We start from the raw sequence: 57,671 nt of genomic DNA on the forward strand, positions 1-57,671 counted from the left end.
TTAGCTCAGCTGGGAGAGCATCTGCCTTACAAGCAGAGGGTCGGCGGTTCGATCCCGTCAGCGTCCACCATAATTAAATAATAATATCGCGGGGTGGAGCAGTCTGGTAGCTCGTCGGGCTCATAACCCGAAGGTCGTAGGTTCAAATCCTGCCCCCGCAACCAAATTAATTTAATACGGAGCTGTGGTGTAGTGGTCTAACATTCCCGCCTGTCACGCGGGCGATCGCGGGTTCAAATCCCGTCAGCTCCGCCATTATTATTACTTGTTTGGTTCGGTAGCTCAGTCGGTAGAGCAGAGGACTGAAAATCCTCGTGTCGGCGGTTCGATTCCGTCCCGAACCACCATTTTAATTGAATATGCCGTTGTAGCTCAACTGGTAGAGCAACTGACTTGTAATCAGTAGGTTGGGGGTTCAAGTCCTCTCGACGGCACCATTTTGGAGGATTAGCGAAGTGGCCAAACGCAGCAGACTGTAAATCTGTTCCCTTACGGGTTCGGTGGTTCGAATCCATCATCCTCCACCATTTAGGGGCATAGTTTAATGGTAGAACAGCGGTCTCCAAAACCGTTAGCGTGGGTTCAACTCCTGCTGCCCCTGCCAGAAGAACAAAATAGTTAAATTAGTAAGTACTTGTATTATGTGGCGGTCGTGGCGAAGTGGTTAACGCACCGGATTGTGGCTCCGGCATTCGTGGGTTCGATTCCCATCGGTCGCCCCATTGGGGATTAGCCAAGCGGTAAGGCAACGGACTTTGACTCCGTCATGCCCAGGTTCGAATCCTGGATCCCCAGCCATTATGCGGACGTGGCTCAGTGGTAGAGCATCGCCTTGCCAAGGCGAGGGTCGCGAGTTCGAATCTCGTCGTCCGCTCCAGACTGGGCGCCATAGCCAAGTGGTAAGGCACGGCTCTGCAAAAGCCTTATCCCCAGTTCAAATCTGGGTGGCGCCTCCATTAATTTGCCGGGGTGGCGGAATTGGCAGACGCACAGGACTTAAAATCCTGCGGTAGGTGACTACCGTACCGGTTCAAGTCCGGTCCTCGGCATTATTAGTGCCCTTAGCTCAGCTGGATAGAGCGTTTGACTACGAATCAAAAGGTCGGGAGTTCGAATCTCTCAGGGCACGCCATTATAGGTGAGCCGGTGTGGCGGAATTGGCAGACGCGCACGACTCAAAATCGTGTTCCTTCGGGAGTGTAGGTTCGACCCCTATCACCGGTATATATGAGATATCAATAAGATGTTTATGTACATTACATAAGCATCTTTTTAGTATGTTTATATTTTTTATAAATAAGTGCTTTTTAATACTTTTACTATCTCATTGTGCCTTTGCTGTTCTTCCACGTAAAAAATCTCAAACTTCGTGAATGGCATTGTCCTGCGTGCCATATTCATCATGATAGAGACATGAACGCAAGTATCAACTTGCTGAAGCTAAGCTAGCCAAGTAATTGGTATTTTCTTTAGGGGTAGGAACCTACCCTCATAGCTTGGTAAATATAGATAGCTAACAAAAGTAACTACTTCCCAAGAAGCATCCACTTCTAACGACCCATAAGGGTGTTAAGTGGTGTGTAGTTCACAAACTAACTTCAGTTCGTTAAACTCGTTTAGTTCGATGTATTGTGTTTTTGCAAAGGCCTGTTTGCATTTTGAATAAGATATGGATAAGTAAAAGTATGTCGAAATAGTATAGAATTCATCTGATGCAGAATAGAAGTTTGAAATGCTGTGAATACGCTACGTATGTAGTTCCTTTTGTCACATGTAGTCTACGTCGTATGACAACAAGAAAACAGACGCTGTTAAGTAAGATTTTATTGTTTTATGGGGCTTAATGCAATGCTAAAGAAGAGAAGGGTAATCATACGAGTACATAGGTTGGATTAATCCATATCATTAGAATTTTAATGTAACCTTTTTGTAACCAAACTTTATACAATAGAGTTTAAAATATTAATATATTGAGATGTAGAAACGATGCAATACTATTTATATAAACTGTGAATCATACTCAATGTATGGAAAGCAGTGAATACAATCTTTATTCAAATTCAATAACGATCTAACGATAAAGAAGATTGAAGCATAAATGGAACATAGAAATAAAAAAAAGGTGGAGTATAAATATCCCCACCAAAAAACAAACAAGCAAATTTATTATGAAATAACCTTTAAAACTATTAATTAAAAAAGAAATCCATGTTAGTAGTGTTAGAATAAAAAATGAAATATTACTTTATTGCACTACCACCGAAAATAAAGCGATGTTCCCAATGCTTGCCTTCGATACTATCGATACGTACACCACCGCTATTTTTAGAATATGTGTGAAGGATTTTACCATTTCCTAAGTAAATACCTACGTGACTAACTCTTTGATTTGATTTGTTAATTCCTGTGTAGTTACTTTTGCTGCTACCTCTGTAACTCATGAAAAACATCAAATCGCCTTTGTTTAAGTTTTCCCAATTTTTCACGTTGTTGTTCAGTGTATTCTTTACATAGTTTGCTTGTGTTCTTGAGTTAGAAGGCAACGTTTTATTGATACCGTCTTTAAAAGCTTGCTTTACGAAGTCAGAGCAGTCAAACGTTCTCGTATTGGAACGACTTGATCCGTATTCGTAAGGAGTACCAAGATATTTTTTACCTGCATTAATCACTTTGTTTACTTTACTACTAGTGCTAGTGGATGAACTGCTAGAACTACTAGAACTTGAAGAATTGCTTGTACTAATATACTTGCTATTTGCTGAAGCATAGCCGATATTACCATTCTTATCTTTTACTTTATACCAATAACTATTATATTTACTTAAAATCGTTACCTTTTCTCCCTTTTGCAACATACGAATTTTAGAAGAAGAAGTACTTGGCTTTTTACGTAAATTTACTCCGTATTTCACCGTTCCACTTGTTGATGCCGCATACACCGTTCCTTGATCTGGTGCAGTAAAATTAAGACTTGCAGGCACTTGAGAAAATACTAGTGTCCCCGCTATAATACCCGTTATTATTTTTTTTCTCATTGTAATTCCTCCTGTTGTAGTATAGCTTGTCCAAAAAATAATGATAGCGTCTTTAATGTGGACGCTTTTTCTTTATATTCTTTTCTATCCTAACATAGACTTTTACACTATTTCGGTAGTAATTGTTGCCATGGAATTTTGTGCTTGTCTACTGTGGCATCACTTCCTAGACCTAGGTCTAGTACCAAATTACGTCTTAGGGCGGTTTTAAGAAATGACAGTTTGCGCTAAAATATCAATAACAGCAACAATTATAATAGTTATAAAGTAAAAAAGAGGTGGTGAAATATTCAATGAAGAACAAACAGTTTTTGGCATTTGCTTTCATTTTTATTGGTTTAGTTATGTTATTTAGATATGTAGGTAATATATTCCCCTATTGGTTATCGGGCTATATTATTCCTATAGCATTCCTCTTGTTTGGTTATTACGGGGTAAAAAGCGGAAGAGCCATAATCGGAACCATTATGATCGTCATTGGAGGAATTCTTTTACTTATTAAATTATCGTGGATTATTGGTCTTGTTATTGCAATTGGTTTAGTATTTATAGGATTTGGTATGTTGAGTAAAAAATCATAGCGTAAATGTAAATATCATAATTAACTAACTAAACAAATGTAGTAAAGGAGGAATACATGTGGCAAATATTTTTGAACGCATAGGAGATATTACATCAGCAACATTAAACGATTGGTTGGAGCAAACACAAGATCCAATGAAAGCAATAAATCAATATTTATATTCTCAAAAAAGAAAAGTGGAGCAGGCGAAGCAACTGTACTACCAATGTGAACGCTATGCATTACAAATGAAAAAACAATGGTTAGATGCACATGAGTGGATGGAGAAAAGAGAGGAACAAGCGCAATTAGCGTTGAAAGCTGGTGAGGAAAAGCTAGCAAGACTTGCGCTTCAAGAAAAAATACAATATGAAGAAAAAGCGGAGCAGTATAAAAAACTATATGAACAGGCAGAATCAAACCAGGAGCAAGCAGAACAACAACTGATTTCTTTGCAAAGTAACTATAATGAAGTTTGGGAAAAAAGAGAAATCATCGTTGCGCGAATGCAGTCGGTGAAATTACAGCAGCAAATAGATGCGAATCGAAATCAGGTTACAAATAATGAAGCATGGTTTCATCGTTTAGAAGATAAGGTGATGGATATGGAAATGGAAGCAGGAGCAATGCGAAAACTGGCAGCAGACTTACCGCATTCGGCATCGGGTTTACATTACTTTGAACATCAAAAAACCACCACAAAAGTGGACGCCCAACTTGAAATGATGAAAGAGAAATTGCAAAAGGAGGAATAAAAGGTGCAGAACCTTTACCGTTCTAGGAATGATAAAAAAATTGGCGGAATATGCGGTGGTTTAGGTGAAAACTTTAACATAGATCCTTCACTTATTAGAATCGTTTTAATCATCGTTACATTTGTAACAGGATTTATTTTGGTTCCTATTTATTTACTTGCTATGTTTGTAATACCGAAAGAACCAAGAGTAAATCGCTTTGATTCCTATGCGACCGCACATGGTCATACAGGTGGGATGGGTAATCCTAATCAACCATTCTATAGCAATGGAAATACGGGACAGCAGTTTCAACCGCCTTATCCACCGCCACCTTATGAACAACCTTTTTCATCACAATCGACACAGCAAGGGACGAAAGAGCAAGCAGCATCTTCATCTATAGACGATATGATGCATGATGTGGAGAATAAAGTTTTACGTAAAGAGATTGAAAAACTAAAACAAAAACTAGAAGAATACGAGAAGGGAGAATAACACAATGGGAGTTTTCAAAAGAATAACGGATATGACGAAAGCATCTTTACATGATGTATTAGATAAGGTAGAAGATCCAATAAAAATGTTAAATCAATATTTGCGTGAGCGTGAAGAAGAAATATCTAAAGCAGAGGTTACTGTTGCAAAACAGATGGCTAACGAAGGGAAATTGAAACATCGTTACGAAGAAGTAAAAAGAAAGCAGCAAGAATTTGAAACGTTAGCGGAGAAAGCATTAAAAGAAGGAAATGAACAAGCTGCAAGACAATGTTTAGCGGAAAAAATATATTACGATCAAAAAGTAACCGAATTTTATGATTTATCTCAAACCGCGAGTATACAAGCTCAAGAACTAGTGCAACAGCTGCATGAGTTAAAAGACGAATACTATCAAATGAGAAATAAAAGAAATGAATTGGTCGCACGTGCTCAAATGGCGAAAGCGCAAAAGAATATGGCAGAAGCTACTTCTAGTGTTCATTCCATTCATACCGGAGGATCTGCACAAGGCTTTCAGCGAATGGAAGAAAAAATCATACAGATGGAAGCAGAAGCAAACATCATGCGTTCCCCAGAAAAATATATGATGACAAACGGAAATACATCACCTATCCATAATGCAAAAGTTGAGGAGCAACTTGCACAGATGAAAACAAAGCTACACGGTAGCAGTGATGAAGAAAAAGTGTAGTATGGACTATAAAACAGCATCACCATAAACTCCATTTAAAACGATCTGCTAAACCATGATGTTGTAAAGCCTAGGTGATATACTATATACCTAAGGCTTTACTATGTTTATGTCTACTAGAAAGAAGGTGCAATGATTTTGAAACAAAATAAACGCAACACTTCATATTTCCTCGTTTTTTCAGGATTATTCATTCTTTGTTACTTCATTTTAGGTTTAAGCACTTTACTTGGAGTTGTTTTTGTTTTGTTCGGATTGTTGAAGTTGCGCAGCGAAAAACACAGTGGCAGAGACAAGACGGGTTACTTGTTATTCGCCATAGGAGTGGCTATACTATTAAGTGATTATTTATCTTTTATTTTCGCCATTTTACTCATTATTGTTGGGTATTTTATTATACAGAATACGAATGTTTCGAGCTCTGAAGAGCCTGTTAAACGCAAGCAACACTTTATTCAAAGCGTTAAAAAAACGGACACACAATGGGATGTGAAAAATCATCATTCTTGGTCATTTATCGAAGAGGTAAGGATAGATCTTTCCAAAGCTGTGTTATGGGGAGAAAAATCTACCATTATTCATCAAGCGGTCATTGGAGACATGAAAATCTATGTACCAGAAGAAATCGGTGTTCGCTTACAATGTTCTGTTTTAATGGGTTCTTTTAAAATAGGAAAAGATGGTGAAGAAGGCTTTTCCAAAATGATAGATTGGCAAACTGCAAATTATGAAAATAGTAACGATAAAATAGAGATTATCGTAAATTATATGATAGGAAATATTGTGGTCAAAATGTTGTAGAAACTATTCTTGCAATGAAATAATTTAAGGTTTGAAAAGAGTGGGAGGTTTAGCGTGGATATTTTTTTCGATGGTTATATGTATGTTGTTATAATATCACTTTTGCTTACAGTCTTACTTATTGCAATAGGGTTGTTTTTTAGACAAAGTAAACCATTTCCCAAATATGAAGGTTACACCGATTCTCTAGGTTACACCGAATCTGAAGGTTACATTAAGCCTAAGCATTTTTTCATTCAGACCTTTAAGAAAAAACACGAACCATTTCATTTTCAAAACCATCATTCTAGATCATTTATAGAAGAAGTGGTAATTGACCTTTCCAAAGCAGAGTTTCAGGAAGAGACCTACATCATGATTCACAAGGCAACAATAGGAGAGATGAAAATTTACATACCAGAAGATTTGGGTGTTCGCTTGCAATGTTCTGTGCTGTTAGGTTCAGTTAAAATGGGGAAAAATAAAGAGGAAGGCATACCGAGTAAGCTAGAATGGGAAAGTCCATATTATGAATTCAGTCCACATAAAGTGAATATTATAGTAAATTATATGATAGGGGATATTATCATTAAGAAGTGATAGGAGGTTCCATATGAAGAGAGAGAAAAAGTTAACCAGTATGAAATGGACTCTTATTGTGGAATCTATGATCTATACTGCCTTATTATTGATTGTATTTCTATATGTTTTGTACTCTATAGGGGTCAGAGACATCTTCATTGATGTTTCTTGGTTTGATATGATCCAATATGCTATTTTCTTTTTTCTTATCGTTGTGATTGGTGGACTCATACTGGGATATTGGCAAAGTTACAGAATAAAAAGCAGGTTAGATAAATTATCCGATGCTTTATACTACTTGGAAAAAGGAAACTTCAATCGTGAATTTCCAGAGCTTGGTACGGATGAAATTGGTAAACTGACGGATCAAATCACAAAGATAAGCGACAAATGGAAAGAGCAGGTGGAATCACTCCAGCGGTTATCCACTAACAATGCACAGCTTGCTGAACAAGCCAGAGTAACGGCAATAATGGAAGAGAGGCAACGTTTAGCTCGCGAGTTGCATGATGCAGTCAGTCAGCAATTGTTTGCCATTTCCATGACAGCAACGGCGACAAGTAGAACGATTAGTAAAGATGTGGATAGAGCTACTGCACAAGTATCTCTCATAGAGGAAATGGCCTCCGTTGCACAGTCGGAGATGCGGGCTTTGTTGTTGCATTTAAGACCAGTACATCTTGAGGGGAAAAATTTAGCAGAAGGATTAATGGAATTAATAAAAGAACTTAAATCAAAAGTGCCTATTTCCATTGAATGCGAGATGGATTACGCGATACAATTTAGTAAAGGCGTAGAAAATCATCTGTTTCGCATCGTACAAGAAGCTTTTTCTAACACACTAAGACATTCTAAAGCGGATAAAATGGAAGTGAGATTGTATCCACGTGATGACGTGGTGAGACTATTGATTATGGATAATGGAATAGGATTTCAACTGGACGACGAAAAAGTAGGTTCATACGGCATATCTTCCATGAAAGAGCGCGTCAATGAAATTGGAGGACATTTTGAAATTATTACTGCTGTAGGAAAAGGGACAAAAATAGATATTCGTATTCCTATTTTGCATGAAGAGGAGGAAGGCTATAGTGGAGCCAATTAAAGTGTTAATCGTTGACGATCATGAAATGGTACGGATTGGACTGGCTGGAGTTTTGGGTACAGAGGAAGGCTTAGAAGTAGTTGGAGAAGCTAGTAATGGAAAAGAGGGCATTTTGCTTGCTGAAAAATACGAGCCAGATGTCATACTGATGGATTTAGTAATGGATGAAATGGATGGAATTGAAACGACAAAACATATTATGAGTAAACATCCTCAATGTAAAGTCATTGTGCTAACTAGCTATTTAGATGATGAAAAAGTATATCCTGTCATTGAAGCGGGAGCTTTTAGCTACTTGTTAAAAACATCTCGTGCATCCGAAATTGCAGAAGCTATTAAAGATGCGATGAATGGTAAACCTGTGTTAGAATCTAAAGTCGCTACAAAAATGATGAATCGCTTTCGTCAACCAGCGACAGTGGAAAGTGAACCACACCATGAACTTACAGAGCGCGAATTGGAAGTGCTCATTCACATTGCTAAAGGAAAGTCCAACCAAGAAGTGGCGGATGAATTATTTATTGGGGTAAAAACGGTAAAATTTCATGTCACGAATATTTTAGCTAAGTTAGGTGTGGAAGATCGCACACAAGCTGCAATTTACGCTATTAAACATGGAATTACAGATTTATAGATGGAAACATATAGGAGAAGAAATGATAGAATACAAGTTTACGCCTCGGCAGCCAGATCAAATCTATTAATTTCTCTACTCAAAAAAGTGAAAATGATATAAAAATAGTATAATACATAGATGAAAAGGCAATCCTAGCATGTATAAGCATGGTGATGGGAGGCCTTTTTTAAATGAAAAAAATAGTAGCGAGTGTCATGGTGATGATATTAATATGTTTGAGTTTATTCCAATTACATAGTAAAGCGGAACAAAAAGAAATAAATACAGTTGCAACGTTAGCACATTATCCTTATTATGTAGAAGACCCTATCGTTACGGTCAAAAAGAGTGCTTCTCTAGCATTAAATGAAAAAGAAATAAAACAGTTTGAACAAGCACTATGGGGAAATGAGACGATACAACTTCAACAAGAGCAATACCATCACGACGCACACCAACAACAGTACACCATAGAACAAGAGGATGCTGAGATCACATATGCTACATATAGGAATAAGCGGACGTTAACGTTTGTCATTTCCGTGCAAGGATATTATGACCATATTCAATCGTACATGGAAGAGGTAGATCAGAAGCTGCATGCATGGAACGTGGATGCAGACTGGCACAGTATGGTACAAGGAGAAGTGACAGACCATCACGATAATCACACTAGCCAAGCGTGGCTGAAACAGGAATTGCATACTAATATTTTAGATACATACGAAGATGAGCATTCTGAGATTATATCATTTACATCGGAATACATTGCAGCGGGCATGATCATGGATTATCCACTGCAATTACAAATGATCATGCATAAGGATACAGAGAGTAATAAAAACATCGTAACGTTAGTGACGCCCGTGATGTCTTCAGAAATTTAATCTGATGTCATAATCTGATACAATAAATACAGGCCGCTAGCCAAATAATATTTTACGTACTATTTTGCTTATGCTAAAATTTTAAAATAGATAGATGAATCATACTAAATAAAACGTGGAGAGAATGGTGCTGAATGAATGGAAATCACGCATTAGATGGAGCTGCAATTTTTATATTTGGTGCAACTGGTGATTTAGCGAAAAGAAAATTGTATCCTGCTATATACAGTTTGTACAAGGAAGGTAAATTATCAGAAAATTTTACTGTTATTGGCTTAGCTCGAAGACCAAGAACGAACGAAGAGTTTAGAGAAAATGTTCATGATTCCATTAAAGAATTTGCAAGGCACGATCTACAAGGCAATGGAGCATGGGAAAAGTTTGCTCAGCATTTTCACTACTTATCATTAGATATTACCGATCCTTCTCATTTTACGAAGTTGAGAATGTTAACGGAACAATTGGAAAATAAATTTGAACTTACTGGCAATCGCTTATTTTATCTTGCTCTAGCTCCAGATTTGTTCGGTCAAGTTGCTCATCATTTGAAAGATGGGGAGATGCTGAACGTAAAAGGTTGGAAAAGATTAGTGATCGAAAAGCCTTTTGGTTATGATTTACCATCAGCCGAAAAGTTAAATGAAGAAATTAGAGATGTATTTGAAGAACATGAAATATTCCGTATTGATCACTATTTAGGAAAAGAAATGGTGCAAAATATTGAAGTGATTCGTTTCGCCAATGCTTTCTTTGAGCCTCTTTGGAATAATAAGTATATCGCTAATATTCAAATTACGCTCAGTGAGACTGTAGGGGTGGAAGATAGAGGTGCTTATTACGATCAGGCAGGCGCATTGAATGATATGGTACAAAATCATGTCCTACAAATGGTTGCGATGATGGCGATGGAGTTGCCTAGTCGACTAGTACCAGAAGATATAAGAGATGAGAAAGTGAAAGTGCTTCGCTCTATACGCAAATATAAGACGTTAGATGAAGTGAAAAAGCACGTGGTGAGAGGACAGTATGGTGAAGGAAGTTTGAATGGTAAAGATCTTTCTGCTTACAGAAATGAAAACAACGTAGATCCATCTTCAACGACGGAAACATTTTTCACAGCGAAATTATTTGTGGACAATTTACGCTGGGCAGGTGTTCCATTCTATGTGAGAACAGGAAAAAGAATGCCGGCCAAAGCGACGGAGATAGTTGTAGAATTTAAAAACTTACCTGATAACGTGTACTTTACGCAAAAAACGGCTTTACAACCTAATCTCATTGTCTTTCGCGTTAATCCTGTGGAAGGTATTTTCATTAAAATCAATGGTAAAAGCCCGGGTTCAGAAATGAAAATCGTGCCTGTAGCCATGGATTTTTGCCAAAGCAGCCAAGTAGGGATTAATACACCGGAAGCGTATGAAAGGTTATTGTATGACGCATTGCGTGGAGAGTCTACATACTTTACACGTTGGGATGAAGTATCCACTGCTTGGGAATTTATCGATACGATCGCACACGCTTGGAAAGAAGAAGGGGACGGTGTTGTTCCATATAAATCTGGGTCATGGGGGCCAGATGAAGCAAGTGCATTGTTAGCAGAAGACGGTTTTAAATGGTGGCCATTACACGGACAAGAAGATGATGGACTAGACTGCAAGTAATCAGAAGAGTAGGGGTTGGAGAAATTGAAAATTTACGATATATCTATGATGATTGAAGAAGGCATGCAAGTTTATAAGAACAAAGAAGAGAAAAAGCCTACCATTGAAACGATGCAAGACTTTACGACGGCTACGGCATTTGAGTCGAAGTTAAGTATGAATGTACATACGGGAACACACGTGGATGCGCCGCTGCACATGTTGGAAGGTGGAGAAACGATTGAAACCATTCCTTTGGAAGATTTAATTGGTCCAGCGCGCGTGTTGGATCTGACAGATGTGACAGATGGCATTACAAAAGCAGATTTAGAGCAATGGGATATTCAAGAAGGGGAATGGCTGTTGCTCAAAACAAAAAACTCTTTCTCTGATGAATTCGATTTTGAGTTTATCTTTGTCAAAGAAGATGGGGCAGAGTATTTAAAAGAAAAGAAAATTAAGGGCGTTGGCATTGATGGCTTAGGCATTGAACGAAGCCAAACAGGTCACCCTACACATAAAACATTGTTCAAAAGCGGGATAATTATCGTAGAAGGATTAAGGTTAAAAGATGTTCCTGCTGGGAGTTATAACATGGTCATTGCTCCGCTCAAAATGCAAGGCATTGATGCTGCACCAGCAAGAGCCATATTGATGACGTAAAGCGTAAAATTTAAGTGATAATGAAAAACACCTTTCAAATGCTCACAGTGACGAAAACTGGATGATTTGAAGGTGTTTTTTTTATGTTTTAATGTGACTATGATGATGATCCTTTTCCAACTAATTCTTCGCTTAATGTATCCACGAGTTGATCTTGCGTTTCTTTCGAACTATGTTTCCAAATAATTTCGAATAGCACGCCTAGTCCTGGCAATGCTTTTTCATCATGTCCAACAGAACCTTGAATAATTTCATGGATTTCGCTCTCATTTTTATCTTCTACACGTTTTAATACCGCTTGTCTTAGGCTTAACAATGAAATAACACCTTCTCTGATCATATTGTAAAATGTATTGCTTGGCATTCATACCTGATTTTTTTATTTTGTGCAAACGCATATACTTTATACATGGTTCTTATTTAGCTTTTAGCTATGATATAATAATGAGAAGCTTGAAATTTATATGGGGGAATACAGTGTGAAAAAGAAGCAATATGCCGTTATTGGTATTGGACGTTTTGGCTCAAGTGTAGCAAAAACATTATATAAATTAGGTTTTGAAGTACTAGCGATTGATACGAGTGAAAGTAGAATACACGATATTATTTCCATGGTGACGCATGCTATACAGGCGGATTCGACCGATGAAGATGCACTTAAAGCAATTGGAGTCAGAAATTTTGACGTTGTTGTTGTCGCTATTGGACAAGATATTCAGGCGAGTATTCTTACTACATTGATTTTGAAAGATTTAGGTGTAGGGCGCATTGTCGTTAAGGCTCAAAATGATTTGCACGGTAAAGTATTGCGTAAAATAGGTGCGGATAAAGTTATTTTTCCGGAAAGGGATATGGGGATGCGTGTTGCTCATCATCTTATTTCTCCTAACATCCTTGATTTCATTGAACTTTCAGAAGACTACAGTATCGTGGAAATTGCTGCGTCAGAGCAAATGATAGGGCAAAGTTTGCTGGAGTTAGATATTCGAGCTCGATTTAAATGTAATGTGATGGCGATCAAAGAAAATAACAACATGAATATTTCTCCGCATGCTTCAGACTTAATTAAAGAAAACAGTATATTGATTGTCGTAGGCAAAAATGAGGATTTACAAGAATTTGAGGTGTCATTCTCCTCATGACGTCTTTTTCCTATATTGAATCTGTTACCAATCAAAAGGTGAAACTGTGGGCTTCCTTATTGACTAAAAAGGGTAGAAGTATGCATCAACAATTTATAGTTGAAGGACTACACCTCGTAGAAGAAGCTTTGCGTTCACAAGCAGAAATCCAAGCGCTTGTGTTTACGGAGGATTACGATTTACCATATGAGATGCAAAGTCATTTACAAGACGATCATGCTTATCCATGTTATACAGTGAGTGAAGCAGTGCTGAAAAAATGTACGGATACGGTACAATCACAAGGTATTTTTGCCGTTATCCATATGCCATCATACGATGTAGACACCGTATTACAACGTGACAATAAAAAGCGTTTTTATGTTGCATTAGATGCAGTACAGGACCCTGGTAATTTAGGAACAATCATCCGTAGTGCTGATGCCCTCGGAGCAGATGCAGTATGGTTAGGGGAAGGAACAGTCGATGTATACAATACGAAAGTCATTCGTTCCACGATGGGTTCTATTTTTCATCTTCCGATAGTACACTGTCCTTTGTCTACTTTGTTTGAAAAGCTAAAGCAAATGCAAACCCAAATCGTTTCTACTTCATTGCAAGACAGTAAGCCATGTTATTCGTTAGACTACAAACCATCTACGTGTATCGTGATTGGCAATGAAGCGCAGGGAGTTTCTCCTCAGCTACAACCTTATGTCACACATCAAATTACCATTCCGATGAGTGGACAAGCAGAATCATTAAATGCAGCAATGGCTTGCACGATCATGTTATATGAAGCATCCAGACAACGTGCTACAGACCGGTCTACAGAGCAGTAAAACGAAATGGATTGAAATGGAATAAGGGAAGGAACAAAGAACGTGTATGTGCGTTCTTTTTTTGTTGCTTGCACCATATACATACTACACAGAAATGTACAAAACTCTGAAATGAATGAGAGATGTAGAGGGGTACGCCATGTTTAGACGTAAACGTAGGTGGAGCAGCAGTAAACAGGGTAGTAAAAAAAGTAAGCGAAAAGTGTTTTTTATTGTATTTATTATTATGTTGTTACTTGGTATGCAGACTTTTATTTTTATAGAGCGCAATTTGCGCACACCTCTCATGAACGTAGCAAAAATTAGAATTAAGCAGGTAGCAACACAGTCGATCAATAAGGCGATAACGGAAAAAATATCACAAGCGACGAATTTTGATAAACTTATAGACTGGAGAACGGATCAAAAAGGAAAAATAACGGGCTTCATGCTTAACTACGCCGAACATATGAAAATTACGGCGGACACCGTTACGATCGTGCAAAATACGTTAAATGAATTGCAAAAAATTCCCGAGCATATACCGATAGGTCAAGCATTTAACAGTGCCATCATTTCCTCATTTGGTCCAGAAGTAAAAGTTAAATTTGTTCCTGCCGGAGCTGTAAAAGTAGATTTAAAAACGAGGCAAAAAGATGCTGGTATTAACATGCTGCTTGTTGAGGTGTATATTCAAATAGTGACGGAAGTAACCATCATCATTCCTTTTGATACGAAACCTGAAATTGTGCAAACGGACGTCCCTATATCTTACTTACTCGTTGTGGGAGATGTGCCTACGTATTATTTTGATAATAAAGGCAATCCTGCTGGAAATCTTAATCAATCTGGTGTTATTCCACCATCGATATCCATCCCAGAGATAAACGATGCATCGAATAGTGAATCAGAGTAATGATGTAGAGATAATAAAATGGCCTGCATCTGTCTTCATTCACACATGATGGTGAATGATATGACATATTGCAGGCCTCATCTGATACGTATGGAATCAACCATAAACAATTAGCCATGAACGACGTAGACATAGGATAAACATGTACAAGTATGCTGGTCATCGTCGTTTTCTTTCTTGTCTCTCCCATTTTCTTAAATAAGGATAAGGGTCAAAAGACCAGTCGATATATCCGTTATCTTTATACATTCCGTAATGCAGATGTGGTGGGAATTTTCCTTGTGTTCCTGGTTTACCATACCCAGAGCTGCCGACCCAACCGATGGTATCCCCAGGTTTCACGATAGAACCTTCTTCTAATGATTTTTCGAATCCGTTCAAATGGGCAAAGTAATGATAAATGCCTTTGACATCACGTATACCAATTCGCCATCCACCAAAGCGATTCCATCCTTTTTCCTCTACAATGCCATAACTAGTACTGCGAACGGTGACTCCGTGATTGGCAAAAATATCTGTCCCTTCATGGATGCGTCTGCCTCCCCAGCCACGAGAAGCGCCCCATGTACTGCGATATGAATAATTAGCATGAAGCGGAACAGGAAAAGCATTGCCTTCAAGCTGGATCATATCGAAATGGCGGTATATAGCCGCAAGTTGTGTGATACGTTTCATGATGCGATCATTTTGATAGTAGTCCCACAATCCCCTCATCATGTCACTATCAGAAGTACCGTGTTTGCTTATGATACTCGCCATGGTGGTCACCACATCCATATCATTATGATGATCTACCAATCCGTCCCCGTCTCCATCTCTTCCAATGCCGTTAAATAACATGACGTTTGACTCTGACTGCTTCGTTTGCATTAGATTCATAGCACCGTACCATGCTTGTAATGGAATATGTATGGCTGTTATACGTTTTTTATATTCTTCTGTTTGTGTTATTTCTCTTTTTTTCTTTTGATTGGACGTATTGCGTTCATATTGATCTACAGCTGCAAAATAATACCATGGGATATGCGTAACGGTACTCATGTGGTCAAATAATTGTTTGCGATCTTCCATTTTATTTTCCACCATGGAGGTATTTGCGTGAGCCGACCAAGTGGGCAGTATAGTAAGACATAGAAAGGAGTACAAAAGTATGAGGGAAATGCTTTTTTTCATGTAAACCACAATGCGTATGAACCTCCTTTTTAGAAATAATGAACACGGAAATGTGTAAAGGTAAAATAAGTTAAAGAAACAAGTTCAATCAACTTATTACCGCTAAACATAAGACGGAGAAATCACCATATTCCAACCTTTACGACTGGCAACTGAGGCGTAAACATGTATATCTCAACATTTCTCCGTCTTATATATAAGTTGAAGAAACAAGTTCAATCAACTTATTACCGCTAAACATAAGACGGAGAAATCACCATATTCCAACCTTTACGACTGGCAACTGAGGCGTAAACATGTATATCTCAACATTTCTCCGTCTTATATATAAGTTGAAGAAACAAGTTCAATCAACTTATTACCGCTAAACATAAGACGGAGAAATCACCATATTCCAACCTTTACGACTGGCAACTGAGGCGTAAACATGTATATCTCAACATATCTCCGTCTTATATATAAGTTGAAGAAACAAGTTCAACCAACTTATATACTTTTCACTATTGTGTTATTATTTGCAGTATATGGGGTTGCTATGCACGTCATATGAACTGTAGTATGATTGTCATTCATGGTATAATAATGTGAAAGCAAATAAACAACATATTATGAAACCATACTGATTGATGAGGAGTTTTGTCAAAATGGCCATAGATGCAACAAAAAGAAAACCAGACTGGTTAAAGATAAAGCTAAGTTCTGGTGAGCAGTATGAAGAGTTTAAAGAAATAAAAAAAATGATGCGCTCCAAAACGTTACATACGGTTTGTGAGGAAGCAAAATGTCCTAACATTCACGAATGTTGGGCGAATAGAACAGCAACGTTTATGATATTGGGTGAAACGTGTACAAGAGCCTGCCGTTTTTGCGCTGTTAACTCTGGTTTGCCAAACGAGCTAGATATGCAAGAGCCGACTCGTGTAGCAGAAGCTGCGGAACAAATGCAATTAGCTCACTGTGTTATTACATCCGTTGCCAGAGATGATTTACAAGATGGAGGAGCATATATTTTTGCTGAATCCGTTAGAAAAGTGAGGGGAAGTTTACCACTATGTAATGTAGAAGTGCTCATTCCTGATTTTATGGGGAATGTACAGTCATTACACACGGTATTGGATGCGAATCCAGCAGTCCTGAATCATAATATGGAGACAGTGAGAAGCATGTCTGATCGCGTGCGCTCTAAAGCAAAGTATACAAGATCGTTACAACTTCTGAAGTTGTCCAAACAGTACAAACCGACTATCCCAACAAAATCAAGCATTATGATAGGGGTAGGAGAAACTTGGGATGAAATTTTAGAAACGATGGACGATTTGCGTAAAGTGGATTGTAATATTTTAACGATAGGACAATATTTACAACCTACGAAAAAGCATTTGAAAATTGATAAATATTATACGCCAGAAGAATTTGCTCTTTTGAAAGAAGAAGGAATGAAGCGAGGATTCAGTCACGTAGAATCTGGACCTTTAGTAAGAAGTTCTTACCATGCACATGAGCAGAAAAAAGCAGCAGACGAAACATTAGCTTCAAGGTAACAGTTCACACTACCAATGTCTTACAACAGTATTACCATCTAAAGCAATGTTAGCAGCATGCTCAATGGCATTCACTTTGTTTAGTTTGGAGTGAAATAGATGACCATTCATATCGGAGGAAAAAACTACGAATTATTGACCGATTACAGAGACGGTTGGAATTTGGAAGTATTCCGCGCACGCTATAGTGATGTACTTGATCGATACGATTATATTGTAGGGGATTGGGGTTACAACCAGCTGCGATTAAAAGGATTTTACCATGATGGACATGGGCGCAATAAAGAAAGTTGTATTCAATATGTAGAAGATTATCTATATGAATACTGTAATTTTGGATGTGCGTATTTCATCATTAAAAAAGTAAAGCAGAAGGAATTACAAAAAGTATCGCAGTAATGATTTGCCCGGATTTCTTTTTGATTTTTTTTCATGCTTTGCACATAAGATCCATAGGACTAACATGCTCATGATGTGATAATGGGCATGTTAGTCCTTTTTTAATTGCTTTATTTTTGTTTATTCAGCTGATTTTCTATACGATACAACGACGTGATGAGTAAGCTTAGCCCTAAAACCATCGACACCGCAATCAAACATAAGAACAACATAGATAAATCAGACCACATCAAAAAAAAGGTAATAAAGGAAGCAAAAATAAAGATAAGTCCGATAAAAAAATACATAAAATGTGCTTGCATTGGAAACAGCTCCTTTTCAAGATGGTATGTACATGGTGCAAAAAAAATTTGAAACAATTTAATTGTAAGTATTGCAATATGGAACAGCATGCCTGCATAATGAGAATAGATAGTTGTAGTTCTAAATGAATGGAGGAATTTTTTTATGCAACAAGCTTATAAAAATGAACCGTTTACTGACTTCTCAAAAAAAGAAAATCGAGATGATTTTCAAACCGCATTAAATGAGGTAGAACAGCAATTAGGCAAGCATTACGATATCATCATTCGTGGTGAACGTATTAGAACGAAAAAAACGGGTACATCCATAAATCCTTCAAACATAGAAGAAGTGATTGGCACTGTATCACAAGCGGATAAGTCATTAGCAGAGCAAGCCATCCATACGGCTGTAGAAACGTTTGAAACGTGGAAAAAAGTGAAGCCAAGTGCTCGTGCTAGATATTTATATAAGGCATCTGCTATTTTGCGTCGTCGCAAGCATGAGTTCTCTGCTTGGTTGGTAAAAGAATCTGGGAAGAGCTGGGCAGAAGCAGATGCAGATACAGCCGAAGCAATTGACTTTATGGAATACTATGCAAGACAAATCGAAAAATTAACTAGTCGACATCCTTTAACAAGATTAACGGGTGAAGATAATGAATTATATTATGTACCATTAGGGGTAGGCATTGTGATTCCACCATGGAATTTCCCGCTAGCTATTATGGCAGGTATGACCACAGCAGCCATTGTAAGCGGTAACACCGTCGTGTTAAAGCCTGCATCTACTACGCCTGTCATTGCAGCAAAATTTATGGAAATATTAGATGACGCTGGCTTACCAGAGGGTGTCGTGAATTATATTCCTGGTAGTGGATCTGAAATCGGTGATGTCCTCGTTGAACATCCACTTACTCGTTTTATTAGTTTTACAGGGTCTCGTGAAGTGGGACTTCGCATTAATGAGCTTGCAGCGAAGCATCAACCTGGGCAAAAGTGGATGAAGCGCGTTGTGGCTGAAATGGGCGGAAAAGATTCGATTGTAGTCGATCATGATGCTGATTTAGAATTGGCTGCTCAATCTATTGTCGCTTCTGCATTCGGATTTTCTGGACAAAAATGTTCTGCGTGTTCAAGAGCGATTGTACATGAAGAAGTGTACGATGAAGTATTGGCACGTGTAGTCGCATTGACAAAAGAGATTACGGTAGGGGATATAAGGGAATATGGCTTGTATACTGGACCAGTGGTTGATCAACAAGCGTATGACAAGATCTTATCCTACATTGAGATCGGAAAGACAGAAGGCAAATTAATGATTGGTGGGGAAAAAGGATCAGACAAAGGGTACTTTATTCAACCTACCGTGTTTGCTGATGTGGACCCACAAGCACGCTTGATGCAGGAGGAAATCTTCGGACCAGTCGTTGCCTTTGCAAAAGCAAAAGACTTTGATCATGCCTTGGAAATTGCAAACAATACGGAGTACGGCTTGACAGGTGCAGTCATCAGTCGCAATAGAGAGCATTTGGAAAAAGCTCGCGAAGAATTTCATGTTGGGAACTTATACTTTAATCGTAAATGTACGGGTGCACTCGTAGGCGTTCATCCATTCGGTGGATTCAATATGTCTGGTACAGATTCTAAAGCAGGCGGACCGGATTACTTACAATTATTCACGCAAGCAAAATTAGTATCAGAGTTATTATAAATTTTATAATATTCATATTACACAAGAAAAGGCTGTCTCTACATAAGAGCAGCCTTTTCTATGTTCATATGTTCAGATTGTAGTGGTTGTCCTATTGCACATCACCGATAAAGGCTTCTTTGACACGATTCCAAAATGGAAATGGTCGAAAACGGGCAAATCGAACTTGTTTTTCAGATACGCTACAGCGTATATTCACGAGTTGTTCTATTTCCATTTGCATATGATCAATCGTAATTTTTAAGTGCTGATCTGCTCTAGGATATATATCACAATGATGATGTTGAGGTAACACCATAGAGGAACCTAACGTTCGAAAAATTCGATTGTTAATCGAAGACATTTCTGCAATTTGAATAGAAGGCATGGAAGGATGAACAATCGCACCGCTCAAACTTTTATTATATGCTGTACTGCCAGAAGGAGTGGAAATGCAAATACCATCTCCGCGAAATGTCTCAAATAAATGGTCATTAATGTGCAGTTCTGCAACTAATGTAGCATCTACCCCTTTCAGGGTCATTTCATTTAGAGCATAGTATGTCTTTTTGGAAGTTAACGTTTCAATTTCAATCTCTGCAATGGGATATTTTACGATATGTTGCTGTAAGGAAGATTGGGATGCACTCATAATAGAAATAAGTGACTCAATTTCATTAGGATTCCAGTCTGCATAAAAACCGAGATGACCTGTATGTATACCGACAAATGCTATATGTTCAATATTTTTTAAATAGGAGTGGAATGCATGCAGCATCGTTCCGTCTCCTCCTATGGACAACACGATATCTGGATTTTCACGATCGACTTTCATGCCATGTTCTTCACAGAGATGATGTACTTTTTCTGATAATTGAATAGAAAGTTCATCACTTCGATTCAATATAAAATATTTCAATGTCTACACTCCCACTATACATTTGATTTTCACTCTGTCACTGATGCTTGTTTTTCATTGTTATACTCCATTATACTTCAACTTCATCTTAGCATGTTTTGCGCCGGTTTTTAAAAATATTTTCTGTTTCTTATATAGTTTATTTTCAAACGTAGATGATAGCGAATTTGAAGTATGCTTTTGGTGATGAATGACCATGTTGGCTTTTTATTGTCGATACGCTTTTGCAGGACTACTGCACTTTGTTTTGGGATGAATTGTAATAAGGTTTTACTTTCATGGATTTGTAGCGGACCTTTTTTTCCTTTTTGCCTAAAGTCGTTGATAAGCGATATTAACTTTGTTTCATCTGCAAATAAATCTATTAATGCATTCACATCGGAAAGAATGATGCCGTTTCCTCTATGCTTTACGGAATCAGCAATGTTGCCACTCCTTGGATTGGTAATGATAAAAGCGTTTGCTGCTGTACTTTCATAGTATGTGTAGGAATACGTCTCTGGCCAAAGTGACCATAATACAGCACAATGAATGTGATGCTCTCTTAGCGCTTTGACCATGGCGTTCATATGTCCTTTTTGAAAAGAAACGGGTATATGTGGAATGAAATCTTTTTTATGATATCTTCTTCCGAAATGATAAAAATGTAGGTTAGTGTTGTTGCTTCTTTTTTTCAACACTTCTGTGATTGCGTACTCCCACTCGTGCCATCCTTTATTAAACGCTTCTTGTCCAACAAATGCAATGTTGATATGGCTATGAGGTTGTATGGATGCTCTATTATGCTCGTATTCTCCTACACATTGTTGATGTTTTACGACTGTAACTTTGCTTTCGTATGCTGGATATGCTGAGCACCAAATTTGTTTTGTTGAATGAGAAGGTGCAACGATGTTTAATCTACTGTGATGATTCTTCAAGAATATTTTAAACTGTTTGACGTGGGATTTCGATTCCTCAAAATAAGTACAGTTACTGCATTTACCCTTACTAATACCACCTTCACCACAGTATGTTTTATCATTTTTCATTAAGTTGATTTGTGTACAAATGGTATAAAAATCATGAAGGTATAACGTAATCGGTGCATTTGTCAGCTTGATCACATGTTCCAATTGATGCATGTCTACTCCGAGCGTATGATGCAGAAATATATTTTTCAAACCTTTCTTCTCTAATAAAGCCGACATCATGTGAAGAATGTCATGTGTGAAATAAATTCCTACATACTTCCCATCTATAAGCATGCCCCAAAAAGAGCTTGCGTGCTTTAACTTGTGTAATTTAAGATCTTTCGCTACTGGAAACAAATAAATATACGATATGTGATTGTCGTTGAGCATACGTTGATGGGATAAGATGACTTTGTCTGTCCCACCTATACTTAACTTATAATGTCCATATGAAATAGATAATACAAAATGCTCGTATTTCACTTCTCTTAGGATACGTTTCACTTTAACCAAGATTTTCACCTCAACCATTTTAATGAAGAGTTTGTGATGAACGATGGAGTGGACTTTTTTCATCTCTTCTTTTGAAGGTTTACTTGGATGATTTGAACATTTTGTTATACAATCCTAAGATAAAAGAGATGACAATGAATACTAACATCATGAACAAGAAAGATAAGCCTGTAATAGAAGCCCAACTGATAGAAGATGGCATGTTGTTCAAATGTTGAAATACAGGTGTAACGAATGTGTTGTTTAGTAAAAAGGTATGATAAGGATTCCATAATAAGACGATAAATATAGCGGCGAGACATCCATGCAATAGTTTGACAGCCATAAATGGAACATACTTGATATCCGTTCCAAAAAGCAGACTAACAATTTGTGCGTGTACAGATAAGCCTCCCCATGAAACGATAAATGCTGCTGCCATCACTTTGAAAACAAGAGGGATACTCAGTATAGATGCGCTTTTTACCCCTAAGGTAACCTCAAATAGTCCATTCACAAAAGCGGGTGACAGAGCAGAAGGAATATGGATGAGGGAGAAGAACATACTTAGTCCGCTATACAAAGGCAACAGTAAGTTAGAAGAGGTAAATAAATGAATAAACACAGAAAAAAATACAACTAAACCTCCGATGATCATAACAAGTTGTAAGCCATTTGTAACGGCTTGTTGCAGCAACGTCATGAGTGGGGTTGGATTTTGCAGTCGTTGCTCATGCATGGCCTGAAAAGCACGTAAGAAAAGGTTGTTTTGCATTGTGTTTCCCTCACGTCTTGTATGGTGTGCATGTTGTTGCTTTTGCAATGTGTGGCTATATTGAATGGTTGTATGGTGTTTGGTGTTCATTTCTGTGCCACGTGGCTTGTAGAATCGAAGGAGAATGCCGAGTAACATCGCTGCTCCATAATGGGCTGTCACAAGTAACCCTCCAATATATGCTTGCTGAAAAAATCCTACTGCTACCGCACCAATTAAAAAAACCGGATCAGAAGTAGTACAAAAAGCAACAATACGTTGACTTTCATCTTGCGTCAGCTGCTTTTGCTTTCTGAGCGTGGACGTTAATCTTGCGGCTACCGGATAACCCGAAGCAAAGCCCATCGCGATAACAAATCCACCTGTACCTGGGATGCGAAACAGTGGTCGCATCAATGGATCTAATAACACACCAATAAAGCGAACGACTCCGATACCTAGCAATAACTCAGAAATAACAAAGAAGGGGAAGAGAGCTGGAAACAAAATATCCCACCAGATCGCTATGCCGTTTATAGCAGCATCTAAAGCTGCTTGTGGATAGGAAAATAGAAGGAGCAAGTACACACAGCCGGTACATAAAAGAAAAGCCTTCATTTTTTTGTTTATCATTATGTCATCACCACTATATAACTTACTCTATAAAAGTTGAATGAACTTGTTCAAGAAACTTATTACCGCTATGCATAAGATGAAGAAATCTCAACAAGAGAACCTTTACCTAGTATAAATATATGTACAAGCGTGGATGAACATGCCTTGTGTCGCATATAATGGTATACTATACATGGTGTTTATGTAACGAATACATATTAGAGGAGAGGAACAAATGACAACAAATCCATCCATGACCATGTATGAATGGATAGGCGGAGAACAAACCGTACGTCAAATCGTGGAAGTGTTTTATCCTATTGTCATTAAAAATGAGTCAATAGGAGCATTATTTCCCGAAGATATTCGTAATGTGCAAGAGAAACAATTTCTTTTTTTGACGCAGTTCTTAGGGGGGCCTCCGCTGTATTCAGACCAGTATGGGCATCCCATGATGCGAGCAAGGCACATGCCATTCCCTATCACGAAGGAAAGTGCAGATGCATGGCTCAGCTGTATGGAACAAGCTCTCATTGAAATTGGGTTGGAAGAGGAGAAGAGAGAAGTGGTATTGCAGCGATTATCGCAACCCGCATATCATTTTATTAACAAAATGAAGTAATATTGTAATATAGAATGGATGACTCCATCGTAGAATGGATATTACTTTTCTTCTTTGCTGTCATTCTCCGCTGTATTTAATTCAGCTATTTTCTGTAATAAAATATGTTTTGGCATATGCATTAAATGCTCCAATGGTACGTTTAACTTTTTAGCTAACAATTGAGCTGTCTCAGGGGATATTTGTAAAGGTTTCATGTTGCTCTGTTCACTCCTTTGTTGGAAAAATGAATATACAGGACAAAGGCATGTTGTGTAGGATCAAAGCCTATATACCTGAATCAAATTATTTTCAATTTAAAATAACATATTGCAATTCAAATTATAACAAATGAGAGAGGGAGTTTGAAGTGAAAGAACCTTTAAATCAGACGTGGGACTTAGAAACATTTTTTGCAGGTGGAAGTGATTCAGAAAGTTTTCAAAAGTTTATAGCGGACATAGAAGACCATATTGCTGCTTTTCGTGAGTTAATGGGGCAGGAAAAAAGTGATTTGTTGTCTTCAGTGGAATTGATGCAGAAAATAAGAATGGAACTATTAGAAGCGTCTTCCTTCACGGGCTGCTTAATGGCAGAAAATATGAATGATCTGAAAGCTGTGCAACTATCCAATAAAATAACCGCACTTTACGCACAGTTCGAAGGCGTTCAAACGTTACTTGCAGACACGTTGTTAAAAATGGAAGAAGCAGAGTTAGATCAATGGATTAAAGATAATAAAATGGATAACATTTCTTTCGCTCTTCACGAGATTAGAACGGTAGCAAAGAAAAAATTACCTGCAGAGCAAGAAGCACTCATTGAAGCACTTGCTGTCGATGGTTACCATGGTTGGTCTTCCAACTACGATACGGTTGTTAGTCAACTCAAATTCCCGTTTGAAGAAGATGGAGAAGTGAAAGAGCTTTCAGCTGGCCAAGCATATAACAAATTGAGCTCCAAAGATCGCGATGTACGTGAAAAAATGTTTAAAACATGGGAAGAAGGATGGGGCAATGCAGCGCAAAATTGTGCAGATGCATTGAATCATATTGCAGGATTTCGTTTGCAAACTTATGCTCACCGTAAATGGGACGACGTATTACAAGAGCCGCTAGGTATCAATAGAATGAGTGAAAAGACGCTTCAAACGATGTGGAGCGTGATCGAAGAAAATAAAAAGAAATTTATTCCTTACTTTGAGAAGAAAGCACAATTGCTTGGTGTAGATACATTATCATGGCACGATGTGGAAGCTCCAGTCGGTAAATTGAGCAAAACTTACGGATATGATGAAGCGGCACAGTTAATTGTAAAGCAATTTGAAGGTATCAGTCCTAAAATGGCGGAATTCGCAGCAATGTCATTTGAGAATAATTGGATTGAAGTAGAAGATCGCGGAGGCAAAAGACCTGGTGGATTTTGTACACCGTTCCCAGTAAGTGAAGAAACAAGGGTGTTTATGACCTTCGAAGGTACGGCTTCTAATGTGTCCACTTTAGCACATGAATTAGGACATGCATATCATGAATATGCGATGAAAGGGATGCCGAACTTAGCAAGAGATTATGCGATGAATGTGGCGGAAACAGCGTCCACTTTTGCAGAAATGATCGTTTCGGATGCAGCTATTGAAGCAGCGCAATCATCTGATGAGAAATTGTTTTTACTAGATGATAAAATTCAACGCTCCATTGCATTTTATATGAACATTCACGCTCGCTTTTTATTCGAGACGCGTTTTTATGAGGAAAGAAAAAATGGTACCGTTTCTGTTGAGCGCTTAAATGAATTGATGGTAACGGCGCAAAAAGATGCGTATTTAGATCAGCTTGGTGATTATCATCCACATTTCTGGGCATCTAAATTACACTTCTACATTACTAGCTATCCGTTCTATAATTTTCCTTATACGTTCGGTTACTTGTTCAGTGCAGGTATTTATGCAAGAGCAGCAGAGAAAGGTACGTCATTTGAAGATGATTACATCGCTCTATTGCAGGATACTGCAAGCATGAAGGTAGAAGATTTAGCAAGCAAGCATTTGGGTGTAGATTTGACGAAGCCAGACTTCTGGCAGTCTGCATTAGATATTAGTTTGGACGATGTAGATCAATTTTTGAAGCTGTAATAAGGTTGGAAAAATGATGATTTGAGCGTGGCTATTTTTTTGATGAAGGTGGAGCCATGAGCTGTTAAAATTATGGAAAGAGCGGGACAATGTTTATGACATTGCATCCCGCTTTTTTGTCGTCGACCTCCAGTAGTGTAAAAATCCCTGGAGATCGACGACAAAATGAAAATGAGAGTAAGAGAGGTAGAAGGAGTAAGGAGGAGGTATTGATTTGTTTTTATGCTAATTGATGTTTTTAGGAATATGAAGCAGGAGTTTTTTGCTTGATGTAGAAATACTATAAGCACAAGCATTTTTGGGGTTTATATCGTACCTATGAGGAATTGAAACTTCACAAATTTAACTCCTCCTTAACCACTTCCGCCATTTGTTTATATCGTACCTATGAGGAATTGAAACAGAACCTCAATCAGGCTTGATCCATGATCATCGTTAAGTTTATATCGTACCTATGAGGAATTGAAACTTGGAATAGCCCTTGGCGTTATGTTTAATTTTAGATATGTTTATATCGTACCTATGAGGAATTAAAACTCCAGAAATGTTTGATAGTCTGAATCGTCAACACTCGGTTTATATCGTACCTATGAGGAATTAAAACATAATTCTTTTTGTTTCATACTATCCCACCGTTTCCCCGTTTATATCGTACCTATGAGGAATTGAAACCTCCCGTTTCTTGATTTTCTTTTGTCAACTTGATTTGGGTTTATATCACGTTACTGCCCGTCGTTTGAATGAAAAGAGGGAATAGATTGGATAAAGATATAGTGTCAAATGTAACATTACAAGAAGCAAATATGGAAGATCAGGTTGTACTAAAAATCTTTTCAGCTTTATTTGCATGATCTATCAGAGTATGCTGAAAGTTTAATGCTAGGACAAGACGGAAAGTTCGAAAATGACGTTGTTGAACTTTTTTAATCTCTAGCGGCCATAATGTGTCCTCTAAGCTGTTTTTTTGAAGGGTATAAATACCAGACTTGTTTTTCTTGGCGAAGTTATCACAGGCTAATTTTGAAAGGATTTTATTTTCTCCAATGCCGACTCTGGACCATACGCCTGTTTCTTGTAGGATAGCATGCTGTAATTGTTGGTTATATTGTTTGCTGATCCAAATAGCTTTGTGCTGCCTGTAACATCATGAAGTTGTTCATCGATGCTGTACGGTTCTACAAGCTCGGTAAATCGCTGCACGATGGATGTGATGTGAATAGATATATCAATGTACGTTTGCATTCTAGGTTTTTTCACGATGACATGAGGGCATTTGGCTAGAGCTTGATGCAGTGGTTCTGCTGTTGTGATACCGTGCTGTTTGGCAAGGGGACATGCGGCCAAGATGATACCAGATCTTTTTTTCGGATTTCCTGCGACGATAAGCGGTTGATGTTTCTTTCTAGGATCATGTGCTTTTTCTACGCTGGTATAGAAACTCTGCATATCTGCAAGAAAGATGATGTTCTTTTTTTCATTTTCCACACTTCATAATAAGAACGTTAGTTCTTGACGTATGTTCTTATTATATCTGATAAGATGTTTTTTATGCAATAAAAAAGGTTGGCAATGTGCCAACCTTTTATTCTAGGTGTGCCACGCATGGCACGTAGCTAGGCGGTGAAAGTCCGCTATGGGGGCTAGCAGTTGCCAACCATTAGCCAAGAGCAAGGGTGTCCATCGCGAGGTGGAATCTGAAGGAAGCTGGAGGCAAAATTCCGACCCGAGGAACACGAATCACATCAGGCATCTAAAGTGGGATAAATCTGCCTAACAAGATGAAATCCAATAAACTGCACGGACACGAAGATGTAAATGTGGCGGGTACATGGGATGAAAGTTACGTGTCTTACCGTGGGAGGTCTCACGGACGCATGAAGCGTATGTGCAACATGTGGTTGAAACAAGATTTATCGTGAGAAGTCAGCAGATACCATAGTAGTAACGCAGTCGACGGCGTTATGAAGGGTTGAACCTAAGGAGGTTGTAAGTCAATGAAAGTTACCAAAGTCGGGACAAAAGAAAGCAGAATACCTTGCTGTGGCAAGGGCTACCTGCAAAGAGATAGTGCGGAACACGAAGGGTATGCAGGAGCGCTTACTGACCAGCGGATAGCTGAAACAGACTACACCAACACAGACCGTGGAGAAAACCAACTCTTAGAGCAAATCCTGAGCGGAGAAAATCTTAACCAAGCATATAAACAGGTAAAGAGAAACAAATGAGCACACGGAGACGATGGGATGGAAATAGAGCATCTTCTACAATATCTCAAAGACAAAGGGGAGGAACTCAAGCAGTTGGTTTTGGAAGGAAAATATAAACCGAATCCAGTACGAAGAGTAACCATACCCAAAGACAATGGAGCAACACGTACATTGGGTATACCAACAGCGGTAGATAGAGTAGTGCAACAAGCGATAACGCAAGTGTTGTTACCTATCTTCGAACCACAATTTGTGGAAACAAGCTATGGTTTTAGACCCAGAAGAAGTGCACATGATGCGTTGAGAAAATGCAAAGCATATGCCAATGAAGGCTACACGTATATAGTGGACATGGACTTAGAAAAATTTTTCGACACGGTGAACCAATCGAGAATGATAGAGATATTATCTCGAACAATCAAAGATGGCAGAGTGATTTCTCTTATCCATAAATACCTCCGAGCAGGAGCAATGAATCAAGGGAGATTCGAAGAAACAAAGCACGGACTTGTACAAGGAGGCAACATCAGTCCTTTATGTAGTAACATCATGCTCAATGAACTCGATCATGAACTAGAAAGAAGAGGCGTAAAGTTCGTACGATATGCGGATGATCTCGTGTTATTCTCAAAAACAAAAAGAGCAGCGCAAAGAATATGGGAGAATATTTTACCCTATATCGAAAACAAACTAGGGCTGAAAGTGAATCGAGAGAAAACGAAAGTAGCCTATATAGGGAGAATAAAATTTCTTGGCTATGGATTCTACTCATCGAAAGAAGGAATCCAATTGAGAGTTCATCCTAAAAGTATCCAAAAGATGAAGACAAAAGTGAAAGCACTCACAGCAAGAAGCAATGAAATTGGATATGAACTGGTGAAATTGAAACTAAAACAATTCATCACAGGATGGGTGAACTACTTCAAACTTTCGGATATGAAGCGTCTACTTAAAACAACGGACAGATGGTTAAGAAGAAGAATACGCATGTATATATGGAAACGTTGGAAAAGAGTGCGAACCCGATATACCATGCTAAGAAAACTTGGATTTAACCACAACAAAGCCTTCCAATACGCATGTACAAGAAAAGGCTATTGGCGAATAGCCAAAAGCCATATCTTAAGCACCTCTATTACGGATACTCGCTTAAAACAAGCAGGGTATTATTCTTCACGGATTATTTCAAGACGGTAACAGTGTGAACTTAGGAGCCGCCGTATACCGGACGGTACATACGGTGGCGTGGGAGGTCGGCTGAACAATTAATGTTCAGCCTCCTACCCGATTAAATTTATAATCTATTGAATATTTACTCTGAATAATGCACTATAATCAGAACTCACACTCCAATCATTGTTAATGGAGTAGATCTGTCCTTTGACATTTGCGTAATGACCTTCTGAATTTAACTCATATCCAGAAAAATTATTGGAAACAACTCTATAGACTTTCCCATTATTTTGTATCATTTGCGCCTCTACTGTTTTTTCAAAGTCATGTTCATTCCCCAATGGAAATGTTTGTGTGCCTGTTAAAGAATCAATTAGATTGTATACTTTATTTACATAAGGTATTAGACCCCAAACAAATTTACCGACGTTAGGCTTACCTTCTAAAGATCCGTTAACGACCATGTTTATATAAACATGGTCGCCTTCTAAACCCCCATGTGCCATCTGTAAGTTTTCTATTCCAATTGGTGCATTTAACCTAAATACTTTCATTTCTCCACTAAAATTGTCATGCTCCACTATCATCCCATGATCTAGACTAAACTGGAATTCTATCTTCTCTGAAGCTTCATTAAATCTCCAAATAATACTCACGTATGAGAGCTGTGTTAAAGACCAATATTTTGATTCAGCAGTATATGCATATAATCTTCCATATGGTTCATTTGTAAAGAAAGGACTAAATTTCAACCCATCATCTTTAAAAAGGCTTTCGGGTACATCAGGATAATCTTCTAGGTTTAATGTTTCAAGGGGTTCTTGTTTAATATCATTTAATAAATTTAATAAATTTTGCTGGTCAGCAGTGATTTGTGTCCAAGATGATGCAGATATTTGATTATTTTTATTTATGAACACTTCACCCTCAGAATTTAAAGTCCCTAAAGTTTCTTCAATTTCAAATGAATTACTAGAATTTATTGAATAACTTGATTTTCGATCAACATTCATAAGTTCAAGTAATTTATTTTGGAATTCATCATCTTTCATGGAATTTTCGTTGATGAAATGGTTAGCCTCTTGAAGCAATGCAATAAACTCATCTGCATGTATTTCTTGTTGTATGTAAATTCTTTCGCCATTTTGCTTATCTTCAAGAATCAGGTAAAGGATGGTTTTGTCTTGTTCTGATTCAATACTCTCACTGCTATATTCTTTAACTCTAAAAAGAAGAACATTAAAATCTTCAGATGATTCGAAATCACCAAGTACAGATTGTCCATTTGGAATAGGATAAAGATCCCCTAATAGAGAAAGATCATAATTGTTTTCATTGTAAGTCAACTGTCCCCCCATAGTTACTTTTCCATTTTCATAACCAAAAGTAATGTTCTGCAAAATGGAGTTTAATTCATCTTTTTCATCTTCAGAAGTTGTAACAGTAGCTATGGATTCTTTAACTTCAGATTCACTTAGCACCCCTGTTTCTTTATTTGCGTGGATTGGAGAAATAAACACTGTAAAAATTAAAGAAAATGATAACAATAAAAGACCTACTCTTTTCATAAATACTTCACTCCCATTTTCAAATTATTATCAACTACAAGTAGTGAAAATTATTATTGGAGATACGAGTGTGATTTAAAAAAAATTAATATACTTGTCCATATTAATTGTTTCTTTTTAATAAGTCATTTTAATGGTATAATTTAGTAGTTGAATATATTCACAATAACATACATATATAAAAATAAAGATTATTTTATATATAATATAGTATATTTTCTCAGCATTGACGACGTGTGAACATAAAGTTACCATAGTACTAAATCTTTTCTTTTCACAAAAAAAATGATTTAGTAAAAATTATCGAATTAATAAAATATTACAAATTGGAGTTGATTTCATATGAGGTTCATTTTGTTGATTTTTAGCATCGTGTTATTGTTCACGGGTTGTCAGTCGCAGGAAATCATCACCGATGGAAAATATACTTATAAAACCCTTAAATCTATTGATGCTTGGGGTGTTAGTATAGAACATGAAAACCAAGGTGAACAACCTGATGTAGTTTTTCTTCCCATGGTTAAACTACCATATGGAAATCAAGATTTAAATTCTAAATGGGGAAGAAAAGCCCATAATTTATTATCGGATTCATTGGAAAAAGAAGATGTTCTAACGGTTACTATTCTTGATAGAGATTTCCCTATTTCAACAGGGTTTGTGAAAGTAAAAGATCAAGACATCGCCATTTGGTTTCTTGAACAAGGTTTCCTTATTGTGGATCATCAATCCGAATACAAGTCCCAATATCATCTTAAATTTCAAGAATATGTAGCTGTCGAAGAGATTGCCATCGAAAAAGGAGTGGGCATATGGGCTCATTTGAATGTTAGAGGTGAAAATTAGTATGAGCAACAAAAATGCATATTGAAGATTTACTTAATTATTTCATCTAGCAAAAAACAAATACAAATAAATATTAATGAAGCACCTTTATTGACATGAATAGACTCGATATTAAAGCTTGATAATAGTATACAAGTTTTATTGACTTGAGCAAATACAACATGAAACAATATGTAGGACATTCGCTGTTATTTTTAATGAAGAAAAGCGGGGCAATGTTTATCGCATTGCATTCCGCTTTTTTGTCGTCGACCTCCAGTAGTGTAAAAATCCCTGGGGACCGACGACAAAATGAAAATGAGAGTAAAAGAGAGGTAGAGTGAGTAAGAAGGAGATGTTGGTTATTTTTATACAAAATGATTTTTTGGGAATATGAAGCAGGAGTTTTTTGCTCAATGTAGAATTACTATAAGCACAGGCGTTTTTGGGGTTTATATCGTACCTATGAGGAATTGAAACCTTTCTCGGTACATGATCACATACTGTGACACCTTCGTTTATATCGTACCTATGAGGAATTGAAACGAACGCATCATCCTGTCACAGGCAAGCGAGTAGCACGTTTATATCGTACCTATGAGGAATTGAAACCAATATATAAATCTTCACTAACGATAATAATTTTCAAGTTTATATCGTACCTATGAGGAATTGAAACTAAAAATATAAAGTAAAAGATGTTGTCATTGCATCATCGTTTATATCGTACCTATGAGGAATTGAAACCCTACTTTTTTCATCGCTTTTGTGATGCCTCTCCCCGTTTATATCGTACCTCTGAGGAATTGAAACACATCAAAAGGTATACAGAAACGGTATATAGAAGCAGCAGCTTATATCGTACCTATGAGGAATCGGAACATGATTGATCCCTGTTGTTTAGTGATTGATGGATATATTGTTTCTATCGAATTTTTATCATTTTGACTCACTAACACTAGATAGGAGTCAAGCATTGCCCCGTCGTTTGAATGAAAAGAGGGAATAGATTGGATAAAGATATAGTGTCAAATGTAATATTACAAGAAGCAAATATGGAAGATCAGGTTGTACTAGAAAATCTTTTCCAGCTTTATTTACATGATCTATCGGAGTATGCTGAAAGCTTAATACTAGGTGAAGACGGAAAGTTTAAAAATGACGTTGTTGAACTTTTTTTAACAAGAGAAGATCTAATTTCTCTCAAAATACTTTATAAAAATGAGATGATTGGTTTTATCTTTTTGGTGAAAGGGAAAAACGTGGATTATGCCATCAATGATATGTTTATCTGTAGGCAATTCCGTAATAAAGGCATAGGAAAAATACTAGTGGAAAAGGTGTTTACACAGTATAAGGGTACTTATGTGATAGTGGAATTATGGAATAACAAATCGGCAATAGCATTTTGGCATTCTATTTATAAACAACTACATATAAAATATGAAGAAGTGCAAGAACTGTCCGATGGCGAGTTGTGTTTAGTTCAAACATTTACAGTGAAATAACTAAAAATGAAGTCTACTCTTTGTTTTCTTCTAAAGGAAAAGAGCTGAAATAGTGAAAAGAAGTTTTGTTTTTGCATTTGTTTTGATGCTATTATCTGCATGTTCCTATACAACGGAGAAAGAAACAATAGAGGATTTAAAGAAAGAAATAAGTATGTTGAAAAAACAAAATGAAAATCAGATACGACAAATCACAGAACTTGAAGAAGATATCAAATGGTCAGTAGCTTATGATATAGTGGCAAGGCAAATATTTTATTATATTAGGCAAGATCAATGGACGAGAGTGAATGAATTAACCCATGAAGCTGCTACAATTGAAGAAGAATTTTTAGTGTTTGATACAGTTCCTAGCTCAACGTTTTGGTTGCCACTTCGTTTCATAAAAAATGATTACCCCATTATCCTCAATCATTTCATTCCAGTAGACAGAGAAAAAAGACACTATGAACTATTTTATTATGTCTATACGCATGATAATGAGGTAGTTTCCAAATACGAATTTGCCATGGTGTTTATTGATGGTAAATTATCAAGTATGTATAAAGCGGCATAAGAATAACATTGGATCACTTCTTTCAAAATAACGGTAACTTTTTTGTTTATCTTGAAAACAATGACGAATGGATTTTTAGTGATATGGACTAATAAAACCCTTTGTGAATGATGACTGGTATAGTTATGTACAAATTCACTGCGGATTTATTTTTTATTTTCCAAACATTATAAATCGGAGTTGATTTCATATGAGGTTGATTTTATTAATTTTTAGCATCATTTTATTGTTCACGGGTTGTCAGTCAGAGGAATTCATTACGGATGGAAAATATACCTATAGCACCTATTTAAGTAAAGATAATAAGTTTGGTTTAAATATAATGCACCCAAAACAAGATAAACAAAATGAGCAAGTTTTTCTTGCCATGGTGAAATTACCATATGGGAACAAATATTTAAACGATAAATGGATTAAAAAAGCCCATAGTTTTATATCACAATCATGGGAAAAAGAATATAATCTAACGGTTACTATTCTTGATAGAGATTACCCTCAATCAACTGGTTTTGTGAGCTTAAAGGGTCAAGACATCGTCGTTTTGTTGCTTGAACAAGGTTTCCTCATTGTGGATCAGGAATCCAAGTACAAGTCTAAATACCCTGATAAGTTTCAAGAATATGTAGCTGTCGAAGAGATTGCCATCCGAAAAGGAGTGGGCATATGGGCTCATTTGGATGTTAGAGGTGAAAATTAGTATGAGCAACAAAAATGTATATTGAAGCTTGATAGTATGTATACAGTTGTAAAGTGCTTGGAATACGGTTGTTTTAGTGAAAACATTAATTAATAGAGAAATAAAAAACACACGATGGATTACTTCTGTAATCACTACGTGTGTTTTTTTTATTGCTTTATATGTTATCTTTTGTCCAAATCAATGAGAGATGTTACGATAACGTCATTTAAAGGTGGTGTGGTACTAAGCACTATAACGGATAACAATAAAAGTGCTGTACATAATTTTTTCATGATAATCATCCTCCTTATTTTTTCTTGATCATTTTAGCTGCTTCATTGATTTGCTGCAATTGGGGTGCATTGAGTTCATAATTATTTTCAACACAAGAAGAAATAATTTGAGCATATATGGTTAAAGCTTCTTCATATTGCTGGATATAGACATACCTTTTCAACCCTTCACTATAACAATGTATGGCTTCATTTAGGGTGCCATGCTTCATTTTAAAATTACCCTTGTTTACGTAGTATTTGCCCAATCCTTTATAATGGTGTTCAACAGGGTCTGTTGGTATAAATTCGTTTTCTGTTTGTATGATTTGTTGTATGTCTTCTATCCGATTTAATTCGAAATAGATGCTCATCAAATCGTTAATGATATCTATCTTATCTTCATAATTAACCGTCATATAACACTGTTTTAGCATCGAAATAGCAGTATCATATTCTTTTTGTTTTGCTTTTATATTTGCTCGCAACACTTGAATTACTTCTTTAATATTATCAAGATAATTTAATTGTTCGAATTTAGGCAAATATTTTTCTACTTCTTCGTATTTTTCAAGGTGATAATAAGCATAAATCATGGTTCCATATGCTCTGGTTTCTAGTTCTGTTGGTTTACCAGAAATGGACAGCCCACATTGGGTTAGTTGAATGGCTTCTTCGTATTCCTTTAATGCAAAGGCTTGTCTGCACATTTTAAAGTAAAATTCGCGTTGTGTTTCATTAGGCAAAAAGTCCATGTAATGGATAATTTCTTTTCCTTCTGTATACGTCTTTTTATCTTTTGTAATGTCCTGAAAGTTGATGAAATACGCTTCCACTAATCCTTTTGCCGTGAAGGGTGGGATGCCTCTTAAGCGTGCATATTCAGCGATTACTATATATAGTGTTAATCTTATCTCTTGATTTTTTAGTGTTTTTGCATAGCGATACAATGAAGATAGGGCATCGTCTGTTTCGTGCTTGTCCGATTCTAAGTATGCTAAAGCTATTTTTTGGGTTAATTTTTTATTGGACAAGGTGGTGCTTCGCTCTAATAATTCAAATATAATATGTGGTCGAAATTCTACGTCAACGTAGCGATCTAGTATGTATTCATGAGGAATGTTAAGTTCGTCCGCAATAGTAAATATCGTTCTAAATTCAGGACGTTTTGTTTCTCCGTTTTCTAATTTGCATATCACGCCTTTATTGATGCCTAGTTTCTCTTGAAGTGTGCCCAATGTGATGTTTTGTTGTTCTCTATGTTTTTTAACTAATTCCCCCAGTGTTTGAATAGTAGTTTCACTCATTTTTAATCTCTCCTATTTCATAGAAACTCATTTTTACTACTATAGCATTTTCGTTCTGTCGAAGTATCGCTTTTTATGTCGTTTGCTTTTTTCTTTATTGTGCCACACCAAGAAGTTCACTAGATGTATAAAAGCTACAAAATTTTTTTTGTTAAATCCATGTAGACTAAATTTAAATTATCAAGTATGTATAAAGCGGCATGATCACTATAAGATTATTATATCTGAAAATTTAAATAGTTACATTATTTTTTCTTGTAAAATACAAGAAAAAATGACAGTATGTAATACAGGGTTAGCTATGCTGTTTGTGGCTTTGTGGTAATGGAGATACCTTACTTAAAGAGGGGGATTACATTTGAAAAGTATCATGAGTATGATGTCCATATTGTTTCTAGGTATTATGTTGATTGGTGGTTGCAGTACAGAGACAAAAGAAACTGCAATTGACTTGGAAGGAATATCTGAAACCTTTAAAAAAGAATTAGAAGTAAAGACGGGTAAAGAAATAACCGAAGTGGATAATGACGATTTACAAACGCTAGATTATATACGTTTAGAGTATGAATATGAGGATAACGAGACAGATAAAAGCCAAGATTTTGAAGTTATTTCACAACTTTCCTCTCTTGAAGAGTTGGATATAATCAGAGGTAGTGTAAAAGAGAAGTCATTACAATTAATTAGCAATGTAAATACATTAAAAACATTGTACATATCAGAAAATGATCTTATCGATTTATCTTTTCTGCCTCTTCAACTGTCTTTACTTGATATAACATCAGGTAATATCAAAGACGTAAGTGCAATTGAACAATTAAAAGAGCTAACAAGTCTTACTTTGATAGGCAATAACTTAAACAATATAGACATAGATCATATAAAGGAATTAAAACAACTTATCTATGTAAATCTTATAGGTAATCAAATTACAGAAATTGAGCCATTAAAAGAATTGACTTTGCTAAGTACATTACGTTTATCAGATAACAAGATAACCAACGTGGATGTTATTTCTGACTTATCACAATTAGTTTTTGTAACACTAGACAATAACAATATTAAATCACTTCCTCCATTGAACAAGTTAACCCAATTAAGACATCTAAATATAAGTCATAATCCCATTGAACATATAGATATTGCCATGGAAAATTTAAATATACAGCAATTAGATATGTCTGATACGAACATAGCGGATCTTTCTCCAATTGAACAACTTACCAAACTGAAGTATATAGATATAAGAAACACCAATGTTACTAGCATACAGCCTTTAATACATTTAAGTGAGCTGAAAGATTTGGAATTGATTTTTGAACAAATACAAGATATCGAATTATTAGATGAAGATAAAATTTTCATTTCTGAAGATGATATCATAGGCTAAAGACAAGAAAAAATAACCCGTGATTTGACTTGAATGAAAGCTACCAAAAATAAATATGTAAATGTTCTGAGGAGGAGTTATGAATGGATGCAATACAAGCGATGACTTTCAATTTGAGGGAGACGAGAAGACGTTCTATCCTGCTATGGAGATCCCTACCAGATAGTTGGCTTACTTGGCGACCAGACAAAGACGCTATGTCATTCGGTGAAATGATAAGACATGTATGGGGTGCAAGTTACGGTTTTCACAAAATCATACAAAATAATGGGTATACGGAGTTACAACCTCTTCCTTACGATCAAGAGCCTATTGTGTCAGTTGAAAATGAAATTACACTATCTCAACCTTATTTTGAAGCTTTTATAGCATATATTCAAACTATTTCAATAGATGAATTAGACTCGAGGTTTATTGATTTGAGTCAATTCAACATTGAAAGATATGCAGGAGATATGCTGCTAAGGATTGCATACCACGAAGCCGTTCACACAGGTCAATTTTTGAATTACATGCGTGTGGCGGGTTTAGAAAGACCACATATTTGGGATTGAAGGGGAAGTGACTATATTCATATTCATGAAGAGAAAAATGGTAGTAAGAGTGAATGTATTTGGAAATTGACGACATGTTTCATTTAACTGGGTCAGCTTGTTCTGAATATGAGTTGTCAATATCTTGGTGGGTATGGACTTTTATTTTTTACTTTCTGATCTGTATATTTCATTAATCAACTGTGATATAATATAGATAAAGAATGAAACGTAAAAACCACAAGTGCTGGAACACTTGTGGTGGAGTAACAATAGATTGCCCAAAAGGGCAGGACTCATATTTCAAAAAGTAAGCTGCTTCGTTTTGGTGAACGGGGGCAGCTTACTTTTTTACCGTAAACTCGATGAATAAATCGCCTAATCCTTTAATGACAAGTCTTAGTCTTATTTTCATCGTGGCAACACCTCCTTTCTTTTTCGAAGATGAAAAAGAATAAACAGGTGAGCCGTGCCCCCGTGAGCCGTTCTATTGTACTCTTATCTCTATTATATCATGAAACCCTTGGTACATATATTTTTTCGTCGATTTCATTGGTTTTAATTTTATTTTACTTACATATTTTTTGGGATTGGAACGGGTCGCTTAAAGGTAAGTTTCAAGCGATTTCCATTTTACTTTAAGTTTTATATATATCATAGCAAGGAGGCTGCTCAGCTCCTTTGCGCTTGCAAGGTAGCCTTCAGTGGAATATGTTGTGAAATATGAAGAAAAATCCAAATGATGACTATATGCCATCCTTATAAAGTTTACATGTAAACCATCATAACTCAAAGAGGTGTTTGATGTCATGGTAGAAATCGTATCAACAGGAATAAAACTAGCCATCGTCATACTACTATATGCATTGTTTTTTCATGTGATACGCATTTTAGTTCACAAGTATTTAAGTGATTTCTATCAAAATCTATTTAAAAAGTGCGGAAAAGTATTTACCTTTATCAACAACACATTTCGAGTTAAAAAATAAAATAACGACTATATAAGTTGAAGAAACAAGTTCAACCAACTTATTACCACTATGCATAAGATGGAGAAATCTCCACATCACACCTTTACGCCTGGCTACTGAGGCGTAAACTTGTATTACATCATTTCGTCATCTTAAATAGAAAACGAACATACATTTAATCATTTTTTTAAAAAGCATCTTCTTTTTGTAAAGTCAGTTAAAATAGTTTCATTTGAAGTCAAAATAATATATGATATACATAGGACACAAAAGTGACAAAGTAGTGAAGGATATTATTTGAAATTATATATTCCATATTTTTGAAACTTCTTAACAGGCTATCTTCTGTATAAGAATTATTTAATGTGGTTAATTATCATAATATTCTTATTTATTTGAATATTATGATTAAAATGATTTGATTTTATTTAGTAACTATGAAAACGCTTTATTATAAGTGGAATCTATTTATTTAGAGGAGGAAATGAATATGATTATAACGTATAGTTTAATGGCTCAATCGAAAAACAGGAAAGACAAAGTAGCTCTATATGATGGAGACAAGCAAATTACATATGGACAGTGGGGAGAGAGGACTAGTCAATTAGCCCAAGCGATGAAAGCACATGGGATTGAAAAGGGAGATCGAGTTGCACTCCTGATGTTAAACGATGCTCGCTATTTAGAATTATTATATGCGGTGACGATGATTGGCGCTGTTATTGTACCACTTAATATTCGATTGGGGAAAGAAGAGCTACTCTATATGTTACAAGACTCTGAAACAAAAATGTTATTTGTGCATAAAGAATTCGCACCATTCTTACCTCAATTAAAGCAATCCGTGCCATGTATCCAACAATACATTTTGTGTGAAGACGATATGGTATTAGAAGGTACAGCACCGTATGAAGAATGGATAGGAGACTATGAGCCTCAGCCGCTGAAAGCATATGCAAAACCTGATGATTTAGCCGTTATATTATACACAGGAGGAACAACAGGACTACCAAAAGGGGTCATGCTTACGCATAGCAATGTGATGGCGAATGCAAACAATGCCTCCAACTCTCTTAGTTTTGTGGAGAATGAGATTTATTTACATTCAGCACCTATGTTTCATGCTGCAGATCAAGCTTCTACTTATGCTGTTACCATTCGTGGTGGGTCACATGCCATCATTCGCAGGTTTGATCCGGAAGTGATGGTTGCGGCTATTGAAAAGCATAGGGTGACGAGTACGATGGTTGTACCAACGATGTTAAATATGATTATTAACGCTCCTAATTTCAGTAAATATGATCTGTCTAGTTTAAGAAGATTTTCATATGGAGCATCGCCTTGTCCTCCTGAATTGTTGAAGAAAGCGGTAAAATTATTCCCTAATGTCATCTTTGTACAAGGGTATGGTTTAAGTGAAGGTGCTCCACTTATTTGTGTACTTCGCCCAGAATATCATATTACAGATGGGAACGAGTACGAAACCAATCGCTTAGCTTCATGTGGGCAGCCGTTAGCTGGATTAGAGGCGAGGGTCGTTAATGAAAGCGGTGAGGACGTGGCTCCAGGAGAAGTTGGAGAGATCATCGCTCGAGGACCTAATGTCATGATTGGATATTGGAACAAACCAGAGGAAACAGAAAAGGCATTAGTAGATGGTTGGTTGCACACAGGAGATATGGCTACCGTAGATGAAAATAATTTCTTTTATATTGTAGATCGTAAAAAAGATATGATTGTAACGGGAGCAGAAAATGTCTACTCTATTGAAGTAGAAAACGTACTATATAAGCACCCTAGCATATTAGAAACTGCGGTTATTGGTGTACCTCATGAGCACTGGGGAGAAGCAGTCACGGCCATTGTCGTATTGAAAGAAAATGAATCAGTAACGGAAGATGAAATTATTGCATTTTGCCGTGAGACGTTAGCCAACTATAAGGTGCCTAAAACAGTGGAGTTTGTGGATGAATTACCGAAAAGTGGCGCAGGTAAAATATTAAAGCGAAAACTAAGAGAAGAACACTGGGAAACAGCTACACGAAACGTAAATTAGTAAATGAACAGCATTTGTTGCTTCAAGTGCTAAAAGTAAACATGTCAGTCATAGATCAAAGAGCTAGAGCTAGGCGACCATAGGCCGCCGTCAGCCTAGTTCTTTTTTATTGCTTATTTTTAGTTAGTGCTTGTTAAGTACTTAATTAGCAGATAACGTCTGCATTCGCTTGCTTACGATCATTCGATAGAGTGGAATCCCAATGAGAGTAACGAGGAATAACGCGTAAAATTGAGGGTTGGCAAATCGATTAATGCGGAATATGGCATCCACAGCTGCAACGCAAAGCCCAAAAGCAATACGTGCCTTCCGTGTGGTTGGTGTCGTTTTGGGGTCCGTAATCATGAAAAACATAAACAGTTGCAATGCAGCTCCCATTAATGGTCCTAATGCTGCTAATAGTGGTGCGCCGAAAAAGAGGTGCCTTACGAAAGCGAACAGGACAAATCCACTCAAAAATGAGATGACCGTATCCAATCGCTGTGCGATAAAACATGCAAGTATACCTAACGACAGAATCACAGCCATCACTTCAAAGCCGTTCGTCCATTGTTTTGGTGTACTGACAACAAATTGAGGCAGGAAAAATAAAACAAGCACGACCGCGACATTGTTTGGATTGAAAATATGCCCGCCTTTATATCTGACAAGAAATTTGATCGTAATCGCAAGGAAAGCTGTTAAGATGAATGGCCACAATAAGTAAGAACTAATCAATAAGCTGATACCAAAGCCTGTAATGACAGCACTTAAAGGGAACTTCCATTTGCCATGAAAGATGCGGACGATAAGTAGTTCCAAGCTGCTTGTTGTTGCAATGGCAGCGATAATCGCATCCCACTTCTGATAGAAGTTTAAATAGATTTGCCCTCCTAACACAAAGGAAAGCAGAAATAGTAACACAAAGTATCTTGGATCAATGGAATAATCTGACCATTGGACAGCAGTGCGCAATGTAGAATGCTTCTCATTTTTTAGCATGAATGGTCTCCTTTTTTTAGTTTTAAGTATATAAAAACTCTACCTCGCCTCTATCTAATATAGTAAAAGAAAACAGCAAAACAACGCTCCATTTTTGTTGCCCAATTCCTAAAATATGAAATAAAGCAACGCACAAACACGAAAAAAAATGAAACACACACGATAAAAGCTGAGAAAAAGGGATGGATGGAATTTTATAATGCATTTAAAAACTTAGGAGTCTGATATATGAACTATTTCCATATGGATCCACACGTTCACTTAGAGCAAATCAATCAACAGTTGCAACATGTACAGCGTGATTTTATGCATGCGCTATGGATGGTATTAACGACAGGGGAAATGGATTGGGCGTATCAGTGTGAACAGAAAGAGAAAGCGTATCAAGAGGTATGCATTCAGATTGAGCACAAGGATAAAGCTCCTATGCAGCAATACTTCCATCAACGACAATATGCAGTTCTCCATCGAGAAACACTTCCTTTTCTCACTGACGAGAACACAAGAAATGCAATGTCATCGCTGTGGAATGATTTGAACTATCGATTTGCAACGTTTCGCCCTACCATAAACGGAAATAAAGCAACAGAACAACAATTGCTGACCATGCTTCGTCAAGAAAGCGATGCACAGAAGCGAGAACAGATGTGGAACGAAAGTATGCAAATAGGAAAATCTGTAGCTCCGGGGTTGATTAAATTAGTGCATATGCGCAATCAAGTAGCGCAGGAAAATGGCTTTTCTAACTTTTTTGAAATGAAAATGCATAGCCAAGAACTAGAGATAGACGATGTGTTTCAATGTATACACACAGTGAAACATGATGCCGCAAAGTACTATGAAAAGGTGAAAGATGATATCGATACACGTATTACAGACCAATTTAGCATACAGAAAGAAAATATTCGCCCGTGGCACTATCAGCATCCTTTTTTTCAACAAGATGAAGAAGATCCAAGTCAAGCAGACGTTGCAGCAGAAGTCATCGTAGAACATATTGTACACACATTTTCAGCTTTTGGTATCGATCTTGCGCCCCTTCTCCAGCAAGCAGATGTTTACGAGCGACAAGGGAAATCAGCCTCTAGTTTTTGTCTTCATCTCGATCGTGCAGGTGACATACGCCTTGCTACGCAAATGAAACCGATGTTGTCGAACGTCAGCACATTTCTTCATGAAATTGGTCATGCATTGTATGAAATGGGCATCGATCCATCGCTACCATATATCTTGAGACAGCCTGCTCAAACTTTCCTGAGCGAAGCTATTGCCATTATGATGGAGCGTTTACCGTATGAAACGAATCTATTAGCTCCTATTTTTCCACAATCATTTAAAAAAAGAAAAGAAACGTGTCAAAAAATGATACCAATTAAATTATTTTGGACCATGACGGTGATTCAGTTTGAATACGAATTGTACCGGGACCCAGAGCAAGACTTAAACAAAAAATGGTGGGAAATCGTATATGAAACACAGCGTATTCACCCGCCGCTAAATTGGGATGCTCCTTATTGGGCAAGCAAACCTCATTTAACGACGCTTCCTGTGTACTATCAACATTATTTGTTAGGAGATATTGCAGCTTACCAGTTGCAGCATCACCTTGTGCAGCGACATGGAACAGAAGTGTGTGAACATTATTTTGAAACGATCAAAAAACACCTTTTTCAGTGGGGAACGAGCAAACCGTGGAAGGAAATCTATCGCGATTTTTGTCATGAAGATTTGAATGCATCCTATTTGATTAACTCTCTATCATCATAGCAAAATGTAAATTTATTCATGTTGAGGAGGAATGTGCAGTGCGACTTGTCATTGATTTAGATGGAACGATTTGTGAATTAAAGCAACCAGGTCAGACGTATGCAGAAGTAAGGCCACGTAAAGGAGCAGTGGAAGCATTAAAGCAGCTTTCACAAGATGGGCATCACCTTATCATATACACCGCGAGACATATGCGAACATGTGAAGGCAATGTAGGAAAAGTAGTTGCGAAGGTAGGTACGATTACCTTGGAGTGGTTAGCAGCACATGAAGTGCCATATGATGAAATTGTATTTGGCAAGCCCTATGGCGATGTGTATATCGATGATTTGGCAGTGACCTGTGACACATGGGAACATGTTTTGCAACAGCTTGACCCCATTGCTAAAAGTAAACAAAAATAGGAAAAGTGAAGAATAAATATTCGTTTCTATGAAAATAAATAATTGCTTTAAAACTCTAATTAAAGAAAAAGCTATGAATCTTTTCAATATATGTAAAACTATCAAATTACGCAGAATGAAAAGCAACAGAAGAAGAACAATAAATTCCTAATATTGCTAGTATATTAACATAATCACTACTCATTAACACGAATATCAAAGGGAGGGAATTTATGAATCCAGTAATTTGTTGCTACTCCACTCATTTGCAAAAAGAAAATAAAGAATGGTTAGATCGTTTACCAAAAAACTTGGATCTTAAATTTGTCACACAATTAGATGAAGTATTAGAATTAATGACAAATGATCATTATTCCATTGTCATTTTAATTACCAACGATTCTTCATTTCCCGCAAGTTGGGATATGAGTAAAGTGAAAGCTGAAAAAACGATTATGATCACAACGGGAATGGATAAAGTTAATCTTCTTTTATTGAACTCATTTTTATCTTCTCTCGAAACACACGTAGAGCCTGTAAACGAAAATCCTTATTTTTATCAATCATTAGAATATTTAGATCAGCATCTTTGCGATAATAAACTCTCATTAGAACGGGTTGCATCACAAGCTTATGTTAGTAAGTGCTATTATTCTAGAATATTCCAAAAATATGTTGGTAAAGGATTTAAAGAATACATCATAGATAAACGCATTCAAAAAGCAAAGCAAATGTTAGAAAATGGTGAGTCCGTTACGGATGTTTGCTTTTCAATCGGTTACAACGATTTAACACATTTTGCTAGAATGTTTAAAAAAGTCGTTGGGGTCAATCCTTCCACGTATCGAGCCAATCACATGGCTGCAATTTCTGTCTAGTCAACTAGCACGCTCATTACTATTTCGTTATTTCCTTATCACAATGCAAAAAAATGAATGGCACAAAATAGTTGCTTTATATTGTCGTCTCCAATTGCCCCTTCATGCAGTGTATGGATGGTAGGAGATAATATATGAAGTAACTATTATTTTATATTAAGTTGTATGAACTTGTTCAGACAACTTATTACCGCTAACCATAAGATGAAGAAATTTCAATATCTTTACGCCTGGCAACTGAGGCGTAAAACTTGTATCCTATCATTTCTTCATCTTATATTAAGTTGTATGAACTTGTTCAGACAACTTATTACCGCTAACCATAAGATGAAGAAATTTCAATATCTTTACGCCTGGCAACTGAGGCGTAAAACTTGTATCCGCTCATTTCTTCATCTTATATTAAGTTGTATGAACTTGTTCAGACAACTTACTACCGGTAACCATAAGATGAAGAAATTTCAATATCTTTACGCCTGGCAACTGAGGCGTAAACTAGTATCGTATCATTTGTTCATTTTATATATTTTTTGAAATGCATCATAACAAATAGGTATTATAGGAATAAGCGTGTACTTCTCATCTATCTTGTATCCCCCTTTATAATATAATATGCAATAAAGACAATATTACTTATACGATTATTTCAAACAAAATCAGCATAAAGCCGAGTGATATAATATTTTATCTTCATAATAAAAGAAGACCACACGTTTTATATGTGTTATTTTGCATCCCACCGTTGGAGGAAGACCGATAAAGGCAATACGGAAGAAAGGGGTGAGGAATTGAAAAAGTCGATTTTAATCATAAATCTTTTAGATGAAGAGCTAACATTCCATCATCTGTCCCCTCTTGTGGAAGTGAAATGCTACAAAAAATTAGAACATCTGATGCTTGTCGAAACGGAGAAGCACTACAAACTAATCATTATTGTCGTTGACGAACAGCTGCCTCATGTTCATGAAGATATTCAGTCGCTATCTTCATCGCTCATTGTTCTCTCTGGTAAACATCATTTTCTCTCATTTATGATTACGTCTATCATTGATTCAGTAGAAACTTACGCTGAACCATCCGTTAAAAGTTCATTTTTCAATCAATCCTTAAACTTCATCGAGGAACACTTATATGATGATGAGCTGTCGTTAGATAAAGTTTCATCTCGTTTTTATGTTAGTCGCTGTCACTATTCGAGAATGTTTCAAAAAAATGTTGGTCGTGGTTTTAAAGAATACATTATTGGTAAGCGAATTGCGAAGGCGAAAGAGCTGCTGCAAAATGGGGAAAGTGTCACCGACACTTGTTACGCTGTAGGATACAATGACCTTAGTCATTTCGCTAGAATATTCAAGAAAATCGTCGGAGAAAATCCATCCATGTATAGGAAAAAAATCGCTACAAAACCCCCATCGTTATACAGAAAAAAGATGGTGAATGAGAATGCTAAGGAGGGATTTAATGATGAAAGCGTCATCTTCTAATATAGCAGGTCAGTGTAAAAACAGCACACCACAAGCCACTAACAAGACGAATACTGATGCTAAGGAAGTTTCACGTGAGCATAAGACAGAAGAGCTGCTATATCCATTGAACGCAGTGGACCACATACACAGCAAATACGCTTTATTACACGTTCCATCCGTGCAGCGGCACATATATAAAGTGCAATAAAAGAAAAAGTAAAGAAAAATGAAAGAAAAACAATCGAAGATTTATTTTTCACGGTGTTAATATAGTAACATGAAAAGAAAAGGACAGAGGTAAGCGGGAATGCACGTCCATCGTAAAAGTGATCCTTTGTTCCATGACCGTTCGTCTTTTTTTATTCATAAAATGCACGTTAAGGACTTTCTCTTGCAGAGAGTTCTTTTTTTGTTGAAAGGGGTGGTTTGATTCAGGCGTTGGGCGAGAACCTAACGTCACAGAGCTAAGAAAGAAAAGTAGAAAGAAGAAGCAAAAAGAAGTAAGAAGAAGTAATCATAAGTAAATTAAAGTGGATGAAAGTAAGTACAAGTAGGTTGATAGTTTAGGAGGAGATGACCATGATCCTCAATCGTATGGTGGATGCGATCAAGGAAAAGCTAGCAGTAGATTTCGGTGATGAGATGAAAATCTATACAGAAGACATCCCGCAAGGTTTAACAGAACCTTGTTTTTTTATTACCGTACTGTCCTCTTCGCAAAGACGAATGAAGAAGCTGCAATACGACAGACAACAAGCACTAGCTATTCAATATATTCCATACGGAAATATGAAAAACAAGGACATGTACGATACCGTCGATACATTGTACGACACATTGGAGATGCTTGTGATCGATGGAAAAGGTTTTACTGCAAGCAAGATGAATCACAAAACAGAAAATGATGTATTGCATTTTCTAGTAGATTACCACGTTCAAGTTCAAAAAGAGGAAGCAGAACAGACACCGATGGAACAAGTAGAGTGGAACAATGTGGTGAACAGTAAGTAGTCTGGACGTATGGGCAATGACCATACGTTGGAAAACAAAACACATAAAAAATGAGAGGTAGTGAGAACATATGGCACTTGGTGGAGGAACATTTTTAACTCAAAATAAAAGTTTACCAGGATCGTATATTAATTTTGTAAGTGCAGCAAGAGCATCTGCAACATTAAGTGAGAGAGGTTATGTAGCAATGCCTTTATCGCTAGATTGGGGTGCTGCAGATGATATCGTCACATTAGAAGCAGCAGATTTCGGTAAAGAAGCGATGAAGCTATTTGGTTATTCACCTGATGCACCGCAGTTACAACCTATTCGTGAAGTACTGCGTCACGCGAAAACGGTATATTTCTATCGCTTAAACGGTGGAACAAAGGCAGAGAAAACAGAAGGGTCTGTAACGATAACTGCAAAGCACAGTGGTGTGCGCGGAAACCACTTGAAAGTTGGTATTGTGCAAAATGCAGACGACAACACATTATTTGAAGTGAGTACGTATGTAGATACGAAAAAAGTAGATACACAAATCGTATCTACCATCGATGCATTAGTAGATAATGACTACGTTATGTTTAGTGGAACGGGTGCACCGACTGCATCTGCGGGTATCACTTTAGAAGGAGGTACAAATAAAGCGGCAGTTGATGCGGACGACTATCAAACTTTCTTAAATAAAGCGGAAGCATATGCGTTCAATACATTAGCTTGTCCGAGCGCAACACCAGCGATTATTAGTCTTTTCGTGGAATATACAAAACGCATGAGAGAAGAGAACGGCATTAAGTTCCAAACAGTCGTATACCGTTCAGCGGCTGACCATGAAGGCGTCATTTCGGTAGAAAATACGGTGAAGGGTGAGCAAGTGAACGCTGCGTCTCTTGTGTATTGGACAGCAGGTGTGACAGCAGCATGTGCCATCAACCAAAGCAATAGTAATACAACTTACGATGGTGAATACGACATCGATGTGGATTACACGCAAAGCGAGTTGGCAAAAGGGTTAAAAGAAGGGAAGTTCTTATTCCATAAAGTGGGCGATAAAGTCAACATCCTAGACGATATTAATACGTTCGTTTCTGTTACACCGGATAAAAACGAAGATTTCAGCTCCAATCAAGTGGTACGCGTCTTAGATCAAGTGGCGAACGATACAGCGGTGTTGTTTAACCAGCAGTATCTAGGAAAAGTACAAAACAATGATACAGGCAGAAGCTTGTTTTGGAATGAATTAGTGACGTACTTTAAACAATTGCAAAATATTAATGCGATTGAAGCATTTCAAGCAGAAGATATCGTAGTGGAACAAGGAGCGGATAAAAAATCGATTTCCGTATCCAACTCCATTACACCGACAGCAGCCATGACGAAATGTTATATGACCGTCGTCGTGCAATAATCATTCGAGAATCATAAAAAAGGGGAGAATAAAAGATGGCAAATACGATGAGTGCAAGAGATGCAGTGAGCGCTTCTTTAGCAGAATGCTATATTACATTAGATGGAAATACGTATAATTTTATGCAAGCAATTAACTTGGAAGCAACAATAGAAAAGACAAAAAGCGAAGTTCCGATTTTAGGGAAAACGGGTAAAGGAAATAAATCTACGGGCTGGACAGGTTCTGGTTCTGCCACGTTCCACTATAATACATCCCTGTTCCGTGAATTGTTATATAACTATAAAGAAACAGGACAAGATATGTATTTTGATATTAAAGTTACGAATGAAGACCCAACATCTTCCGTTGGCAAACAAACGGTTTTCTTAAAAGGATGCAATATGAACGGTGGTGTCCTTGCTAAATTTGATGCAGATGCAGAGTATTTAGATGAAGAAATGGAATTTACATTCGAAGATTTCGAAATACAGACGAAATTTACAAATTTACCTGGTATGTAATAGTAGAAAGGGTAAGTTGTAATAAGTTTGAACACGTTCATTCAACGGGTTTAGAAAAAGAAACCAAGTCAACAACGCTTGGTTTCTTTTTCACATCGTTAGAAACTAAACAAATTTCATCGCTTGAACAGGGATCATCAAAGAATGAGACCATCTTTACAAGCGATATAAAATATAAAGGACAGGTGATCTTGTGAGTAATTTAAGTGCGTTTTTAGCGCAAAATGCAGTGCAAAATGAGGGTATCACGTTTGTGGCATCTAAGCGTTTTGTAGATGACCATAACGAGCCAATGGAATGGGAAATTCGTTGTATTACATCGGAAGAAGACGAAGTGTTGCGTAAATCTTGTACACATAAAGTACCCGTTCCAGGTAAGCGAGGACAGTATACGCAGGAGACGGACTACCACAAATATTTAGGTAAACTTGCAGTAAAATGCACCGTATTTCCTAACTTGAACGATACGGAAGTGCAAAATAGCTATGGCGTAATGGGTGCGGACGTATTGTTAAAAACGATGCTGAGACCCGGAGAATATGCGGAATACTTAAACAAAATTCAAGAGGTCAATGGCTTCGAAGTCAGTATGGAAGACATGGTAGATGAAGCAAAAAACTAATTAAAGAAGGTGATTTTGAAGCCAATATGGCGTATTATTGCCTTCACAAGTTTGGTTGGGAGCCTGCAAAATATATGCAACAATCTCGAGAAGAGCGAGCATTTATTGCTGCTTCCATTCAAATCAAATTAGAAAACGATAAAAAACAAAGTAATAAATCCAAGCGAAAAAGATAGATGCCGTCACGGTAGTCTATCTTTTTTTAGCTATGTATGTGGTATGGATTTGTTTATACAAACGATAACGAAATGTGTCATGGAAGTTTGCAAATGTAAACTAATGTTGTAAACTTTTTTGCCAGTCGTTATCTTATTTTATACAGAAGGTAGGTGGAAATTATCGCTACCATAAAATCATCCATGAAGACGTTCTCTGCTTTCAATGAGGCGGCGAACGTGACAAAAGAAAAAATAGAGCAGTTTAAAAAAATATCCCAAGATAATGCAAAAGAAGTTGCAAAGAGTATGGGTGCGTATAAAGAAAACATTAAAGCAGGCTTAAACTCTTTTGTCGGTGCGGCAGACCAATATGCAGAAATTCAAGGAAGGTTGGGTTTAATTACTGGCGATCAAGCACAGTTAGAGCAGATGAATCGCAGCATTTTTAAGTCGGCACAGCAGGCTCGTGTACCTTATCAAGACATTGCAAATACAGTCGCCAATCTGGGAACATCGGCAAAAGATGCCTTTAGTAATCAGGATGAAATGGTACAATTTGCTGAACTGGCGGCAAAATCATTCCGTATCGCGGGCATGGAAGCAGGGGAACAGTCTGGCATCATGAGTAAACTGACTACAGACATGGCTAACGGGAGTATGAGTGGGGGATTCATGGCAAGTCTCATTACCGATGCACCGTTATTAGCCGATGCACTATCTAACGCATTGGGAGTAGGAAGGGAACAGCTCATCCATTTAGCAGAACAAGGAGCGATGACATCCGAAGTGATGAAAAATGCGATGCTCCTCTCCGGTGAGGAAATTAATGCCCAGTTCGCACAGTTACCGCTCACGTTTAGCGATGTTGTGCAAAGTATGAAAAATTATTTCATTGAAACGTTGCAGCCTGCTTTTCAGCTATTTTCAACTTGGCTTAATTCAGAGTCGGCTGTGCAAATGATGGAGAGTGTCAGAATTGGCTTAGCAATGGTAGGAGCTGCATTGACGTTTGTTGCACAGATGGCAAGTGCGGTAGCTACTTTTTTTAGTAATAACTGGTCTGTTATCGGTCCGATCATATGGGGCATTGTCGCAGCAATTACTGCATATAGGACGGCAGTCATGATCGCTACAGTGGCGCAACAAGCGATGAACACGATCATGTCACTCAATCCAATCGGCTTGATCATCGGTCTCGTCGTTGGTCTTATTTTGGCTTTTCTCGCGCTCATTGCTGCTTGCGATCCTGTGCGTGAATTTTTCGCCAATACGTTCCGCTTCCTAGGAGACATTACGGCTAAAGTCGTCGGTTTTATGATCGATTTATGGGCAGGATTTTACAACGATTTTATCGATATCGTGAATTTACTTCTAGAAGGGGTAAACAAAGTCGTGAATGCCATCGGTTCTTTTATCGGTTTGGACAGCGAAATTAACTTAGAGCTGAGTAAAATAGACACAAGTCAATTTAAGGAAGGCATACAAGACGGCATTGAAGGTGCATTTGACGCTGCTGCGAATGGCATAGAGTCATTCGATATCGATGCCATTAAAAGCACCCTTGGACTAGAGGACTTACAAAAAGGTCCAGAAGCTCCTCCTGATGATCCATTAAATCAACCGTTTGGCGATTTTGGCGGCGGTGATCTTTCGGGTAGTGTAAGCAATATCGATCAAAACACCGCAGGCATGCGAGATGGTATGGATCTGAACACGGAAGAGATTAAATATTTACGGGAAGTGGCAGAGCAAGATGCGATTAATCGCTTTACCACTGCGGAAGTGAAGTTAGATATGAAGAATGAACTGCAAGTGAATAGCGATCTGGATATCGATGGGGTCGTAAGGCATATCGAAGAACAGATGGGCGAAGCGATGGCCGTCGCAGCGGAAGGAGTGTATGAGTAATGTATGTGATGACATTAAATGAAGTACAACTACCCGTTACCCCTTCCAAGTTCACATTAAAAATTGCAAACGAAAATAAAACGGTCTCCATGCTGGAAACAGGGGAGATCAACTTGTTGCGAACGCCGGGACTTTCCGAAATTACGTTCGATGCGCTCATTCCGCATACGGAGTATCCTTTTGCCGTATATCCGGATGGATTCAAAGATCAAACGTACTATACGGAACATTTTAAAGCGCTAAAACAAAATAAGATGCCTTTTCCATTTACGTATGTTCGTCAAACACCACAAGGAAAGCCGTTATTCGATAACATCATGCAAGTATCCTTGGAAGAATACACGTGGAAAGAAGACGCGAAAAACGGCTTCGATATTATCATTAGTGTGAAATTGAAAGAGTACCGCCAAGACGCAACGATTTTGGTGAAAAATGGGCCTGAAGATGAGGATGGCACACCGACAGCCACGTTAGAAGAACAGCGACCAGCGAAAGAACCCGCAGCATCCTATACAGTGCAGGCTGGCGATACGCTGTGGAGTATTTGTAAAAAAGAACTCGGAGATGGGGCGAAGTATAAAGAAATAGCTTCGTTAAATGGCATAAAAAATGCCAACCTCATTTATCCAGGGCAGGTGATCCGCTTTGCCTAAATTACAGCTGCTGATGACAAATGAGGGTGAAACGTATCAACCGCTCATTGAAGAAGGCGTCACGTGGGAAACAGATCGTATGGGGACACCGGGCAAGCTGACATTTAAAGTGTTGGCGGATGGCATTGTCAACTTTCAAGAAGGAAACAACGTTGTTTTTAGCGTAGACGATACTATGATTTTTAACGGTTTTGTGTTTACGAAAAAGCGGGATAAAAATCAGATTATTACCGTTACCGCATATGATCAGCTGAGATATTTGAAAAACAAAGATACGATGGTATATCGAAATAAAAAGGCCAGCGAAGTGATACAAAAGCTGGCCGCAGATTTTGTACTGCAAGCGGGAGATATTGAAGATACAGGCTTCGTTATTCCAGTTAGGGTCGAAGAAAATACAACGTTAATGGATGTCATTCAGACTGCGCTGCATCTCACGACACAGCATAGTGGTAACGTGTATGTCCTCTACGATGATATCGGTAAAATAACACTCCGAAACATCGAATCGATGAAGCTGAATGTGGTCATCGGAGAAGGTAGCGCAGAGAACTTCAACTATAGCTCTTCTATTGATAAAGACACGTACAACCGCATTAAATTATCACAGAAAAACGAAGAAAAAGGCAGAACAGAAATTTTTATCGTTGAAGACAAAGTAAAGCAGAATGAATGGGGACTGCTTCAGTACTATGAAGAGATAGATTCAGATGAAAATGGCATCGTGAAGGTGGAGGCGTTAAATAAACTGCACAATCAAAAGCGGCGTTCCTTATCCATTCAACATGCGATAGGCGACATCAGAGTACGTGGTGGGTCCAGCGTCATCATTCATTTGCCTAAACTAGGAGACATCTCCCTGCAAAACTATATGCTCGTGGACAAAGTAAAGCACACATTCAAAGACAGTCAGCACGTCATGGACTTGACGTTAAGGGGAGGGCTGATCCGTGGCTAATAATTTACTGCAAATGGTAAAGAAAATTACCCAAGACACGATGAACCAAGCAAGTCTCGTCCAATTCATGTATGGAACGGTCACATCCACTAGCCCGCTTGAAATTAACATCGAACAACGATTAACGCTACAGGAAGATTTTTTATTCCTGACGAATAACGTCATCGACCATGAAGTGTACATGACGACAGAAAATGAAATTGGGAATGAAACAAAAAAATTATACAAAGTCCATCATGGACTCATAGTAGGTGATCAAGTGATGCTCATGCGCATGCAAGGCGGACAGCAATACATTGTATTAAATAAGTTGGTGAAGCCATGATACCGAAAATCAATCAAGTCATACAAGAAGATACTGCATTTCGCATACTGCAACAACCAACCAAAACATATAAGCTAACGAACACTCGCATTAGCGGATATACAGATGAGCAAGAGGCGATGAAACAAGCGATCTACAAAATATTAAATACGGAACGCTATGCTTATGTCATCTATTCATGGAACTACGGTTTTGAATGGCAAGATTTGATTGGCAAACCGTCATCCTACGTATATCCTGTATTGCAGCAAAGAATAACGGAAGCATTGACACAAGATGAACGTATCACGAGTGTCGATGCTTTTTCTTTTTCTAGTCATAAAAAAGACGTGCACATTTCTTTTACCGTGCATACGAAGGTAGGAAATATACAGGCAGAAAAGGTGGTGACATTGTAATGCAGCAAACACCAACGTACGAAAATATATTGCAACGGATGCTAGACACTGTGCCAAACAACGTAGATAAACGGGAAGGATCGATTATTTACGATGCCCTTGCCCCTGCTGCCGTAGAACTGCAAGAAATGTATATTCAGCTGGAAACGATGCAACAGGAGAGCTTTGCAGATAGTGCGAATGGAGATTATTTGTCTCGTCGTACTGCGGAATTTGGAGTGAGTCGTAAGGAAGCGACGAAGGCCATACGAAAAGGTGAGTTCAAAGACAGCACAGGCAATGGATGGGATGTTCCTATTGGCAGCCGTTTTTCGCTCGAAGAAGTGAATTATGTCGTCATAGAAAAGATAGCGGTGGGGGAATACGAACTAGAATGCGAAACGACCGGGAAGGTCGGAAATCAACATTTCGGCACGTTGATCCCGCTACAATATATGAATGGATTAGCAAGCGCTCAGTTGAGCGATATTTTAATCCCTGGGGAAGATGAAGAAACAGACGAAGCCCTGCGAGAGCGATTTTTCTCTGTCGTGAAGGAATCTGCTTTTGGCGGAAATATTGCCGATTACATGCAGAGTATCAACAACCTTGACGGTGTTGGCGGGGTAAAAGTATTCCCCACATGGAATGGCGGAGGAACCGTGAAATGTACGATCATGACGAGTGACTATGAAGCACCATCCACATCGTTGATCCAAGAGGTACAAACGTTTATAGATCCACTAGGCAACCAAGGAGACGATCAAGGAAAAGGCATCGGCATCGCCCCGATAGGACATGTCGTTACCATTTATGGCGTATCCCCTGTCACCATCGATGTGTCGACGACGTTAACGTTAAACGAAGGCACAACGATAGGACAAGTCACAGAAAGTATGGAATATGCGATAAACGAATACTTGGAGACGTTGCGAAAGCAATGGGCAGCAGAAAAGCAGCTCATCGTTCGTGTATCCCTTATCGATGCTGCCATTTTAACTGTAAAAGGTGTGCTCGATGTCAACGGTACAACCATTAATGATGGTGGCAATATGACGTTAAATACAGAAGAAATCCCGATGCTAGGGAGTGTGAACATCACATGAGTACTCGTATTTTAAACAAACTACCGCCTTTCTATCAAGATATTATAGAAATGATGGAAATCGATCAGGCGGAAACGATGGAAATGGAAGCGTTGGAGCAAGCGATACAACGGGGATTTGACGATCAATTTGTATGGAGTGCTAGTGAAGAGGCATTGAAGCGAAGGGAAGTCGTGTTAGACATCCAAGCTGATCCTACAACAGAAGACATTGATTTTCGTAGAAAGCGTATTTTACATCGTTACCAGACGAAACCACCGTTTACGTTGCGTTTTTTACAACATAAATTGGACGCTCTCGTAGGAGAAGGAGTGACCATCGTTTCCATCGATCCGGAACAATTTATATTGTATGTGACGACCAATATTGAAGATGGCATGATCTTTCGAGAAGTACAGCATACCGTCCATACCATCAAACCAGCGAATATGGTTTACCAACAAAATACATCGCTAGGGGATACCGTTGGAATAGAAGAAACAATAGAAAAGCAAACGATCACATGGAATTATGAACTAGGGAAGTGGAAGCTTGGCGAGCAAGCTTTCATCACCCTCAGCAATAAGGAGGTCGTCATATGATTAGCGCTACTTTATTACACGATGTCGCCAACTACGTAGATGGGAGAGCGGCGAAAGTAGTACTCAATGATAGCTATGAAATAACGGATTTTGAAGTCAAGCAAGTAACAGACGGCATGCTGGCAATGAACTATATTGTCCCCGCAGCTGATGTGAGCAGCATCACGCAGATCGATTTGAAGGATGATGCCGATAACGTGCTGTCTTCCAATGCGGTGAATGTAGAGATTGCCGCGGATACATTGCTACTGCACACATTATTAATGAAGGAGGTCACATAATGGCAAAGACAAATTGGGAAATAGGGGAAACGGTACAACATACCGACATGAACGACATTGGCACAGAGATCAACACGGCACAGGCCACAGCAGACGCGGCAGAAACGCCAGCAGGCGCACAAGCTAAAGCGGATCAGGCAGAAGCGAATGCAGTGGAGTCATCTTATCAGAGAGTGGCAAAGTTCAAAAATGATGACGGTAGTCAAATTGATCCTGACGTTACAACAGAATCGTTGATTTTGACAGCGCATGAAAACACACCAGATGTGTCGGGTAACACATACTACTATATACAAACTCATTTCAGCTTCAATGTTAACGGTAATAAAGCGCAAATTGCTACGCTATACAAAGAAGGAAATGAGATGTACATGCGGAACAAGCATGAAACTGATCCGTGGTCAGCGTGGACAAAAGTTACTACGGAGAATGATGTTATAGAGCCTACAGCAGAGAACACATCTATAGGAGACAGTGCGGGCAACTTTACGGCTACGGACGTAGAAGGTGCGTTGAAAGAATTACACGACACAAAAGAAACACCAACAGGCGCACAATCTAAAGCGAATGACGCAGAAGCAAGTGCGAAAACATACGCAGATACAACAAAGTTAGCTAAAACAGGCGGCACGGTGACAGGTAATTTAACAATTGATGCAGGCACAAATACAATGGTGACGATAAAAGCGCAAAACTTTGGTAATGCAACACTAGCTTTGCACGGAGATGCTCAATCAACAGGGAGGGTATATGTAGGTCAATCTGAAACGTACGGCGGCGGGTTTGAATATAACGGAGATGGTGACCCTGTCACAACTGATGCTCCTATGGATCACGTTACGTTTTTTAGACGTGATGCTGGTGTCGATACTTGGGTAATGAAATATTCCCACAACAAAGACACTGTGGATCTAAAAGGCAACCTAACATGGAACAATGGAACAGACAGCTTAGATGATTTAAAGACCTCTGTCAGTGATGGGAAAAGTAAAATCGCTACCGCCATTACTGACGCAGGAGGTACGGCAAGTGGTAGCGATACTTTTCAAGAGTTGGCAACAGTAATAAGCGG

59 protein-coding genes, 13 tRNA genes, 1 pseudogene and 2 CRISPR repeat arrays (1 of these 75 running past the window's edge) are annotated in these 57,671 nt (G+C 37.8%); of the genes and pseudogenes, 61 read left to right on the top strand and 12 right to left on the bottom strand.

Going from position 1 to position 57,671, the window contains the following annotated elements:
* Window positions 1–87 precede the first annotated feature (87 nt).
* The 14 genes and pseudogenes from D1Z92_RS04975 to D1Z92_RS05040 form a co-directional block, all read left to right on the top strand.
* A tRNA-Met gene (locus D1Z92_RS04975) sits at window positions 88–164 on the top strand.
* 14 nt (window positions 165–178) lie between these two features.
* Window positions 179–255: transfer RNA gene (locus tag D1Z92_RS04980), tRNA-Asp, on the top strand.
* A gap of 16 nt (window positions 256–271) precedes the next feature.
* Window positions 272–347, top strand: a tRNA-Phe gene (locus D1Z92_RS04985).
* A gap of 14 nt (window positions 348–361) precedes the next feature.
* A tRNA-Thr gene (locus D1Z92_RS04990) sits at window positions 362–437 on the top strand.
* A 4-nt stretch (window positions 438–441) separates the two neighbouring features.
* Window positions 442–527: transfer RNA gene (locus D1Z92_RS04995), tRNA-Tyr, on the top strand.
* Between the two features lie 3 nt (window positions 528–530).
* Window positions 531–604, top strand: a tRNA-Trp gene (locus tag D1Z92_RS05000).
* A 42-nt stretch (window positions 605–646) separates the two neighbouring features.
* Window positions 647–722, top strand: a tRNA-His gene (locus tag D1Z92_RS05005).
* A 1-nt stretch (window position 723) separates the two neighbouring features.
* Window positions 724–798 (top strand) — tRNA-Gln (locus D1Z92_RS05010).
* Between the two features lie 4 nt (window positions 799–802).
* Window positions 803–877, top strand: a tRNA-Gly gene (locus D1Z92_RS05015).
* 5 nt (window positions 878–882) lie between these two features.
* A tRNA-Cys gene (locus tag D1Z92_RS05020) sits at window positions 883–956 on the top strand.
* Window positions 957–963: 7 nt separating this feature from the next.
* Window positions 964–1,049, top strand: a tRNA-Leu gene (locus D1Z92_RS05025).
* Between the two features lie 6 nt (window positions 1,050–1,055).
* Window positions 1,056–1,132: transfer RNA gene (locus D1Z92_RS05030), tRNA-Arg, on the top strand.
* A 10-nt stretch (window positions 1,133–1,142) separates the two neighbouring features.
* A tRNA-Leu gene (locus D1Z92_RS05035) sits at window positions 1,143–1,224 on the top strand.
* Window positions 1,225–1,350: 126 nt separating this feature from the next.
* Window positions 1,351–1,449 (top strand): annotated as a pseudogene (locus D1Z92_RS05040) (zinc ribbon domain-containing protein); the annotation flags it as partial.
* Between the two features lie 791 nt (window positions 1,450–2,240).
* Here D1Z92_RS05040 and D1Z92_RS05045 read toward each other — a convergent pair.
* Entirely contained in the window at window positions 2,241–3,035 is a 795-nt protein-coding gene (locus D1Z92_RS05045; RefSeq protein WP_128894576.1) for a C40 family peptidase, read from the bottom strand.
* A gap of 293 nt (window positions 3,036–3,328) precedes the next feature.
* Here D1Z92_RS05045 and D1Z92_RS05050 point away from each other — a divergent pair, with 293 nt between their 5' ends.
* The 11 genes from D1Z92_RS05050 (at window position 3,329) to D1Z92_RS05100 (ending at window position 11,796) form a co-directional block, all read left to right on the top strand.
* Window positions 3,329–3,616, top strand: coding sequence for a hypothetical protein (locus D1Z92_RS05050; protein ID WP_128894577.1), 288 nt, complete (start codon window positions 3,329–3,331; stop codon window positions 3,614–3,616).
* A 58-nt stretch (window positions 3,617–3,674) separates the two neighbouring features.
* Complete coding sequence (locus D1Z92_RS05055) at window positions 3,675–4,352, top strand: PspA/IM30 family protein (RefSeq protein ID WP_164931458.1); 678 nt, start codon at window positions 3,675–3,677, stop codon at window positions 4,350–4,352.
* Window positions 4,353–4,355: 3 nt separating this feature from the next.
* Window positions 4,356–4,829: a PspC domain-containing protein gene (locus D1Z92_RS05060; protein ID WP_128894579.1), complete on the top strand. Its 474-nt coding sequence runs from the start codon at window positions 4,356–4,358 to the stop codon at window positions 4,827–4,829.
* A gap of 4 nt (window positions 4,830–4,833) precedes the next feature.
* Window positions 4,834–5,523 carry a PspA/IM30 family protein gene (locus D1Z92_RS05065; RefSeq protein WP_128894580.1) on the top strand — a complete coding sequence of 230 codons (690 nt, stop codon included), beginning with the start codon at window positions 4,834–4,836 and terminating at the stop codon, window positions 5,521–5,523.
* Window positions 5,524–5,661: 138 nt separating this feature from the next.
* Window positions 5,662–6,324, top strand: coding sequence for a cell wall-active antibiotics response protein LiaF (gene liaF / locus D1Z92_RS05070; protein ID WP_164931459.1), 663 nt, complete (start codon window positions 5,662–5,664; stop codon window positions 6,322–6,324).
* A 54-nt stretch (window positions 6,325–6,378) separates the two neighbouring features.
* On the top strand, window positions 6,379–6,903 hold the full coding sequence (liaF, locus tag D1Z92_RS05075; RefSeq protein WP_128894582.1) for a cell wall-active antibiotics response protein LiaF: 525 nt from the start codon (window positions 6,379–6,381) through the stop codon (window positions 6,901–6,903).
* A gap of 13 nt (window positions 6,904–6,916) precedes the next feature.
* Window positions 6,917–7,990: a sensor histidine kinase gene (locus D1Z92_RS05080; RefSeq protein WP_128894583.1), complete on the top strand. Its 1,074-nt coding sequence runs from the start codon at window positions 6,917–6,919 to the stop codon at window positions 7,988–7,990.
* Window positions 7,956–8,624, top strand: coding sequence for a response regulator (locus D1Z92_RS05085; RefSeq protein ID WP_128894584.1), 669 nt, complete (start codon window positions 7,956–7,958; stop codon window positions 8,622–8,624). The genes D1Z92_RS05080 and D1Z92_RS05085 overlap by 35 nt, the downstream gene beginning before the upstream one ends.
* A gap of 173 nt (window positions 8,625–8,797) precedes the next feature.
* Window positions 8,798–9,493 carry a hypothetical protein gene (locus tag D1Z92_RS05090; RefSeq protein WP_128894585.1) on the top strand — a complete coding sequence of 232 codons (696 nt, stop codon included), beginning with the start codon at window positions 8,798–8,800 and terminating at the stop codon, window positions 9,491–9,493.
* A 134-nt stretch (window positions 9,494–9,627) separates the two neighbouring features.
* Window positions 9,628–11,154: a glucose-6-phosphate dehydrogenase gene (gene zwf / locus D1Z92_RS05095; RefSeq protein WP_128894586.1), complete on the top strand. Its 1,527-nt coding sequence runs from the start codon at window positions 9,628–9,630 to the stop codon at window positions 11,152–11,154.
* A 24-nt stretch (window positions 11,155–11,178) separates the two neighbouring features.
* The gene (locus D1Z92_RS05100) at window positions 11,179–11,796 is read left to right on the top strand and encodes a cyclase family protein (protein ID WP_128894773.1); all 618 of its coding nucleotides are present in this window, start codon (window positions 11,179–11,181) and stop codon (window positions 11,794–11,796) included.
* Window positions 11,797–11,893: 97 nt separating this feature from the next.
* Here the strand turns inward: D1Z92_RS05100 and sspI are convergent, their stop codons facing one another.
* On the bottom strand, window positions 11,894–12,112 hold the full coding sequence (gene sspI / locus D1Z92_RS05105; protein WP_306438806.1) for a small acid-soluble spore protein SspI: 219 nt from the start codon (window positions 12,110–12,112) through the stop codon (window positions 11,894–11,896).
* A 148-nt stretch (window positions 12,113–12,260) separates the two neighbouring features.
* Between sspI and D1Z92_RS05110 the strand changes: the two genes are divergently transcribed.
* The 3 genes from D1Z92_RS05110 to yunB all read left to right on the top strand — a co-directional run bounded on the left by D1Z92_RS05110 (window position 12,261) and on the right by yunB (window position 14,654).
* A complete protein-coding gene (locus D1Z92_RS05110) occupies window positions 12,261–12,938 on the top strand; it encodes a potassium channel family protein (RefSeq protein WP_128894587.1) in 678 nt (225 codons plus the stop codon).
* Complete coding sequence (locus D1Z92_RS05115; RefSeq protein WP_128894588.1) at window positions 12,935–13,759, top strand: TrmH family RNA methyltransferase; 825 nt, start codon at window positions 12,935–12,937, stop codon at window positions 13,757–13,759. Before D1Z92_RS05110 ends, D1Z92_RS05115 begins: the two co-directional genes overlap by 4 nt.
* Window positions 13,760–13,898: 139 nt before the next feature.
* Complete coding sequence (yunB, locus tag D1Z92_RS05120; protein WP_128894589.1) at window positions 13,899–14,654, top strand: sporulation protein YunB; 756 nt, start codon at window positions 13,899–13,901, stop codon at window positions 14,652–14,654.
* 159 nt (window positions 14,655–14,813) lie between these two features.
* On the opposite strand, the gene D1Z92_RS05125 is transcribed toward yunB, so the two are convergent.
* Entirely contained in the window at window positions 14,814–15,827 is a 1,014-nt protein-coding gene (locus D1Z92_RS05125; RefSeq protein ID WP_128894775.1) for a M23 family metallopeptidase, read from the bottom strand.
* 644 nt (window positions 15,828–16,471) lie between these two features.
* On the opposite strand from D1Z92_RS05125, the gene lipA reads away from it, so the two are divergent.
* Both lipA and D1Z92_RS05135 read left to right on the top strand, forming a co-directional pair.
* On the top strand, window positions 16,472–17,368 hold the full coding sequence (gene lipA / locus D1Z92_RS05130; protein WP_128894590.1) for a lipoyl synthase: 897 nt from the start codon (window positions 16,472–16,474) through the stop codon (window positions 17,366–17,368).
* A 99-nt stretch (window positions 17,369–17,467) separates the two neighbouring features.
* Window positions 17,468–17,767 carry a YutD family protein gene (locus D1Z92_RS05135; RefSeq protein ID WP_128894591.1) on the top strand — a complete coding sequence of 100 codons (300 nt, stop codon included), beginning with the start codon at window positions 17,468–17,470 and terminating at the stop codon, window positions 17,765–17,767.
* 110 nt (window positions 17,768–17,877) lie between these two features.
* On the opposite strand, the gene D1Z92_RS05140 is transcribed toward D1Z92_RS05135, so the two are convergent.
* Window positions 17,878–18,069 (bottom strand): hypothetical protein, encoded by a 192-nt coding sequence (locus D1Z92_RS05140; RefSeq protein ID WP_128894592.1) that lies wholly within the window; start codon window positions 18,067–18,069, stop codon window positions 17,878–17,880.
* A 145-nt stretch (window positions 18,070–18,214) separates the two neighbouring features.
* Between D1Z92_RS05140 and pruA the strand changes: the two genes are divergently transcribed.
* Entirely contained in the window at window positions 18,215–19,762 is a 1,548-nt protein-coding gene (pruA, locus tag D1Z92_RS05145; RefSeq protein WP_128894593.1) for an L-glutamate gamma-semialdehyde dehydrogenase, read from the top strand.
* Window positions 19,763–19,853: 91 nt separating this feature from the next.
* On the opposite strand, the gene D1Z92_RS05150 is transcribed toward pruA, so the two are convergent.
* The 3 genes from D1Z92_RS05150 to spoVV form a co-directional block, all read right to left on the bottom strand.
* Window positions 19,854–20,660, bottom strand: coding sequence for an NAD kinase (locus D1Z92_RS05150; RefSeq protein WP_128894594.1), 807 nt, complete (start codon window positions 20,658–20,660; stop codon window positions 19,854–19,856).
* A 110-nt stretch (window positions 20,661–20,770) separates the two neighbouring features.
* Window positions 20,771–22,126: a glycosyltransferase family protein gene (locus tag D1Z92_RS05155; protein WP_128894595.1), complete on the bottom strand. Its 1,356-nt coding sequence runs from the start codon at window positions 22,124–22,126 to the stop codon at window positions 20,771–20,773.
* Window positions 22,127–22,205: 79 nt separating this feature from the next.
* Window positions 22,206–23,492 (bottom strand): dipicolinic acid transporter SpoVV, encoded by a 1,287-nt coding sequence (gene spoVV, locus D1Z92_RS05160; RefSeq protein ID WP_128894596.1) that lies wholly within the window; start codon window positions 23,490–23,492, stop codon window positions 22,206–22,208.
* 217 nt (window positions 23,493–23,709) lie between these two features.
* Between spoVV and D1Z92_RS05165 the strand changes: the two genes are divergently transcribed.
* Window positions 23,710–24,096 carry a globin domain-containing protein gene (locus tag D1Z92_RS05165; RefSeq protein WP_128894597.1) on the top strand — a complete coding sequence of 129 codons (387 nt, stop codon included), beginning with the start codon at window positions 23,710–23,712 and terminating at the stop codon, window positions 24,094–24,096.
* Between the two features lie 41 nt (window positions 24,097–24,137).
* Here the strand turns inward: D1Z92_RS05165 and D1Z92_RS05170 are convergent, their stop codons facing one another.
* Window positions 24,138–24,293 (bottom strand): YycC family protein, encoded by a 156-nt coding sequence (locus D1Z92_RS05170; protein WP_128894598.1) that lies wholly within the window; start codon window positions 24,291–24,293, stop codon window positions 24,138–24,140.
* Window positions 24,294–24,445: 152 nt separating this feature from the next.
* On the opposite strand from D1Z92_RS05170, the gene D1Z92_RS05175 reads away from it, so the two are divergent.
* Entirely contained in the window at window positions 24,446–26,206 is a 1,761-nt protein-coding gene (locus D1Z92_RS05175) for a M3 family oligoendopeptidase (RefSeq protein ID WP_128894599.1), read from the top strand.
* A gap of 303 nt (window positions 26,207–26,509) precedes the next feature.
* Window positions 26,510–26,878: direct repeats of the CRISPR family, unit length 30 nt; unit sequence GTTTATATCGTACCTATGAGGAATTGAAAC.
* Between the two features lie 342 nt (window positions 26,879–27,220).
* Here D1Z92_RS05175 and D1Z92_RS05180 read toward each other — a convergent pair.
* Window positions 27,221–27,691 carry a Y-family DNA polymerase gene (locus D1Z92_RS05180; protein WP_240666578.1) on the bottom strand — a complete coding sequence of 157 codons (471 nt, stop codon included), beginning with the start codon at window positions 27,689–27,691 and terminating at the stop codon, window positions 27,221–27,223.
* A gap of 509 nt (window positions 27,692–28,200) precedes the next feature.
* Between D1Z92_RS05180 and D1Z92_RS17555 the strand changes: the two genes are divergently transcribed.
* Together D1Z92_RS17555 and ltrA are read left to right on the top strand one after the other, a co-directional pair.
* Window positions 28,201–28,431: a hypothetical protein gene (locus D1Z92_RS17555; protein ID WP_240666579.1), complete on the top strand. Its 231-nt coding sequence runs from the start codon at window positions 28,201–28,203 to the stop codon at window positions 28,429–28,431.
* An 18-nt stretch (window positions 28,432–28,449) separates the two neighbouring features.
* A complete protein-coding gene (gene ltrA, locus D1Z92_RS05190; RefSeq protein WP_240666581.1) occupies window positions 28,450–29,610 on the top strand; it encodes a group II intron reverse transcriptase/maturase in 1,161 nt (386 codons plus the stop codon).
* 104 nt (window positions 29,611–29,714) lie between these two features.
* Here ltrA and D1Z92_RS05195 read toward each other — a convergent pair whose 3' ends face one another.
* Window positions 29,715–31,154, bottom strand: a complete 1,440-nt coding sequence (locus D1Z92_RS05195) for a hypothetical protein (RefSeq protein WP_128894600.1) — start codon at window positions 31,152–31,154, stop codon at window positions 29,715–29,717.
* 357 nt (window positions 31,155–31,511) lie between these two features.
* Here D1Z92_RS05195 and D1Z92_RS05200 point away from each other — a divergent pair, with 357 nt between their 5' ends.
* From D1Z92_RS05200 to D1Z92_RS05215, 5 genes are all read left to right on the top strand, one after another.
* Window positions 31,512–32,000: a hypothetical protein gene (locus tag D1Z92_RS05200; RefSeq protein ID WP_128894601.1), complete on the top strand. Its 489-nt coding sequence runs from the start codon at window positions 31,512–31,514 to the stop codon at window positions 31,998–32,000.
* Window positions 32,001–32,161: 161 nt separating this feature from the next.
* Window positions 32,162–32,323 (top strand): hypothetical protein, encoded by a 162-nt coding sequence (locus D1Z92_RS17230; protein WP_164931460.1) that lies wholly within the window; start codon window positions 32,162–32,164, stop codon window positions 32,321–32,323.
* Window positions 32,324–32,429: 106 nt separating this feature from the next.
* Window positions 32,430–32,861: direct repeats of the CRISPR family, unit length 30 nt; unit sequence GTTTATATCGTACCTATGAGGAATTGAAAC.
* Between the two features lie 128 nt (window positions 32,862–32,989).
* On the top strand, window positions 32,990–33,487 hold the full coding sequence (locus D1Z92_RS05205; protein ID WP_164931461.1) for a GNAT family N-acetyltransferase: 498 nt from the start codon (window positions 32,990–32,992) through the stop codon (window positions 33,485–33,487).
* Window positions 33,488–33,539: 52 nt separating this feature from the next.
* Complete coding sequence (locus tag D1Z92_RS05210; protein ID WP_128894603.1) at window positions 33,540–34,043, top strand: hypothetical protein; 504 nt, start codon at window positions 33,540–33,542, stop codon at window positions 34,041–34,043.
* A gap of 190 nt (window positions 34,044–34,233) precedes the next feature.
* Window positions 34,234–34,740 carry a thermonuclease family protein gene (locus D1Z92_RS05215; protein WP_128894604.1) on the top strand — a complete coding sequence of 169 codons (507 nt, stop codon included), beginning with the start codon at window positions 34,234–34,236 and terminating at the stop codon, window positions 34,738–34,740.
* Window positions 34,741–35,029: 289 nt separating this feature from the next.
* Here the strand turns inward: D1Z92_RS05215 and D1Z92_RS05220 are convergent, their stop codons facing one another.
* Window positions 35,030–36,301, bottom strand: coding sequence for a helix-turn-helix domain-containing protein (locus D1Z92_RS05220; protein WP_128894605.1), 1,272 nt, complete (start codon window positions 36,299–36,301; stop codon window positions 35,030–35,032).
* 358 nt (window positions 36,302–36,659) lie between these two features.
* Between D1Z92_RS05220 and D1Z92_RS05225 the strand changes: the two genes are divergently transcribed.
* The 3 genes from D1Z92_RS05225 to D1Z92_RS05235 all read left to right on the top strand — a co-directional run bounded on the left by D1Z92_RS05225 (window position 36,660) and on the right by D1Z92_RS05235 (window position 41,251).
* A complete protein-coding gene (locus tag D1Z92_RS05225) occupies window positions 36,660–37,691 on the top strand; it encodes a leucine-rich repeat domain-containing protein (protein ID WP_128894606.1) in 1,032 nt (343 codons plus the stop codon).
* Window positions 37,692–37,774: 83 nt separating this feature from the next.
* Window positions 37,775–38,245 carry a DinB family protein gene (locus tag D1Z92_RS05230; RefSeq protein ID WP_128894607.1) on the top strand — a complete coding sequence of 157 codons (471 nt, stop codon included), beginning with the start codon at window positions 37,775–37,777 and terminating at the stop codon, window positions 38,243–38,245.
* 1,440 nt (window positions 38,246–39,685) lie between these two features.
* Window positions 39,686–41,251, top strand: coding sequence for a long-chain-fatty-acid--CoA ligase (locus D1Z92_RS05235; protein ID WP_164931462.1), 1,566 nt, complete (start codon window positions 39,686–39,688; stop codon window positions 41,249–41,251).
* Window positions 41,252–41,392: 141 nt separating this feature from the next.
* Here the strand turns inward: D1Z92_RS05235 and D1Z92_RS05240 are convergent, their stop codons facing one another.
* Complete coding sequence (locus D1Z92_RS05240; RefSeq protein WP_128894609.1) at window positions 41,393–42,232, bottom strand: RnfABCDGE type electron transport complex subunit D; 840 nt, start codon at window positions 42,230–42,232, stop codon at window positions 41,393–41,395.
* 228 nt (window positions 42,233–42,460) lie between these two features.
* Here D1Z92_RS05240 and D1Z92_RS05245 point away from each other — a divergent pair, with 228 nt between their 5' ends.
* The 18 genes from D1Z92_RS05245 to D1Z92_RS05330 all read left to right on the top strand — a co-directional run.
* Window positions 42,461–43,999, top strand: coding sequence for a M3 family metallopeptidase (locus D1Z92_RS05245; protein ID WP_128894610.1), 1,539 nt, complete (start codon window positions 42,461–42,463; stop codon window positions 43,997–43,999).
* Between the two features lie 38 nt (window positions 44,000–44,037).
* Complete coding sequence (locus D1Z92_RS05250; RefSeq protein WP_128894611.1) at window positions 44,038–44,403, top strand: HAD hydrolase family protein; 366 nt, start codon at window positions 44,038–44,040, stop codon at window positions 44,401–44,403.
* A gap of 212 nt (window positions 44,404–44,615) precedes the next feature.
* Window positions 44,616–45,260: a helix-turn-helix domain-containing protein gene (locus tag D1Z92_RS05255; RefSeq protein ID WP_128894612.1), complete on the top strand. Its 645-nt coding sequence runs from the start codon at window positions 44,616–44,618 to the stop codon at window positions 45,258–45,260.
* Between the two features lie 788 nt (window positions 45,261–46,048).
* The gene (locus D1Z92_RS05260) at window positions 46,049–46,744 is read left to right on the top strand and encodes a helix-turn-helix transcriptional regulator (RefSeq protein WP_164931463.1); all 696 of its coding nucleotides are present in this window, start codon (window positions 46,049–46,051) and stop codon (window positions 46,742–46,744) included.
* A complete protein-coding gene (locus tag D1Z92_RS05265) occupies window positions 46,722–46,934 on the top strand; it encodes a hypothetical protein (RefSeq protein ID WP_128894614.1) in 213 nt (70 codons plus the stop codon). Before D1Z92_RS05260 ends, D1Z92_RS05265 begins: the two co-directional genes overlap by 23 nt.
* Before the next feature lie 371 nt (window positions 46,935–47,305).
* The gene (locus D1Z92_RS05270) at window positions 47,306–47,737 is read left to right on the top strand and encodes a phage tail terminator family protein (protein ID WP_128894615.1); all 432 of its coding nucleotides are present in this window, start codon (window positions 47,306–47,308) and stop codon (window positions 47,735–47,737) included.
* Window positions 47,738–47,807: 70 nt separating this feature from the next.
* Window positions 47,808–49,127 carry a phage tail sheath family protein gene (locus D1Z92_RS05275; protein ID WP_128894616.1) on the top strand — a complete coding sequence of 440 codons (1,320 nt, stop codon included), beginning with the start codon at window positions 47,808–47,810 and terminating at the stop codon, window positions 49,125–49,127.
* 35 nt (window positions 49,128–49,162) lie between these two features.
* On the top strand, window positions 49,163–49,630 hold the full coding sequence (locus D1Z92_RS05280; RefSeq protein WP_128894617.1) for a phage tail tube protein: 468 nt from the start codon (window positions 49,163–49,165) through the stop codon (window positions 49,628–49,630).
* Window positions 49,631–49,823: 193 nt separating this feature from the next.
* Window positions 49,824–50,252, top strand: coding sequence for a phage tail assembly chaperone (locus tag D1Z92_RS05285; protein WP_128894618.1), 429 nt, complete (start codon window positions 49,824–49,826; stop codon window positions 50,250–50,252).
* Between the two features lie 395 nt (window positions 50,253–50,647).
* The gene (locus D1Z92_RS05290; RefSeq protein WP_164931464.1) at window positions 50,648–52,318 is read left to right on the top strand and encodes a tape measure protein; all 1,671 of its coding nucleotides are present in this window, start codon (window positions 50,648–50,650) and stop codon (window positions 52,316–52,318) included.
* Complete coding sequence (locus D1Z92_RS05295) at window positions 52,318–52,971, top strand: LysM peptidoglycan-binding domain-containing protein (RefSeq protein ID WP_128894620.1); 654 nt, start codon at window positions 52,318–52,320, stop codon at window positions 52,969–52,971. The genes D1Z92_RS05290 and D1Z92_RS05295 overlap by 1 nt, the downstream gene beginning before the upstream one ends.
* Complete coding sequence (locus D1Z92_RS05300; RefSeq protein ID WP_206099712.1) at window positions 52,964–53,929, top strand: XkdQ/YqbQ family protein; 966 nt, start codon at window positions 52,964–52,966, stop codon at window positions 53,927–53,929. The genes D1Z92_RS05295 and D1Z92_RS05300 overlap by 8 nt, the downstream gene beginning before the upstream one ends.
* A complete protein-coding gene (locus D1Z92_RS05305) occupies window positions 53,922–54,254 on the top strand; it encodes a DUF2577 domain-containing protein (protein WP_128894621.1) in 333 nt (110 codons plus the stop codon). The genes D1Z92_RS05300 and D1Z92_RS05305 overlap by 8 nt, the downstream gene beginning before the upstream one ends.
* Window positions 54,251–54,652, top strand: coding sequence for a DUF2634 domain-containing protein (locus D1Z92_RS05310; protein ID WP_128894622.1), 402 nt, complete (start codon window positions 54,251–54,253; stop codon window positions 54,650–54,652). Before D1Z92_RS05305 ends, D1Z92_RS05310 begins: the two co-directional genes overlap by 4 nt.
* Window positions 54,652–55,737 (top strand): baseplate J/gp47 family protein, encoded by a 1,086-nt coding sequence (locus D1Z92_RS05315; protein WP_128894623.1) that lies wholly within the window; start codon window positions 54,652–54,654, stop codon window positions 55,735–55,737. Before D1Z92_RS05310 ends, D1Z92_RS05315 begins: the two co-directional genes overlap by 1 nt.
* Window positions 55,734–56,318 carry a putative phage tail protein gene (locus D1Z92_RS05320; RefSeq protein WP_128894624.1) on the top strand — a complete coding sequence of 195 codons (585 nt, stop codon included), beginning with the start codon at window positions 55,734–55,736 and terminating at the stop codon, window positions 56,316–56,318. Before D1Z92_RS05315 ends, D1Z92_RS05320 begins: the two co-directional genes overlap by 4 nt.
* Window positions 56,315–56,599 carry a ketopantoate hydroxymethyltransferase gene (locus tag D1Z92_RS05325; protein WP_128894625.1) on the top strand — a complete coding sequence of 95 codons (285 nt, stop codon included), beginning with the start codon at window positions 56,315–56,317 and terminating at the stop codon, window positions 56,597–56,599. The genes D1Z92_RS05320 and D1Z92_RS05325 overlap by 4 nt, the downstream gene beginning before the upstream one ends.
* Window positions 56,599–57,671, top strand: the 5' portion of a protein-coding gene (locus tag D1Z92_RS05330; RefSeq protein WP_128894626.1) for a hypothetical protein. Its footprint extends 499 nt past the window's final position; 1,073 of the gene's 1,572 nt are visible here — the first part of the coding sequence; its start codon is at window positions 56,599–56,601; its stop codon lies off the right edge, out of view. The genes D1Z92_RS05325 and D1Z92_RS05330 overlap by 1 nt, the downstream gene beginning before the upstream one ends.

The sequence above is a fragment of the Longirhabdus pacifica genome (assembly GCF_004115085.1).
Taxonomy (GTDB): Bacteria; Bacillota; Bacilli; order Paenibacillales; family DSM-105158; genus Longirhabdus; species Longirhabdus pacifica.

Bases quoted from the DNA above. Each gene is read 5' to 3' on its own strand.
- D1Z92_RS05045 (WP_128894576.1), bottom strand. From the start codon at position 3,035: ATGAGAAAAAAAATAATAACGGGTATTATAGCGGGGACACTAGTATTT.
- D1Z92_RS05050 (WP_128894577.1), top strand. From the start codon at position 3,329: ATGAAGAACAAACAGTTTTTGGCATTTGCTTTCATTTTTATTGGTTTA.
- D1Z92_RS05065 (WP_128894580.1), top strand. From the start codon at position 4,834: ATGGGAGTTTTCAAAAGAATAACGGATATGACGAAAGCATCTTTACAT.
- D1Z92_RS05080 (WP_128894583.1), top strand. From the start codon at position 6,917: ATGAAGAGAGAGAAAAAGTTAACCAGTATGAAATGGACTCTTATTGTG.
- D1Z92_RS05085 (WP_128894584.1), top strand. From the start codon at position 7,956: ATGAAGAGGAGGAAGGCTATAGTGGAGCCAATTAAAGTGTTAATCGTT.
- D1Z92_RS05090 (WP_128894585.1), top strand. From the start codon at position 8,798: ATGAAAAAAATAGTAGCGAGTGTCATGGTGATGATATTAATATGTTTG.
- zwf (WP_128894586.1), top strand. From the start codon at position 9,628: ATGAATGGAAATCACGCATTAGATGGAGCTGCAATTTTTATATTTGGT.
- D1Z92_RS05110 (WP_128894587.1), top strand. From the start codon at position 12,261: ATGGGGGAATACAGTGTGAAAAAGAAGCAATATGCCGTTATTGGTATT.
- D1Z92_RS05115 (WP_128894588.1), top strand. From the start codon at position 12,935: ATGACGTCTTTTTCCTATATTGAATCTGTTACCAATCAAAAGGTGAAA.
- yunB (WP_128894589.1), top strand. From the start codon at position 13,899: ATGTTTAGACGTAAACGTAGGTGGAGCAGCAGTAAACAGGGTAGTAAA.
- D1Z92_RS05125 (WP_128894775.1), bottom strand. From the start codon at position 15,827: ATGAAAAAAAGCATTTCCCTCATACTTTTGTACTCCTTTCTATGTCTT.
- lipA (WP_128894590.1), top strand. From the start codon at position 16,472: ATGGCCATAGATGCAACAAAAAGAAAACCAGACTGGTTAAAGATAAAG.
- D1Z92_RS05135 (WP_128894591.1), top strand. From the start codon at position 17,468: ATGACCATTCATATCGGAGGAAAAAACTACGAATTATTGACCGATTAC.
- D1Z92_RS05140 (WP_128894592.1), bottom strand. From the start codon at position 18,069: ATGCAAGCACATTTTATGTATTTTTTTATCGGACTTATCTTTATTTTT.
- pruA (WP_128894593.1), top strand. From the start codon at position 18,215: ATGCAACAAGCTTATAAAAATGAACCGTTTACTGACTTCTCAAAAAAA.
- spoVV (WP_128894596.1), bottom strand. From the start codon at position 23,492: ATGATAAACAAAAAAATGAAGGCTTTTCTTTTATGTACCGGCTGTGTG.
- D1Z92_RS05165 (WP_128894597.1), top strand. From the start codon at position 23,710: ATGACAACAAATCCATCCATGACCATGTATGAATGGATAGGCGGAGAA.
- D1Z92_RS05170 (WP_128894598.1), bottom strand. From the start codon at position 24,293: ATGAAACCTTTACAAATATCCCCTGAGACAGCTCAATTGTTAGCTAAA.
- D1Z92_RS17555 (WP_240666579.1), top strand. From the start codon at position 28,201: ATGAAAGTTACCAAAGTCGGGACAAAAGAAAGCAGAATACCTTGCTGT.
- ltrA (WP_240666581.1), top strand. From the start codon at position 28,450: ATGGAAATAGAGCATCTTCTACAATATCTCAAAGACAAAGGGGAGGAA.
- D1Z92_RS05195 (WP_128894600.1), bottom strand. From the start codon at position 31,154: ATGAAAAGAGTAGGTCTTTTATTGTTATCATTTTCTTTAATTTTTACA.
- D1Z92_RS17230 (WP_164931460.1), top strand. From the start codon at position 32,162: ATGAAACAATATGTAGGACATTCGCTGTTATTTTTAATGAAGAAAAGC.
- D1Z92_RS05215 (WP_128894604.1), top strand. From the start codon at position 34,234: ATGAGGTTGATTTTATTAATTTTTAGCATCATTTTATTGTTCACGGGT.
- D1Z92_RS05220 (WP_128894605.1), bottom strand. From the start codon at position 36,301: ATGAGTGAAACTACTATTCAAACACTGGGGGAATTAGTTAAAAAACAT.
- D1Z92_RS05230 (WP_128894607.1), top strand. From the start codon at position 37,775: ATGGATGCAATACAAGCGATGACTTTCAATTTGAGGGAGACGAGAAGA.
- D1Z92_RS05235 (WP_164931462.1), top strand. From the start codon at position 39,686: ATGATTATAACGTATAGTTTAATGGCTCAATCGAAAAACAGGAAAGAC.
- D1Z92_RS05240 (WP_128894609.1), bottom strand. From the start codon at position 42,232: ATGCTAAAAAATGAGAAGCATTCTACATTGCGCACTGCTGTCCAATGG.
- D1Z92_RS05245 (WP_128894610.1), top strand. From the start codon at position 42,461: ATGAACTATTTCCATATGGATCCACACGTTCACTTAGAGCAAATCAAT.
- D1Z92_RS05255 (WP_128894612.1), top strand. From the start codon at position 44,616: ATGAATCCAGTAATTTGTTGCTACTCCACTCATTTGCAAAAAGAAAAT.
- D1Z92_RS05265 (WP_128894614.1), top strand. From the start codon at position 46,722: ATGATGAAAGCGTCATCTTCTAATATAGCAGGTCAGTGTAAAAACAGC.
- D1Z92_RS05270 (WP_128894615.1), top strand. From the start codon at position 47,306: ATGATCCTCAATCGTATGGTGGATGCGATCAAGGAAAAGCTAGCAGTA.
- D1Z92_RS05275 (WP_128894616.1), top strand. From the start codon at position 47,808: ATGGCACTTGGTGGAGGAACATTTTTAACTCAAAATAAAAGTTTACCA.
- D1Z92_RS05280 (WP_128894617.1), top strand. From the start codon at position 49,163: ATGGCAAATACGATGAGTGCAAGAGATGCAGTGAGCGCTTCTTTAGCA.
- D1Z92_RS05295 (WP_128894620.1), top strand. From the start codon at position 52,318: ATGTATGTGATGACATTAAATGAAGTACAACTACCCGTTACCCCTTCC.
- D1Z92_RS05310 (WP_128894622.1), top strand. From the start codon at position 54,251: ATGATACCGAAAATCAATCAAGTCATACAAGAAGATACTGCATTTCGC.
- D1Z92_RS05315 (WP_128894623.1), top strand. From the start codon at position 54,652: ATGCAGCAAACACCAACGTACGAAAATATATTGCAACGGATGCTAGAC.
- D1Z92_RS05320 (WP_128894624.1), top strand. From the start codon at position 55,734: ATGAGTACTCGTATTTTAAACAAACTACCGCCTTTCTATCAAGATATT.
- D1Z92_RS05325 (WP_128894625.1), top strand. From the start codon at position 56,315: ATGATTAGCGCTACTTTATTACACGATGTCGCCAACTACGTAGATGGG.